Source organism: Bradyrhizobium sp. CCBAU 53421 (assembly GCF_015291625.1).
In the GTDB taxonomy this organism is placed as follows: domain Bacteria; phylum Pseudomonadota; class Alphaproteobacteria; order Rhizobiales; family Xanthobacteraceae; genus Bradyrhizobium.
On the sequence record NZ_CP030047.1, the window covers coordinates 6,921,310 to 6,977,866 of the forward strand.

Below are 56,557 nucleotides of genomic sequence, written 5' to 3' on the forward strand. Positions count from 1 at the left end.
ACGAACGCATTTGGGCGGAGCTGGAAGAGCGCATGGCTATTCCCGACCAGTTACCCCTGGTTCGCGGCAATCTCATCGAGCGGGATTTCCTCGATCTGCGCGTTCGTGTTCGCGAACCGATGCAGCGGGGCCGTATATTCCTCGCCGGTGATGCAGCTCATATGGTGACGCCGGCGGGTGCGAAAGGCATGAATATGGCTATTCAGGATGCGATCGAACTCGCGGCCGGCCTATGTGAACGTTACGGCGGCGCTGCCAATGGCGACCGCCTCGGGAGTTACACCGCTTCGCGGCTCCCGGACATCTGGCGGTATCAGGAGTTCTCAAACTGGATGCTTAGCATTCTTCATGCCGGACCTGCCGGGCAGACGGACAAACAGGACTTTGTTCATCGATTGCGCCGCGCGCGGCTTGATCGAATGATCAATGACCCGGTCTACGCCCGTTGGTTCGGACGCACCTACAGCGGCTCTTGAGCCAAACTCGCGCGTGCCAATCAATGTCCGAGATGGGTCAATCGCGGAAGTCGACCGCCTGAACAGCATGTCCGTTCGATGCTCATGAGCGGACATTCGTGAGTTCGCCCGGCATGTCTGCCAAGGGCCAAAAGCCGACTAGTCAAGTGGTGCGTCAAGGCCGCTCGGCAGCATGACTATGATAGCGTTCTGTCCTTCCTCGGGGTGGCGCGAGATGTGTCCTTTCCCATGCGTATCCTCGACGAGAACAGCTTGTCCCGCCGGAAGGCGCCTCACCTCTCCATCGCTCGTTTCAAATTCCACGTGGCCATCCAGCCATATGGCGAGGAGACGATCCGGCGGGTTGTGAAAGCCCACTTCGCACACCCCGGGGGGGATGTGAGAAAAACGGATGCGTGACGCCGGGTAGAAAGCCGAAATTTCAAACGGCGCTTTGTCGGGAAACGCCGGCTTCATCGTCATCGCGATATCGACTTCTCCAAAATGGGATTCCCCGTCGGGCGTTGCATAGATGCGCAGGCACCTCATCCCCGGCCTCCAATCGCTCCATCTAGCTGAGCACATGGTATGGCCTCTGTGTGTGCAAGGCAATGTCGGGGTTGGGTCATTCTCGACCGATTTCAACGTGGCTTGGCGATGTCCGCTTGTTCTCCGGAAGCGGATATCGAACCGCCGGCGTTCATGCGTACGCGCCCCAGTACTCTTTGCTTTCCGAAGTTCGTGTGAGAGCGAGCCGCACCGACGCACGAACTTCGGAATCGGACCACTAGAATTTCCAGTTGATCTCGCCCTTGGCGGTGTGATCGTGCGAATCACGCGCAAGCTGTCCCGAATACATCAGGCCAACGCTGGCGTTGCGCGCCAGGTTGAAGCCGAGGCCCGATTCGACCAGCAACGCATCGCGCGCGATCGGCACGCCGGCAACCGTGAACGGCGTGCCGCCGCCGGAAAACGCCAGCAGCGTTTCCGGCCTCACATCGCCGAACGCGTGCCGCCAGCCGAGCGTGCCGCGCACCGTCAGCGGCTTGCCGTCAGCCAGCGCTACCGCGCCCTCGCCGCGCAGCCCGAGCGTGGTGAAGGCGGTAGCCAAGGCGTCGCCGCCGCCGCTCAGCGCCGCGCTGCCGGTCTCGGTAAAATGGCCGGTGTCGAGATGCACATAGGCCAGCCCCGCGAACGGCTCGAGCGCGACACGGCCGAGCGCGAAGCCGCGGCCGATCTCGCCGAACACCTGGGCGGTGTGGGCGTCGTAGCTCGCCTTGGCGACGTCGAAGAAGCCGGGAAACGCGATCGCGCGATCGGTATCGATGCTGTGCGCGGTGAAGGCGGCGCCGCCGCGCAGAGCCCAGGCGTCAAGCTGGCCGCCGCCATAGAGCGCGAGGTGATAATTGTTGATGGTGGCGGCGGAGCGGCGGTCATCGACATGCAGCAAGGACTGGGTGTAGCCGCCGGCAAAGCCGGCCCGCCAGCGCGCGTCGAAGGTGGCGTCGACACCGGAGATGACGCCGCCGGTCTCGCGCCTGAGCGCGGCGGCATTGCCGTCGCTGCCTGTGTGTCCCCAATCGCCGACCGCTTGCGCCCAGGCGGTCATCACGCTCTCCTGCGGCAAGAATTTCGGCGCTGCCTTGAAGGCCGGTTCGCCCGCGTAGGCCAAGGCGCCGCCGCCGTCGATCGCGACGGCCTGAGGACCGATGCCGGCGAGCGTCACGGACGGTCTGTCCGCGCTGCCGAAAGACTGCCGCAGCCGGCCGATCACGGCGTCACGGACATCGCGTGACTCATCGAGCATTGCGCCCACCGCGCTCGCGTGTAACTCGCCGGAGAGCTGGTCGAACGCAGAACGCGCCTGCGCCGGCGTCGTACTGAAGGCGAGCGCGTTGAACGCCGGCCCGCGGCCGAGGCCGTCTAAGGCGGCCCCCGTCGCGATCTGGTTGCGCGTTTGCGCTGCGCTCGCAAACCGCACATTGTTGCGCGCAAACGTCAGGAACACGTCGTTTGCATCATAGGTCAGGCTGGGCGCGATGAAGGCGAAGCCGCTGGTGCCGGACATGACGCCCGAGAACATGCCGGTCCTTCCTCCCGCGGCGGTCAGAATCGTGTAGGGCGTGTTGAGGAGGAAACCGTTCACCGACGTCAGTCGCACGGTTCCGCCGGAAAGATTGGCTGCTCCACTCGCAACGATCCTGTCGCTCCGTCCGGCCGCGTTGAGGTCGAGGGCGTAGATGGCGCCCGGCAGCATAGCCATGCTGCCGGCAATATTGAGTGTGCCGATCGCGCCACCCGCGCCACCGCCAGGCGAGACCGTGCCACCGCCGGCGATCGTGGTCGCGCCGACAGTGCCGGCGCCGGCGAGCGTGCCGCCGCCGTTGACGCTCACTGCGGATTGCGCGATCGAGCCGTTGACGGCGAGCGTTCCGGCATTGATCGTGGTGGCGCCCGTGTAGGTGTTAACACCTGACAGCGTCAGCGTGCCGGTGCCGACCTTGGCAAGGCCGCCGCCGGTGCCGCTGATGACGCCGGACACCTCCGTGGAGAGATTGTTGGAGCCGACCGTCAGCGTTTTTGCGCCGAACACGTAAGACCCCGCCCCCTCGATGGAGCCCGCCGTCGTGCCGGCGCTTGTCAAATGCGACATATCGAACACGCCGCCGGCAGCGGTGATGAAACGCGCATTACCCCCCGTGGCTTGAGCACTAAAGAATGTCTGCCCACCGGCGTTGTTGATGATCGTTGCATTGCCGGCGCTGCTGGCATCACCAAAAAAGAGGCTGCCGTTGCTGAAGTTCGTGATATGGGCATTGGCGGCGGTACTGGAAAATTCAAAATTCACAATTCTGTTGTTCGTGATGCTTGCGTTGGCAGCCGTGCTGCTGCCGGCGAAAATCACGTCGCCGCCAGGGTTGGCAATGACCGCGTTAGCCGCCGTGCTGATGTCCTGAAAGGTCAGAGAGAAGCCGTTGGTGATATGGGCGTTGCCAGCCGAGCTGGTGTTGAAAAAAAGTATCTCGGAAACAATAGAATTGAGACTGTTGATGGTGGCGTTGCCGGCCGAGCTGCTGTCCGCAAAGTGAACGGTGCTGCCGTTGTTGATCGTGGCATTGCCCGCGGTGCTGGTGTTGCTGAAGAATGCCCCGCCAGAAGTCGTGTTGATGATGGCGTTGCCGGCCGAACTGGCGTTACTAAAACTAATCCCGCTATCGAAAACCGGAGCAAAGTTTGAATTGTTGACGATTCCCCGGTCGGTAAAATTCAAGCCCACACTGAACCTGTAGGCCGGCGCATCGCTGTTCAACACAATCGTGCCAACCGAGACTATTTGCAGAGCCGTGATCGCGGTCTGGCTGGAGGCACCGAAGGTCGCCGTCCCCGTCGGCGGGAAGTTGGAACTCCAGTTGGCGGAATCGGTCCAGTCGTTCGAGACAGGATGGGCGCTCCACGTCGCGTCCTGCGCCTGGCCCGTCCGCGGCATCAGGATTGCGCCGAGCAGCAACGCCCAGAGCATGACGCGGGCCATCGAACCCGCGCGCGCGCCTATCCGGCATGGAACAATCGCGCCGGCCGGCGTCCTGTCCTGTTCTGAGACCTGCACCCCAAAGACCTGCACCCCAAACTCCCTCGTCGACTCCTGGGGATACGACGTGTAGGGATGGCCGATTGAGCCTGCTTGGGTTGGCGCGACACGGACCTGGACAGGAGCGACAGCCCCAGCTTTTTGAACCTGGTGTGGCGGATTTGACGATCCAATCAGGATCGCAGCGAGTCATTCGCAGGCGGGACACTCGTGCCACAAATGCGGCAAACAGATCAGGACACATACGCCTACGAGCCCATGATGTCAGAGTCCCCAGAGCCCACGACGCTCCGATTCTCGACCGCCGACTGGCCGGCGCAGCACCGGCTGGCGATATGGCGAGAAGCGATCGGACGCCGCGTCTTTCAATTCGACACGATGCCGTTGCATGACGGGCCGTTCCACGCCGAGGCGACGGCGCAGGCCCTGCCCGAGCTGTGCTTTGGATCCTGGACCCTCGGCAATCTGCGCACTGCCGTGACGCACGAACTGCTCGACGGCACCGACCACCTCATGCTCCGCATCTCGCTGGGCGGCGCGCCCGTCATATCGCACCGGGGCCGCGAGGTCACCGGCGCTGCCGGCGATGCCATCTTGATATCGACCGCGGAGCCGTGGGTGAGCATCTCTCCGTCGCTGACGCGCTTCCTCAGCCTGCGGCTGCGGCGCGACGCGCTGACCCCGCTCGTGTCGTATCCCGAAGATGCGCTCATGCGCCCGGTGCCGCGCGATACCGAAGCCGTAAAACTGCTTACCTTCTATCTCCAAAAGCTGATCCGCATGGATCCGATGTCGACGCCCGAACTACGGCAAGCCGTCGTCACCCATATCTACGACCTCGCGGCGTTGGTGATCGGCGCCACCCGCGACGGGGCAGCTATCGCGAAGGACCGGGGCTTGCGCGCCGCGCGGCTTGCCGCCGCCAAGGCCGACATCCACGCGCATTTCTCCGATCCCGACCTCACGCTGATCACCGTCGCGGCGCGTCGGAAACTCTCGCCGCGCAGCCTTCAGCGCCTGTTCGCCGACGAGGGAACGAGCTTCACCGAATTCGTCCTCAACGCCCGCCTGACACAGAGCCATCGGCTGCTGACCGATCCGCGCTGGGGCAATCGCAGCATCAGCAGCATCGCGTTCGAAGCCGGCTTCGGCGACCTGTCCTATTTCAACCGCACGTTCCGCCGCCGCTACGGCGCGTCACCCTCCGACATCCGCGCCACGATGCGGCGTCGAACGCATTAGGCACATGCGTGCACGCTCTTAAACGAACTTCGGAATCAAGCAGCACGAACTAGCCAGCGAGCGCCTTCAACACCGCGGCTGAATCGGCGACCCAGCCAAAGATGCCGCCCTGGGCCTTGATCATCTTGAGGCCCATCTCGTGGAATTCCGGGAAGTAGGACGCGCAGCCGTCGGAGATCACGACACATCGGTAGCCGCGGTCGTTGGCCTCGCGCACCGTGGTGTTGACGCAGACCTCGGTGGTGACGCCGCAGACCAAAAGATTCTCGATACCGTATTTCTGCAGGATGTCGCCGAATTCGGTGGCGTAGAACGCGCCCTTGCCCGGCTTGTCGATCACGACCTCGCTGCCGAGCGGATAGAGCTCGGGGATGATGTCGTGGCCGGCCTCGCCGCGGATCAGGATCCGTCCCATCGGCCCGGGATCGCCGATCCGGAGCGACGGCGCGCCGCGCTCGAGCTTGGCCGGCGGCGCGTCGGAGAGATCGGGCAGATGGCCCTCGCGGGTATGGACCACGAGCAGCCCGGCGTCGCGCACAGCCTCAAGCACTGCGGCGATCGGCTGCACCGCGCGGGCAAGCCGGCTGACGTCATTGCCGAGCGTCTCGCCGAAGCCGCCCGGCTCCATGAAATCGCGCTGCATGTCGATGATGACGAGCGCGGTCTTGCTCCAGTCGAGCGTGATCGGCTCCGGCTCCGCCGCGATTGTCCCGCTTGAATTCGCCATGACGCACGCCCCCAATGCGAGAAGACCCGCCATGATTAAGCAAACCGCGTGCCATTGCGCAATGATGCGGCTCGCACCCTCAAACGCCCGAAACGTCCGGCATCTCAATCTGTTGAGACACGCTCGGCCGTTCTCCCCGTCGTCTTCCAGGTTCTCACCGGCACCCGATTTGCCGGCCGTTCGATCTTGCTGGCATGATCGTTGCTAGCTGGGAGCCCGACCGAACGGCGATCGTTCGCGAAATTCGAAGAAGCGGGAGGACAGGCATGAATGGACTTGGCGGTCTCAACAAGTCACCCAATGGCGTCGTGATCGGACTGGTGCAGCTGCAGCTGCCCGTGGTCGCGACCAAGGCCGATCTGGCGCGACAGACCGAGCGGATCGTCTGGATGGTCGGCAAGGCGCGGCGCAATCTCGCCACCATGGACCTTGTCGTCTTCCCGGAATATTCGCTGCACGGTCTGTCGATGGACACCAATCCGGAGATCATGTGCCGGCTCGACGGCCCCGAAGTCGCGGCCTTCAAGAAGGCCTGCATCGACAACAAGATCTGGGGCTGCTTCTCCATCATGGAGTTCAACCCGCACGGCAATCCCTACAATTCCGGGCTGATCATCAACGATCACGGCGAGATCAAGCTCTATTACCGCAAATTCCATCCCTGGATTCCGGTCGAGCCGTGGGAGCCGGGCGACGTCGGCATTCCCGTGATCGAGGGACCGAAAGGCGCGAAGATCGCGCTGATCATCTGCCATGACGGCATGTTCCCGGAAATGGCGCGCGAATGTGCCTACAAGGGCGCGGAGATCATGATCCGCACCGCAGGCTACACCGCGCCGATCCGCGACAGCTGGCGCTTCACCAACCAGGCCAACGCGTTCCAGAACCTGATGGTGACGGCCAATGTCTGCATGTGCGGCTCGGACGGCTCGTTCGACTCGATGGGCGAAGGCATGATCGTCAATTTCGACGGCAGCATCATCGCGCACGGGACCACGGGACGGGCGGACGAGATCATCACCGCCGAGGTGCGGCCCGACCTCGTACGCGAGGCGCGGATCAACTGGGGCGTCGAGAACAACATCTACCAGCTCTGGCATCGCGGCTATGTCGCGGTGAAGGGCGGCGCGATGGATTGCCCCTACACCTTCATGCAGGACATGGTGTCCGGCCGCTTCCGCCTGCCCTGGGAAGACCAGGTCAAGGTCACCGACGGCACGTCCTGCGGCTTCCCGGCGCCGACCCGGATGTTCGGCAAGACCGCGAAGGCCGCCGAGTAGCTGCCAGGACGGTATGAGATCTGGTTGAGTTGGAGCCCGCCTGGGATCACCTCTCCCTTGGGAGAGGTCGGCGCGCAGCGCCGGGTGAGGGGTTACGGTCCCTCGTTGGCGGTGCGGCCCCTCACCCGATTTGCTGCGCAAATCGACCTCTCCCCACTGGGGAGAGGTGAACGTCCGACGCCGTTCCAGCTCATCTCATCACGCTCTACTTGAAGAAATGCACGAGGCCGATGCTGAGGCCCAGCAGAAGCATCAGCGACAGCGTGACCGCTGCCGTCACGCGGCCGCCGACGGTCGAGAGCACGCGGACATCGACGCCGAGCCCAAGTGCCGCCATCGAGACGACGGTGAGGATCGCCGCCGTCTTGGTCACCGGCGCGATCGCGATGTCGGGCACGAGCTGGAACGAGCGCAGCGCGGCCAGCACCAGGAAGCCGATGATAAACCAGGGCACCAGCTTGAACGGGCTGATCGAGGCGGCCTTTGCGGGCCCCTCCCCGGCCGTGCCGGCCTCGGTGCTTGCCTTGCGCCGCCGCGCCACCAACAGCGAGAGTCCGACCACGATCGGGCCCAGCATCAGGACGCGCACCAGCTTGACCAGCGTGCCGATCTGGGTCGACACGATGCCGGCGGGCACGGTCGCCGCCAGCACCTGCGGCACGGCATAGACCGTGAGGCCGGCGAGGATGCCGTATTGCGTCGCGGTCAGCTTCAGTAGCGGGATCAGCAGCGGCAGGCCGAGCACCATCAGCACGCCGAGAATGGCGGTGAACGAGATCGACGAGGCGATGTCGTCGCCGTCGGCCTCGATGACAGGCGCCACCGCCGCAATCGCGGAATTGCCGCAGATCGAATTGCCGCAAGCGATCAGGATCGCGAGCTTGGCCTTGAGTCCGAGCAGGCGGGCGAGGCCATAGCTCACCGCCAGCATGATCACGACGGTCAGCGCGATGGCGCCGATCAGGAGCCAGCCCGACGCCAGGATCGCGGCGAAGCTGATGGACGCGCCGAGCAGCATCACCGCGACCTCGAGCAGTTGCTTGGCGCTGAAGGCAATGCCCGAGCGCCAGCGCTCCGGCGGCTCCCAGGCGGTCCGCACCGCCATGCCGAGCAGGATCGCGACCACCAGAGCCTCGATATAGGGATGATCGAAAGCCCGCTCTTCGGCGGCCTGGATGCCGAGCGAGATGATCGTGACCACCCCACAGAGCAGAATGCCCGGAATGAGCAGGAATGTGCGCTTCAGCGCCCCCTGCGTCTGCCCCTGGTCTTGTTCTTGTTGCGGCACGAAAACCTCTCTTCGGAGAAGATTTTATGCGCCAGGGCGCGCTAATTGGCTAATATCTTTTCGGACTGCCCCGATAGAGAGAAGTTATGTCCCTCAACCTGCATCTGCTCCGCCTGTTCGCGGCGGTGGCGAGAACCGGAAGCTTCTCCCGCGCCGCCGACCTCCTGCACATCAGCCAGCCGGCGATCTCCAAGGGCGTGCGGGATTTCGAGCTACAGGTCGGCTGCCGGCTGCTCGACCGGACGCCGAAAGGGGTGCGGCCGACCCGGGAGGGCGCCGCGCTGGCCCGCCATGCCGAGACGCTGTTCGCGGCCGAGCGAGCCGCCGAGGACGAGTTGCAGGCGCTGCGCAACCTCGACAGCGGCTCGCTCCGGATCGGCGCCAGCACCACGATCGCGACCTACATGATCCCGGAATATCTCGGCGTGTTCCACCGCGCCTTTCCCGGCATCGACCTGCATGTCGTGAGCGCCAACACCAGCGATATCGCCGCGCTGATGCTGGGCCATGAGGTCGAAATCGCCCTGGTCGAGGGGCCAGTCGAGGACGAGAACCTGACCAGCGAAGCCTGGCGCACCGACGTGATGGTGCTGATCGCAGGCCCCGATCACCGCTTCGCGGCCGCCGCAGGCCCGATCGACGTCCGCCTGCTCAACGACGAGATCCTGATCGTGCGCGAACCCGGCTCAGGCACCCGCGAGGTGGTCGCGCAGGCGCTGGCCGCCCACCGCGTCGAGCCGCAGCGGACGCTCGAAATCGGCAGCACCGAGGCGATCAAGCAGGCGGTGGCGGCTGGCGTCGGCGTCGCCATCGTGTCGGTGGCAACGATCGACGATCAGGTGAAGCTCGGAAAGCTCAAGGTGATCCCGATCAAGGGCGTCCGTATCGAGCGCACGCTGTGGCAACTGAAATCGCCCGGCCGGCTGGACGTGCCGGCGGCGGTCGCGTTCGAGGGGATCATTCGGGAGACAAAGGGCGCGAAGGCGGCGCCGCGGATGCCGGCGGCTAAAGCGCGGCGAACAGACCCTGCGCCCACGCAACGGCATGCTCGAAGCTGAACACGCCGGGCTCGAAATACACCGCGCGCGCCAGCACGATGCCGACCACCAGCACCCAGAACACGCCGGTGCCCGCGGTCTTCAGCCATTTCGACACGCCCTCGCTCGGGGCCGAAGAATCGACTGCGGGGACCGGCTCACCGAAGGGATCGAATGCGGATTGGCTCATCGTCGTAACCATCAGGGAATACCGTGACAATGTCGCGACGACGGGGGCAGAAGCAAGGGTCGCGGTATGCCTTTTGCGCCGGTACCTTGGAAGGACGTTTCCCGGCCCCATGGCCGGGGAGTATTTCCTTCTCGGCACCCCAATCCGGCATCAACCATCGGTTCCGCGCTGCGGCGCCAGGCGCGGCAGTGTGATCCGCACGCCGGTCCCGATGCCCGGGGCGCTGTCGAGATGGAGCTCGCCGCCCAGCCGGTTCGTGACGATGTTGTGCACGATGTGGAGGCCGAGCCCGATGCGGCCGACGTCGCGGCGCGTGGTGAAGAACGGATCGAAGGCCTGCCGCAGCACATCGCGGCTCATTCCGCAGCCATCGTCGGCGAACAGGATTTCCACCTGGTCCGCGCCCAACGCGCGCAGCCGGATCGTGATGGTGCCGCCCTTGCCGTCCGGAAAGGCGTGCACGACCGAATTGACGAACAGGTTTGTCAGCGCCTGGCCGTAGGGGCCGGGATAGCTGTTCATCGCAAGACCCGACGGGCAATCGACCTCAAGCGCCAGGTTGTTCTTCGGCAGCGCCGGGCGCAGGTTCGAGAGCACCTGCTCGGTCACCTCGCCGAGATCGAACTGGCTGCGATCGAAATAGCTGCGATCGACCGCCACCTGCTTGAAGGATTGCACCAGATCCGCCGCGCGCTTGAGGTTGCCGACCAATAGCGAGGAGGCGCTTTCGACGACCTCGATGAAATCGCTGAGGCTCGAGCGCTTCAGCTTGCCGCGCGCCGCCTCGGCGGCGAAGTCGGCGCATTTCTGCTCCAGCACCGAGGCGACCGTGAGGCTGGTGCCGACCGGGCTGTTGATCTCATGCGCGACGCCGGCCACCAGACGGCCCAGCGCCGCGAGCTTTTCCGCCTCGATCAGCGACGCCTGGGTCTCCTGCAGATGATGCAGGGCCTTCTCGGCCGCATCGCGCGCGGCCCGGATCTCGCGTTCGCTGCGCTTGCGATCGGTGATCTCTTCGGCGGCGACGTTGACGCCGACGATACTGCCGTTCGGCTCGCGCTGCGGATGCCAATGTGTGATCCAGCATCGCTCGTCATTGTGGCCCGGGCGCTGGCCGTACACCTCCACGTCGGTGACGGGTTCGCCGGTCTCCATGATCGAACGAACGATGCCTTCGACGGCGGTCGCCAGCGCGGGCACGCAATCGTGCACGGTGCGTCCGAGATGACCTTCGACCGAGATGCCGCAGATCTCGGTGAGCCGCTGGTTGATCTGGAGATACCGACAATCGGGAGAGAGGTAGGCAAGACCGATCGGTGCAGTGTCATAGATCAGCTGCAGCGCCGGTTGTTTTGGGAACTGAACGTCCTGGACGACGGACGACCTCATGCCCTTCCCCCCGTTGCGCCAAGTCTAGCGCTTCGGGGCCGCGCCGCAAATAGGCTCGGCCGAGCCGGAAACGACGGCCGGATCTGTCCGGATTCGGCACGGGTTAGCAGCCGGAGGTCTGCGATATTGCGGCCCATCTCCGCCAACAGACTGTAGTCCGCCCGCATTGGGATGCGCAGCAACTCCAACACCGTCACCCTGAGGAGCCGCGAAGCGGCGTCTCGAAGGGCGACGGCCCAACTGTGGCCGTGCATCCTTCGAGGCTCGCTCCGCTCGCACCTCAGGATGACGGTCCAGATGGCGTTCGTGGGCGCGCAGCCTCAGCTATTCACTGTACCGTGCGCACGGAAATTCTCGATGAAGCGCAGCAGCACCCGCCCGCCGGTGTCGGCATCGGCGAGCTCGACATGTTCGGCCGGATTGTGGCTGATGCCGCCGCGGCAGCGCACGAAGATCATGCCGATATCGGCGACGTCGACCATCGCCATGCCGTCATGCCCGGCGCCGCTCGGCAGCTCGAACACGGCATGGCCCTCCGCCGCGACCGCTTCGGCGATCTGCGTCTTCAGCCACGGCGCGCAGGGCACGCTGCGGTTCTCGTGGGTGACGTCGATCTGCAAGGCGAGGTCGCGGCGTTTCGCGATCGCCTCGATCTGCCGCACGATGTCGGCGACGGCACGCTTGCGATGCATGTCGCTCTGCGAGCGGATGTCCATCGTGAACGACACCTTGCCCGGGATCACGTTGGTGGCGCCGGGCATGGCATTGATATAGCCGACGGTGCCGACCAGGCCTGCTTCATCGCTCCTGCAGAATTGCTCGATTGCGACGATGCACTCGGCGGCGCCCGTCAGCGCATCGCGCCGCAGCTTCATCGGCACGGTGCCGGCATGGCCGGCGACGCCGGTGAGATTGGCGGCAAGCCGAGTCGCCCCCGATATCGCGGTGACGACGCCGACCGGCAGCGCCTTCTCTTCCAGCACCGGGCCCTGCTCGATGTGCAGCTCGACATAGCCGAGCAGTTCGCGGCGGGCGCGCGCCGCCTTGCCGATATGATCGGGATCAAGCCCGAATTGAACCAGCGCATCACGCATCGACGTGCCGGCGCGATCGCGGGTGTTGAGCACGCTCTCGTCGAACGTACCGGCCACCGCGCGGCTGCCGAGCAGGGTCGAGGCAAAGCGCACACCCTCCTCGTCCGCGAAGCCCACGATCTCGATCGCGAACGGCAGCCGCCTGCCGCGCCGGTGCAGATCGGCGACGCAGGCGATCGCGGTGATGACGCCGAGCGGGCCGTCCCATCTGCCGGCGTCGCGCACGGTGTCGTAATGCGAGCCGAGCATCAGCGCCGGCAGGCCCGGCCGCGCGCCCTCGTAGCGGCCGCAGACATTGCCGATGGCGTCGAGGTGCGCGCTCATGCCGGCCTCGCGCATCCAGGCCAGGATGAGATCGGCCGCCTTGCGATGCTCATCGGTGAGGAAGACGCGCGCGAGATGCTCCGGCGTCTCCGAGATCGCCGCGAGCTGGTTGATCCGCGCCACGATCTCCTCGCCAAGCGACGACGGATTCGAGGACGGTGTCTTCTCGCTCATGCTGTTTCCCATCAGTCCAACCCGGCACCGGAGCCGGCTCCACTGGTAGCAGGCCCACCCCGATTCACCAGCCAGCAAATCGCGACTGGTCCGCCGTCACCAACCGAGTCCGCACCGGCCGTCCGGCGGTTAGCGACTGCTTAACGGCATTGCATACAACAACAATCGATCGCTTATAAAATAGGCAACCGAATCTCGCCCAGCTTCCGATGCCAGCCATTTCGGCATTCGTTCCCTTTCATATTCATACACTTAGGGAATAGCGACCGCGAAACGTGCTCTGGCACGAAGCTTGCGACACTCCGTCAAGCGCCGCCGTTACGGCGGCTGCGGCAAGGACAGGCGGGCCGGCCCGCCGGAGGGAGCAGGCGATGGATTTTGGCAGGATTTCAAGAAGGCATTTATTGCAGGGAAGCGCGGCATTGGCGCTCGGCAGCACGCTCGGCATTCGCGGCGCGGCGGCAGCCGAAACCACGGTCGGCTTCATCTATGTCGGGTCGCGCGACGACTACGGTTACAACCAGGCCCACGCCCAGGGCGCCGCGGCGCTGAAGAAGCTGCCCGGCATCAAGGTGGTCGAGGAAGAGAAGGTGCCGGAGACCGATGCGGTCGAGAAGACCATCGAGTCCATGATCAACCTCGACGCCGCCACGCTCTTGTTCCCAACCTCGTTCGGCTACTACAACCCGCACGTCGTCAAGATGGCGGGCAAGTTTCCGAAGATGCATTTCGAGCATTGCGGCGGCCTGTGGTCGGACAAGGACCCGAAGAACGCCGGCAGCTATTTCGGCTACATCGACGAGGCGCAATACATCTCCGGCATCGTCGCCGGCTACTCGACCAAGAGCGGCAAGCTCGGCTTCGTCGCGGCCAAGCCGATCCCGCAGGTGCTGCGGAACATCAACGCGTTCACGCTCGGCGCCCGGCTCGCCAATCCGAAGGCGACGACGCAGGTGATCTTCACCGGCGACTGGTCGATGCCGGTCAAAGAGGCCGAGGCGACCAACAGCCTGATCGACCAGGGCGTCGACGTGCTGACCTGCCATGTCGACGGACCGAAGACGATGGTCGAGAACGCCGCGCGCCGCGGCGCGATGGTGTGCGGCTATCACGTCAACCAGTCGCCGCTGGCGCCGAAGGCCTATCTCACCGGCGCCGAATGGAACTGGGAAGCGCTGTATCCGAAATTCGTCAAGATGATCACCGCGGGTGAAGCGATCCCGAACTTCTATCGCGGCGGCCTCAAGGAAGAGATCGTCAAGGTCTCGCCCTATGGCGAGATGGTGTCGGCCGAAGCGCGTAAAGCTGCCGACGACGTCAAGGCCAAGTTCATGTCCGGCGAGTACGCGATCTTCAAGGGCCCGCTGGTCGACAACAAGGGCAAGACGGTGATCGCTTCCGGCACCGACCGCGGCCAGCAGGATCCCGAGCTCGAGAAGATGGATTATCTGGTCGAAGGCGTGATCGGAGCCACCGCGTGACGACCGAGGCGGCGGAATCGGTGGAGGCGGCCGGCGGCGTTGCTCCGGCCGCCGATCCCGGCTTCCTCCAGCGCTACGGCGCGAGCATCGAATACATCCTGATCCCGGGCGCGGCGCTGGTCGGCGCGCTCGCAGTGTTCGGCGGCTTCATCGCGCTTTACGGCAAGAACCCGCTCGACCTTTATTTCTACATGTATTACGGCGCGTTCGGCACCGCCTTCTCGTGGCAGAACACGCTGACCCGCGCCGCGCCCTTGATCCTGACCGCGCTGTGCACGGCGCTGCCGGCGCAGCTCGGCATGGTGATCATCGGCGGCGAAGGCGCGCTTCTGATCGGCGCGCTGGCGGCGACATCGGCGGCGCTGGCGCTGCAGGGCGCGGCACCGATCGTGGTGCAGATCGCGATGGTGATCGCGGGCATGATCGGCGGCGGCCTCTGGATCACGCTGTCCGGCGGCTTGCGGCAATATCGCGGGGTCAACGAGACGATCTCGAGCCTGCTGCTGGTCTATATCGCGCTTGCGATCCTCAACCATCTGGTCGAGGGGCCGATGCGCGATCCGGCGAGCCTCAACAAGCCGTCGACGCGCGAGATCGGCGCCGCCAACATGATCGGCACCATTCCCGGCACCGACGTGCATTGGGGCCTGGTGTTCGGCCTCGTCGCGGCGGTTGCCGCCTACATCCTGATCTATCACACGACCTTCGGCTTTGCCGCGCGCGTTGCCGGCGGCAACATCCGCGCCGCCAAGATCGTGGGGCTTTCCGTCGGCAAGCTGATCCTGACCGTGTGCTTCCTCGCCGGCAGCAGCGCCGGGCTTGCCGGCATGATCGAGGTCGCAGCGGTGCAGGGCCGCACCAACGCCAACCTCGCCGCGGGCTACGGCTTCACCGGCATCCTCGTCGCGTTTCTGGCGCGGCAGAATCCGCTTGCGATCATTCCGGTCGCGATCCTGCTCGGCGGCATCTCGGCCTCCGGCGGCCTGTTGCAGCGGCGGCTCGGCCTGCCCGATGCGTCGGTGCTGGTGCTGCAAGGCATCATCTTCGTGTTCGTGCTGGCGAGCGACGCGCTGTACGGACGGATCGGCTTCCTGAAGGGAAAGGCCTGACATGGCGGATGCATCGCTCGGGCTCTGGACCGTCCCGCTCGCCGTGTTCGGCGGCGCCATCCGCGTCTCGACGCCGTTTTTGTTCGTCAGCCTCGGCGAATGCATCACCGAACGAAGTGGCCGCATCAATCTCGGCCTCGAGGGCACACTGGTGATGGGCGCGATGAGCGCCTACGGCATCTCATATCTCTCCGGCTCGCCATGGCTCGGGGTGCTCGCGGCCGGTATCACCGGCGCCCTGTTCGGCGCGCTGCATGCCGGGATCTGCTCGCTGCCGCGGGTCAACGACATCGCGGTCGGCATCGCGCTGATGCTGCTCGGAACCGGTTTGGCCTTCTTCCTCGGCAAGCCGCTGATCGAGCCGACGGCGGCAAGGCTGCCGGCGATCGATTTCGGCTGGTGGAGCGACATCCCGCAGGTGCGTGCGGCGCTGCGCATCAACGTGCTGTTCCTGATCGGTGTCGCCATCGCGCCGCTGCTCTATTGGGCGTTCAGGACCACGCGCTGGGGCCTGTTGATCCGCACCGCTGGCGAGAGCGCGGACGCCGCGCGGGCGATGGGCCATTCGGTGCTGTTGATCCGGCTGCGCGCCACCATGGTCGGCGGCTTCCTCGCCGGCATCGGCGGCTCGTTCCTGTCGCTGTTCTATCCCGGCAGCTGGAACGAAGGCCTCTCTTCGGGACAGGGCATCACTGCGGTCGCGCTGGTGATCTTCGCGCGCTGGGATCCGATGCTCTGCCTGTGGGCCTCGCTCGCGTTCGGCGGCGCCGCCGCGCTCGGGCCGGCGCTGCAATCGGTCGGCATCACCTCCGGCTACCACCTTTTCAACGCCGCGCCCTACATCCTGACCCTGGCGATCATGACCATCACCTGCTCGCCGAAGCGCACGCTGACCGGCGCGCCCGCCGAATTGTCCATCACCCGATAGACCGCGAGATCATTCCATGCCCGAGCGCTTCGTCAAATCCGAGCCCTACGCCTGGCCCTACAATGGCGACCTGCGGCCAGAGAATACCGCGCTCATCATCATCGACATGCAGACCGATTTCTGCGGCGTCGGCGGCTATGTCGACAAGATGGGCTACGACCTCTCGCTGACCCGCGCCCCGATCGAACCGATCAAGAAGCTGCTCGCGGTGATGCGCGCGCAGGGTTTTCACATCATCCACACCCGCGAAGGCCACCGCCCTGACCTCGCCGACCTGCCCGCCAACAAGCGCTGGCGCTCGCGCCAGATCGGCGCCGGCATCGGCGATCCCGGGCCCTGCGGCCGCATCCTGGTGCGCGGCGAGCCGGGTTGGGAGATCATTCCCGATCTCGCACCGCTGCCGGGCGAGCCCATCATCGACAAGCCCGGCAAGGGTTCGTTCTGCGCCACCGACCTCGAGCTGATGCTGCGGTTGCGCGGCATCGAGAACATCGTGCTGACCGGCATCACCACCGACGTCTGCGTCCACACCACGATGCGCGAGGCCAACGACCGCGGCTTCGAATGCGTGCTGGTCGAGGATTGCTGCGGCGCGACCGACAAAGGCAATCACGACCACGCGCTGAAGATGATCAAGATGCAGGGCGGCGTGTTCGGCGCGGTAACCAAATCCGCCGACCTGATCGGGGCGCTGTCGTGATCATCGGCGAACCGCCCGCGCCTTCAGGCGCTTTCGGCGTCGACGCCATCGCCATGACGATGCGGTTCGGCGACTTCGCAGCGCTCGACAATGTCGAGCTCAAGGTGCGGCCCGGCTCGTTTCATGCCTTGCTTGGTGAAAATGGCGCCGGCAAGAGCACGCTCGTCAAATGCATCATGGGCTACTACCACGCCACCGAAGGCGACATCCTGGTCGGTGGCCGCCAGCAGGCGATCGCCAATCCGAAGGACGCGCATGCGCTCGGGCTCGGCATGGTCTACCAGCACTTTACCCTGGTGCCCGCGATGACCGTCGCCGAGAACCTGGTGCTGGCGCGCGACGACGTGCCGGCCGTGGTCGACTGGCGCAAAGAGAAGAAGGAGCTCGAGGCCTTCCTGGCGCGGATGCCGTTCAAGGTGCCGCTCGACGCCAAAGTTTCCGACATCTCCGCCGGCGAGCGGCAAAAATGCGAGATCCTCAAGCAGCTCTATCTGAAGCGGCGCTTCCTGATCCTGGACGAGCCGACCTCGGTGCTGACGCCGGGCGAAGCCGACGAAGTGCTCGGCATGCTGCGCGCCATGGTGGTCGCGGGCGAGCTGACCATCCTGATGATCACCCACAAGTTCCGCGAGGTGATGGCGTTTGCCGATGACGTCACGATCCTGCGCCGCGGCAAGCTCGCCGGCAGCGGCCGGGTCGCCGATCTCACGCCGGACGAGATGGCCCGCACCATGATCGGCGCCGAGCAGTTGACGGTGCAGCCGCCGCGCACCGGCGAGACCGGCGCGCCGCGGCTCGAGCTCGACAAGCTCACCGCGCTCGACGATGCCGGCGCGATCGCCGTGCATGGCGTGTCGCTGACGGTGAAGAGCGGCGAGATCGTCGGCATCGCCGGCGTCTCCGGCAACGGCCAGCGCCAGCTGGTCGAGGTGCTGGCCGGCCAGCGCGAGGCCGAGAGCGGCGTGATCCGCGTCCAGGGCGAGGCCTATGCGGCGAGCCGAGAGGAGATGCGCCGCCACAAGATGTCGCTGCTGCCGGAGGAGCCGCTGAAGAATGCCTGCGTCGGCGGCATGAGCGTCGCCGACAACATCGCGTTCCGCGAGTTCGACCGCGCCCCGTTCGCGCGCGGCGGCTGGTGGCTCAATCGCTCGGCCTTCCGCGAAGACGCTACGCGCAAGATCAACCGCTACAAGATCAAGACCCGCACGCCGGAGACGCCGATCGCGGCGCTGTCCGGCGGCAATGTGCAGCGCGCGGTGCTGGCGCGCGAGCTTTCGGGCGACGTCGAGGTGCTGATCGCCGCCAACCCCTGCTTCGGGCTCGACTTCGCGGCGGTGGCGCAGATCCACGCCGAGATCATGGCCGCGCGCAACCGCGGCGCGGCGGTGCTGCTGGTCAGCGAAGACCTCGACGAACTGCTGGAATTGTCGGACCGGCTGGTCGTGATGTTCCACGGCGCCTTCGTCCACGAGGCCCGCGCCAGCGAGGCCGACCTCACGGAAATCGGCCGGCACATGGCCGGGCATTAGGATCTGAAGAGAACAGCAACCGCGACGGAACTGCACTCCCTCGCCCCGTTCTTACGGGGAGAGGGTTGGGGTGAGTGGCTGTCTCCGCATACACGGTGATAGCTGCGCTCGCGGAGACTCCCCCTCACCCGGATCGCATTTCATGCGATCCGACCTCTCCCCGCAAGCGGGGCGAGGTAAGAAGGAGCCTCACGCTCGAACCCGAACTCAGCCGATCTCGAATGCGTCCGCGGCGAGATATTTTAGATTGGCGTGCCAGTGTTCGGCGATCGCGAGCCGGGTCGGCACCCAGACGTGGTCGTGCTTCTGGATGTAGTCGAGGAAGCGCATCAGCGCGGCGGCGCGGCCGGGGCGGCCGACGACGCGGCAATGCAGGCCGACCGACATCATCTTCGGTCGCGTCGCGCCCTCGGCATAGAGCACGTCAAAACTGTCCTTCAGATAGGTGTAGAACTCGTCGCCGCCGCCAAAGCCCTGCGGGTTGATCAAGCGCATGTCGTTGGCATCGAGCGTGTAAGGGATCACGAGATGCGGCTCGGTGCCGGCGGCCTTGATCCAGTACGGCAGATCGTCGGCATAGGAATCGCAGAGATAGCGCAGCTCGCCCGCCTCCATCAGAAGCCGCAGCGTATTGATCGAGGAGCGTCCGGTGTACCAGCCGAGCGGCCGCGCGCCGGTCGCTTCGGTATGCACGGCGATAGCGCGGGTGATCTCCGCGCGCTCCTCGTCCTCCGACATGTCCTTGTGCTCGATCCAGCGCAGGCTGTGGCTTGCGATGTCCCAGCCTGCTTCCTGCATCGCTGCCACGACGTCCGGATTGCGCTTCAGCGCCATCGCGACGCCGAACACCGTCGTCGGCAGCTTGCGCTCGGTGAACATCCGCCACAGCCGCCAGAAGCCGGCGCGCGAGCCGTATTCGAACATCGTCTCGATATTGGCGTGACGCTGCCCGACCCAGGGCTGTGCACCCAGCACGTCGGACAGGAACGCTTCCGACGCGCGATCTCCGTGCAGGATGTTGTTCTCGCCGCCCTCCTCGAAATTGACCACGAACTGCACGGCGACGCGCGCAGCGTCGGGCCATTTCGGATCCGGCGGGTTGCGGCCGTAGCCGCGGAGATCGCGCGGATAGCGGGCCTCGGTCACATCAGATTTCCTCGAAGCGGACGTTCTGCGCGCCCTTCCACAACACGGTCTTGCCGAAGGCGGTGAGGTTTTCCAGCCCCGAGGTCAGCGTGATGAAATGATTGCCGGCGAGCTGGCCCATCTTGCTGGCAAAATGCACGCCGCCATAGGCGAGCAGGATCTCGGTCTCGCTGATGCCGCCCGGATAGAGGATGATCTGGCCCGGCGCCGGATAGCTGGTGTGGTTCTCGTAGGAGACGCCGAAGTCGAGATCGCCGAGCGGCATCCAGACGCCCTCGCCGCTCCAGCGCACATGGATCGCCTGGCTCTCGAACGGCATCGCCTCGCGGAAGGCGGCGACCGTCTTCGGCGCGAGCTGCTCCTCGAAACGGGCGTCAAAGGTGAACTCGCCGGCGCGGACAATCAGTTTGCTCATCGAACTCTCGTGGGTGGGCTGGACGGAATGATGCCCCAACCTTTGACGCCGGCCCGCGCCGGACGCAAGGCCGATTCCGGCTCCCGATGCCGGTTTTTTGCCGCAATGGCGCCTGCGGCAACGCAGATTTGAGCAGGGTTGCGTTGCACCTCGCCTCCCCGTTTGCGAACCTCTCCGCACTCGCAAAGGAGGACGGCCGATGACAACAGACAGTCTGCACGGACATGTGGCGCTGGTGACCGGCGGCTCGCGCGGCATTGGTGCTGCCATCGTCAAGATGCTGGCGGAAGCGGGCGCTGCCGTCGCCATCAACTACCGCGAACGGTCGGCTGAAGCGGAAACGCTGGCAAAGGGCATCGTCGCCGCCGGCGGACGGGCTGTCGCCTTTGCCGCCGATGTCTCGGAAGCGGCGGCTGTCACGGGGCTGGTCGAGCGCGCCAAATCCGAGCTCGGTCCGGTCGACATCCTCGTCAACAATGCGGGGATCGCGATCGTCAGGGGTGTCGATGACCTCACGGAGGAGGATTTCGACCGCACCATCACGGTCAATCTCAAATCGGCATTTCTCTGCACGCAGGCGGTGCTGCCGATGATGCGCACCCGGAAATGGGGCCGCATCGTCAACATCTCTTCGGGTGCGGCGCGCGGCGCCGGCGCGATCGGCCCGCATTACAACGCGTCGAAGGCGGCGATGGAGGGCATGACCCGCGGCTATGCCGCGCGCCTCGTCAAGGAGGGCATCACGGTCAACGCCGTCGCGCCATCCCTGATCGAGACCGACATGATGAAGGGACAGAGCGGCCTCGTCAGCCGGATCCCGATCGGCCGCTTCGGCACCGCCGAGGAGGTCGCGCAGGCCGTGATGCTGCTGGTCAACAATCCCTACATGACCGGCCAGACCATCGCGATGAGCGGCGGCATGGCGTTCAACTAGAGCGTTTTCGAGCGAAGTGGCTACCGGTTCGCGTGAAGAAAACGCGTCAGAACAGGAATCCAGAGTCCCGTTCCGATTCCATCGGAACGGGACTCTAGGGTTCCCGAGCAGCCTCGACGGCATCGAACGTTGGACCTGCGGCACATCACCGGCGCTGTCATCAAACCATGGCAGGAACTGTGCTTGCCTGTAACAGTTGTCCGCTTGGCGAAACCGGATTTGGAGCTTGTCGTGATCGATCCGAAAACGCTTCTCGAACGCGCCGCGCAACTGGCTGATCAGGCCAAGGGCGAGGAAGATGCCGGCGTCCGCGAGCGGCTGCTACGCATGGCCGACCATTATCGCGATCTCGCCGCGCACGAGGCCTGGGCGCACGAAAATCCGCCATCGGTGAGCGCGATCACCAGCGCACTCACCCCCCGCGCACATTGATCTGATTTTCTATCAGCTCACGCGAATACGATAGCTCAGCGACTGACGTGCGCCCGGCGCGATGTGCATCAAGCCAGGCTTGTCGGCGAACTCGCCATCGAACTCCGCCGGGCTCGCATATCCGTGCCACGGCTCGATGCAGAGGAACGGCGCGCCGCCGACCTTCGACCAGATGCCGAGTTCGCGGAAGCCGCGCCAGGAAATTTCGATCGCCGGGCCTTGCGTGGCTGCTGCCGGGCCTAGTGTCGCCGTGAAGAGGATCGATGTACTTGCGACCTGATCGAAGACCATCGCGTCGTCATCGAACAGCTCCTCCGACAGCGCAAGCGTTCTGCCCTTGGCCGGATTGGGTTCAGGCTGCCGCCGCATCAATCCACCCTTCAACCGCCGGATCGGCGCGGGTTCAGTCTTGTCGAAAGTCAGCGTGTAAGCCTCCTTCGGCAGCCCCGGCACCAGCGGCCAGTTGAAAGCGGGATGACCGCCGAGCGAAGCGGGCAGCATGTCGTCGCCGGTGTTGATGATGTCGAAGGCCACGTCGAGGTCGCCATCACCGACGGTGTAGGTAATCTCGAGCCTGAACGCGAAGGGGTAGCGCGCACGGGTTTCCGCATCGTCGGTGAGCGCGAGCTTGCACGATCGCGCGCCCTGCTCCAGCCAGTTGAAGCGACGATCCCGCGCAAAGCCGTGCTGCGTCATCGGATAGGTCTTGCCACGACAGCGCAGCGCGTCGTTCTTCAACCGGCCGACGATCGGGAACAGGATCGGCGCATGGCGCGGCCATTGCGGGCGGGCCTGCCACAGCAACTCGGCTCCTTCGGCATTCCTGAGCGATGACAGCTCCGCGCCCTGCGCCAATATGGTCGCGGTGATCCCATCACCGCGCAGCGTGTGACTGTCGCTCATGCCTCGCCTCGCCGGTTGCACCGTCCTTGACACGAGATGTTCGATGCCGGCGACGCCGTCAACCCCAAAGCGATGGGGCCGCCCACGCCGGCGGCCCCATCTTGGCTACCCGGTGATCTTCGAGAAATCAGGCTGGCGCCGCTCGGCGAAGGCGGCAAAGGCCTCGCGCGCTTCCGCGCTCATCAGCCGTTGCTGGAAGATTTCGCCCTCACGCGCCATCTGCGCGCTGATCCCAGCGGGATCGCGCATCAACGCCTTGGTGTGCTGGAGTGAGCCGAACGGCCGCTTCGCCAGCGCGTCCGCCGCCGCACGTGCCCTGGCTCGGAGGTCCGCGAGCGGCACCACGGCGTTGGCGAGGCCGATGGAAACCGCAGTCTCCGCCTCGACCGGTTCGCCGAGCGCGAACATCGCATAGGCCCGCGCGTAGCCGATGCGCTGCGGCAGCAGATAGGTCGACGCCGCCTCCGGCACCAGCGCAAGATTGACGAACGGCGTGATCAGCCGCGCGGTCGGTGCGAGGTAGACGAGATCGCAATGCAGCAGCATGGTGGTGCCGATGCCGACCGCATTGCCCTGCACGGCGGCAACCAGCGGCCGCGTCGCCTTGGCGAGGCCGGCGAGGAAGCGCGACACGTGGCGCTCGCCCTGCACGCCGCGCGACACCGCCGCGAAATCGGCAAGGTCATTGCCTGCGGTAAAGCTGTCGCCGTCGCCCTGCAGCAGCACGGCGCGGATCGCGGAATCGCCTTCCGCGCGTTCGAGCGCATCGGCCATCGCGCCATACATCGCGTTGGTGATCGCATTCTTCTTGTCCGGACGCGCCATCGTCACGGTGAGAACGCCACCGTCCAGCGTCACGACCACTTCACTCATGTCTCACTCCTGTTGCTTTCATGTTGTTCGACGCGTTTTCTCGACGCGAATGGGTACCGGATTCGTTTGAAAATGCTCTAGCCGTCCTTGTCCTTTGGAAACTTGTCTTGCAGGCTGGTCAGCCAGCGCGACACCACGTCGATCTCCGCTTCCGAAAATCCGTCCATCAGGCGATTGTTGATCACCCGGGTTCGCGTCGCGGCGCGCTTGCCGAGCTCCTGCCCCGCCGCGGTTAGATGCAGCCGCTGGCTGCGTCCGTCCTCGCCGTCGCGCCGGCGCCTGACGAGGCCCGCACGCTCCATCCGGTCGGCGAGACCGGACATCGCCGAGGGCACGATGTCGAGCGCCTGCGAGACGTCGCCGATCAGCGCGCCGTCATTGCGCCCGAGGAAGAACAGCACACCCGCCTGCGCCGACGACAGATCATGCGCAGCCGTCTCCTGATCGATGGCGCGCTGCAGTCGCCGATAGGCCACGGTCAGAAGAAAGATCAGCCGGTGTTCCGCTCTCATGCCTCCGTTATATATTTCGTACGCGAAATATCAAGGTATTTCGTGCACGAAATATCTTGATATCTGGCGCGCGCAGACCGAGCCTCACGGACTGACCTGATTGAGCCCCGCGACCGCGTTGATTGCGACATTTTGAACGCGTCACTGGATCGCTGCACTGCGTTCAAGCAGAAAACCCTTGATCGACAACGGTCAAACGGGAAATCTTGCGCCCGGGAGCCCAAGTGTCGCGCTTGCGGATCGGCCGGGGTCACGAGAGTGTCATGACGTCAGCGGCAAGTTCGGACAGGGAGCGCGTTGTCCGCCCGAAGCGGCCGCGCCATCTCAGCGAAGCCATGCGTTGTGAGACCGCGTTTCGCCTGATCCTGTCCGAATGTCTCGAGGAAGTCGCGACCAACCACGAGGCGTTGAGCTCCGGCGATCCGGCCGCGCTCCACCAGACCCGCATTGCACTGACGCGGCTGAAGGCGGCGGTCGCCTTCTACGGCCCGATGGTGGCGGACACCGAATGGACGCGACTGAAGTCCGAGTTGAAATGGCTGAGCGCTCATCTCGGCGCAACGCGCGACCTCGACGTCGCGATCGGGAACAGCAAGGGGCTGCCGGAAGAGCACATGCTCCAGACGGCGCGAACCGACGCGTTCGAAGCGCTCAAGGACGCCTTGCAAAGCGACCGTTACTGGCAATGGTTCGACGGCATGTGGGACTGGGTCGGTAGCGGCCCCTGGGCCGCGCGGCAGGACCGCCGCGCCGCGCAACGGCGCGCCGTACCGGTGTCGGTCTTTCACGCGCGCCGGCTGGCGCGGTGGCATGGCAAACTGTGCCAGAAGAGCCGCGGGCTGCAGGGCATGGGCAAGAACAAGCGCCACCGCGTCCGGCTCGCCAGCAAGCGGCTGCGCTACGCCATCGAGTTCTCGGAAGGCGGATTGCCGCCCGACGAATACGCGTCATGGCGGACCGTGCTGAAGCATCTGCGCAAGGGACAACAACTGCTCGGCGAATTGAACGATGACGAGGTGCGCCGCGCGCTGCTCGAAAGTGCCGATGCCCTCGCGCAGCGCGCTCACGAGCGCAAGGCCAAGCATCAGCGCGTGCACGAGCGCAAGCGCAAGAGCCGGCTGCTGCGCCGCGCCGCAGACGTCTACCGGAAGATCGCCGACTGAGCGCGCATCAGCGCATCGGAGACGGCGCGGATGCGGCCCGAGCCTGCGTTCAAAAATGATGTATGAAACATCATTTATTACTCTTGTAGCATTACTACTTGTTGTGCATAAATGACATTCAAATAGACCCGACTCTCAATCGACGGCCCCAATCGATGATCACCGCGGCGCAGCTCCGGGCTGCCAGAGCCTTGCTTGGCATCGACCAACGGCAGCTCGCCGAGCTGTCCGGACTTTCGGTGCCGACCATCCAGCGCATGGAGGCGAGCGAGGGCACCATCCGCGGCAATGTCGACTCGCTGGTGAAACTGATCGACGCGCTCGGCACCGCCGGCGTCGAAGTCATCAACGAGGGCGCCGTCAGTGGCGGCGGCGGCGGCCGCGGCGTGCGATTGAAGGCCGGATCCGGCTCGCCGAAGGTGCAGACATGAACCCGGGGGTCGCTCAGCAGATCTGGTGTGTCGCCGCGCTGCTGGGAACGACCGCTCTCGCGATCGCAGCGAGCAGATCGCGCCGATCGACTGCCATCGTCTACGGCGCGACCTTTGCGATTTCGTTGGTGGCATTGGCCGGGGCCCTGTTCGCGCTCGTCACCCAGGCCAGCGCGACGGAACTGGTATTGCCGGTCGGCTTGCCGTGGCTGGGATCGCATTTCCGCCTCGATGCGCTCGCAGCCTTCTTCCTCGCCGTGGTCAATCTCGGCGGCGCCGCTGCAAGTCTTTATGGCCTCGGCTACGGCAGCCACGAATCCGCACCGCAGCGCATTCTTCCCTTCTTTCCGGCATTCCTGGCCGGGATGAATCTCGTCGTGCTTGCCGACGACGCGTTCACCTACCTGCTGTGCTGGGAATTCATGTCGCTCGCGTCCTGGGCGCTCGTCATGGCGCACCACCGTGACCCGGACAATGCCCGGGCGGGCTATGTCTATCTCGTGATGGCGAGCTTCGGAACGCTGGCTTTGTTGCTCGCCTTCGGCCTGCTGTCGGGAGCCGCTGGCGGCTACAATTTTGCGGCCATCCGCGGCGTCCAGCACACGCCGTCCGAAGCCGCGCTGGTGCTCGCGCTGATGCTGCTCGGCGCCGGATCGAAAGCCGGCCTGGTCCCGCTGCACGTATGGCTGCCGCTGGCGCATCCCGCGGCACCGAGCCATGTCTCGGCGCTCATGAGCGGCGTGATGACGAAGGTCGCCATCTACGGATTCATCCGGGTCGCGTTCGATCTGCTCGGGCCGCCAAGCTGGTCGGCGGGTGTCGTCGTGCTCATCCTGGGCGGTGCGACCGCCGTCATCGGAATTCTCTACGCGCTGATGGAGAACGATCTCAAGCGTCTGCTCGCCTACAGCACGATCGAGAACATCGGCGTCATCTTCGCAAGCCTCGGCCTGGCGCTGGCATTTCAGGCGAACGGCCTCGGTCTGGCAGCCGCCCTCGCCTTCACGGCGGCGCTGTTCCACGTCCTCAACCATTCGTTCTTCAAGAGCCTGCTGTTCTTCGGAGCCGGCGCCGTGCTGACGTCGACCGGCGAACGCGACATGGAGAAGCTGGGCGGCCTGATCCACCGCATGCCGCTCACGAGCTTCGTCTTTCTCGTCGGCTGCGTTGCGATCTCGGCGCTTCCGCCATTCAACGGATTCGTATCGGAATGGCTGATGTTTCAGGCCGTCCTGCAGAGCCCCGACCTGCCGCAATGGCTGCTGAAGATCATGGTGCCGGCGGTCGGCGCCTTGCTGGCGCTGGCGGCGGCACTCGCCGCCGCATGCTTCGTCAAGGCCTTCGGAATCACGTTCCTCGGTCGCGCGCGGAGCCCGGCCGCGGAAGCCGCCGGCGAGGTCGATCGCTATTCGCTCGCTGCGATGTTCAGTCTCGCTGCGCTCTGCTTCCTCGCGGGCGTTCTGCCGGGCGTTGTGATCGACGCGCTCTCGCCGGTCGCGCAGGCCATGATCGGCCACCGGATGCCGGTTCAGGCGAACGACCCCTGGCTCTCGATCGTGCCGATCGAGGAGAGCCGCAGTTCCTACAACGGATTGCTCGTCTTTGTCTTCATCAGCGCTGCGGCCTCGCTTGCGGTGTATTTCATCCATCGCTTTGCCTCGCGCGCGATCCGGCGCGGACCCGCCTGGGGCTGCGGCTTCGACGATCCGACACCGGCGGCGCAGTATTCCGGAGCGAGCTTCGTGCAGCCGATCCGCCGCGTCTTCGGCACGCTGGTCTTCCAGGCCCGCGAGCATGTCGACATGCCCGCACCCGGCGACATGCGGCCAGCCCGTTTCAAGGTTGATATGCACGATCTGGTCTGGGAGCGCCTGTACACGCCCGTGACCGAAGCGGTGTGGTTTTTCGCCGATCGGCTGAACCAGCTCCAGTTCCTGACCATCCGCCGCTATCTCAGTCTGGTGTTCGCAACCCTCGTCACACTGCTGCTGGTGCTCGCGATATGGTCGTGATCTCGGACATCTTCGTTCAGCTTGGCCAGATGGCGCTTGTGCTGCTGCTCGCGCCGCTCCTGACCGGCGTCGTGCGCAAGATCAAGGCCCGCTTGCTCCGCCGAAGGGGACCGTCGATCTTTCAACCCTACCGCGACCTGCTACGGCTGCTGCGCAAGGAGGTCGTCCTCGCCGAAAACGCGTCCTGGCTGTTCCGTGTCACGCCCTATGTGACGTTCGCGGCCATCTGGGTCGCCGCAGCGCTGGTCCCGACATTTGCGTCCGGCCTGCAATTCAGCTGGAATGCCGACCTGATCGCGATCGTCGCCCTGCTCGGCAGCGCGCGCTTCTTCCTCGCGCTTGCCGGCATGGACGTCGGCATCAGCTTCGGCGGCATCGGCTCCAGCCGCGAGGTGATGATCGCCGCGCTCGCTGAGCCGGCCATGTTGTTGATGGTGTTCTGCGTCGCGCTGATTGCCGGCTCGACCCAGCTATCGACGGTCGCGACCTTCATGGCGTCATCCGAAGTGGGACTGCGCGTTTCGCTCGGCATGGCGATGATCGCACTGATCATGGTAGCGCTCGCCGAGAATGCCCGCATTCCGGTCGACAACCCGGCGACGCATCTGGAGCTGACCATGGTGCACGAGGCGATGATCCTCGAGTATTCCGGGCGTCACCTCGCCATGATCGAGTTCGGCGCCTTCCTCAAGCTGCTGCTCTACATCTCCCTGATCATCTGCGTGTTCTTCCCCTGGCAGATCACCACCGAAGGCGCGGGTCCGCTGTCCTATCTGGTGAGCGTCGCCGCCTATATCCTCAAGCTTGCGGTCGCAAGCTTCCTGCTTGCCGTGTTCGAGACCGCGACCGCGAAGGTGCGGGTCTTCCGTGTCCCCGAGTTCCTCGGCGCCGCACTGATGCTCGGCCTGCTCGGCACGCTGCTTCGGTTCGTGTCACGGGGCTTCTGATGCACAACCTCGCCTTCGACATCGCCCATCTGCTCGCCGGCGGGCTCGTCCTGATCAGCTTCATGATGCTCTACCAGGACCGCCTGTATGCGCTGCTGAACATCTTCGCCCTTCATGCGGTGGTGCTCGCAGCTTCGGTCGCCTGGCAGGCCTTCATCCAGAATGCGCCGCATCTCTACGTGACGGCGGTGATCGCGCTGGTCTTCAAGGCGACCATCATCCCGGTGGCGCTGCACCGGATCGTCAGGCAGCTCGGCATCCATCGCGATATCGAGACCTCGGTAGGTATCGGCTTGACCATGCTGGCAGGCATGGGGCTCGTCGCCCTTTCCATGATGGTGATGTTGCGCGTGACCGGCGGCGCCGATCCGCTGGCGAGGGAAGACCTCGCCTTCGCGCTGTCGGTGGTGCTGCTGGGATTGCTCGTCATGGTGACGCGGCGCAACGCCGTCAGCCAGGTCGTCGGCTTCATGTCGCTGGAGAACGGCCTGGTGCTGGCCGCGACCGGCGCCAAGGGTATGCCGCTCGTCGTGGAAATCAGCGTCGCGTTTTCGATCCTGATCGCATTTATCGTGATCGGCGTGTTCCTGTTCCGGATTCGGGAGCGGTTCGACACCGTCGACGTCGGTGCGCTCGATGAATTCAGGGGAGAGCGTCGATGACTGCTGCATCCGATGCCGTCGCCTGGGTTCTGCTGATACCGATCTGTGCCGCGGCGGTGCTGGCGGTGCTGCCTGGCTACCGGCTGACCGCGGGGATCAATATCCTGGCCAGTCTTGGCACCTTGCTGGCCGCGCTTTCGCTGCTCGTCATCGAGCGCCCGCAGCCCGGCCAATACCTGCTGATCGACGATCTCAACATCGTCTTCATCGTGCTCAACACCTTCGTGGGATTCACGACCAGCGTGTTCAGTGCGAGCTACATCGCCCATGAACTCGAAACCGGACGGCTGACGCCCGGCTACCTGCGATTCTACCATGCCATGTATCAGGTCATGATGTTCGGCATGAACCTCGCATTCGTGTCGAACAATATCGGCCTGATGTGGGTTGCAGTCGAGATCGCCACGCTGACCACCGTCCTGATGGTCGGCATCTACCGGACCCATGCGGCGCTGGAGGCGGCCTGGAAGTATTTCATACTCGGCAGCGTCGGTATCGCGCTCGCGCTGTTCGGCACGATCCTGGTCTACATGGCCGCGCTGCCGGTCATCGGCGAGGGTCAGGACGCCATGGTGTGGACGGTGTTGATCAGCCGCGCGGCGACGTTCGACCCGGCATTGCTCAACGTCGCCTTCATCTTCCTGCTGCTCGGATATGGGACCAAGGTTGGCCTGGCGCCGCTGCACGCCTGGCTTCCGGATGCGCATGCCGAAGGCCCGACGCCGATCTCCGCCGTGCTGTCCGGCCTGCTACTCAACGTCGCGCTCTATGCGGTGCTTCGCTTCAAGATCCTACTCGCCGCCAATCCTGACGCGATATCGCCGGGCCCGCTGATGGTGACGATGGGGCTGACCTCGCTGATGTTCGCGGCCTTCATGCTTTACCGCCGTCGCGACATCAAGCGGCTGTTTGCCTATTCCTCGATCGAGCACATGGGCATCATCGTGTTTGCGTTCGGCATGGGCGGACCGCTCGCCAACTTTGCCGGCCTGCTGCACATGGTGATGCACAGCCTCACCAAGTCGGGAATCTTCTACGCAGTCGGTCACATCGCGCAGGTGAAGGGCACGCAGCGGATCGCCAACATTCGCGGCCTGACTGAAACCCATCCCGCACTCGGCTGGAGCCTCGTGATCGGCGTGGTCGCGATCGCCGGTCTGCCGCCGCTCGGCATCTTCATGAGCGAATTCCTCATCGTCAGCTCCACCTTCGCGCGCCAGCCGCTGCTCGCCATACCGCTGGTGTTCGGCCTGCTGCTCGCTTTCGGCGCGCTGATCCTGCGCCTGACCAGCCTCGCGTTCGGCGAGCCGCGCGGCAATGCCGCGCCGGCGGATGCGTCCTATTTGCCGATGTTCGCGCATTTCGCGCTGGTGCTGACCGCGGGCATCTACCTTCCGGGACCGCTGGTTGTCTGGTTCCAGCACGTCGCCAACCTTCTGGGTTAGCGAGGGAGAGCGGGATATGGCGACATTGATCGATCTGATCCGGGCAGGCCACAAGGTCGAACGGCATCGTCCATGGCCGCGCGCAGTGGTGGACGCGGAAGTCTGGCGCTCCTCCGCCAGCGCCCTCGCCGACGGCGGCTTCAGCCTGCTCGGACTGTGGGGCGAGCCATCCTGCGTGCATATGGCGATTCTCGACAACCGCACATCCGATGTCGGTGTGCTCAGCCTGGATTGTCCCGATCGCCAATTCCCTTCGGTCGCGGCCCATCATCCTCCGGCGCTTCGATTGGAGCGCACCATCCACGACCTGTTCGGGCTGGTGCCCACGGGGACACCGGATCCCCGGCCATGGCTCGATCATGGTCGATGGCAATTGCGCTTCCCGCTGGGCGAGCGTCTCGATGCGTCAACGGATACGGCGCCCTATCGTTTCCTTCCGGCCGAGGGAGACGGCCTGCACCAGATTGCGGTCGGCCCGGTCCATGCCGGCATCATCGAGCCCGGACATTTCCGCTTTACCGCGAGCGGAGAGACGGTGGTCCGCCTCGAGCAGCGGCTCGGCTACACCCACAAGGGCGTCGAAGGGCTGATGGCCGGAAGTACTGTCGAGCAGGCCGCGCGGCTCGCCGGCCGGATCTCCGGCGACAGCACTGTTGCCTATGCACTGGCGTTCGCGCAGGCCGTCGAGGCCGCGCAGCGAATGGCCGTGCCGCCGCGCGCGCTGTTGCTGCGGGCGCTGATGGCCGAACTCGAGCGGCTGGCCAACCATCTCGGCGACATCGGCGCGATCTGCAACGACGCGTCATTTGCGCTGATGCAGGCGCATTGCGCCGTGCTGCGCGAGTCCGTGCTGCGCGCTGCCGACGCTGCTTTCGGCCACCGCCTGATGCGCGACCTTGTCGTTCCCGGCGGCGTGGCGCGCGACATCGCCGGCGATGGATCCAGCGCAATCCGCGCCGCGCTCGACCAGATCCGCCGGCATTTCCCGGCGCTGATCGAACTCTACGACAACACCGCCTCATTGCAGGATCGCACGGTCACCACCGGGGTCGTGACCGCGGCACTCGCCCGGCAATTCGCCGCCGGCGGCTATGTCGGACGTGCAAGCGGCCGCGACCATGACGCTCGACGCGCGCCCGGCTATCCTCCCTATGACGGTCTGCGTTTCGAAGTGCCCGTGCTCAGTGATGGCGACGTCAACGCGCGAGTCTGGATCAGGATCCGCGAAGTCGAGCAGAGCCTTGCGCTGGCGGACCAGATCCTCGCTGGCCTCGAGGCGGGCCCGATCAGAGTGTCGCTGCAAGCTGCGACGGAACCTTGCGAAGGCATGGCGCTGGTCGAAGGTTTCCGCGGCGATATCCTGGCCTGGCTACGCCTGAGCGGCGATCGGATCGAGCGATGTCATCTGCGTGATCCGTCATGGTTTCAGTGGCCCCTGCTCGAGGCAGCCATCGAAGCCAACATCGTGGCGGACTTCCCACTCTGCAACAAGTCGTTCAACTGCTCCTATTCAGGGCAGGACCTCTGAGGACCGGGGGCGATGCGCAAACTTCTATTCCAGAGCCTGTTTCGTCAACCATTGACCGAGCAAGCGCCGCGGCCGGACGATGCCGCGCTTGCAGAGCTCGCGGCCATGGTCGGCCATACCGCAAGGCGGCGTCTCGGCCGCAGCCTTTCGATCCGCGAAGTTGATGCAGGCTCGTGCAACGGATGCGAGCTGGAAATTCACGCACTGAGCAATGCGTATTACGACGTCGAACGGTTCGGCATCCGGTTCGTCGCCTCGCCCCGTCACGCCGACGTCCTGCTCGTCACCGGTCCCGTCACGAAGAACATGCGCGAGGCGCTCGAGCGCACCTATCGTGCGACCCCCGATCCCAAATGGGTCGTCGCTGCGGGCGATTGCGCCAAAGACGGCGGATGCTTCGCCGGCAGCTACGCAGTGGTGGGCGGGGTCTCCGCGGTCGTTCCCGTCGATCTCCACATTCCGGGTTGCCCTCCTTCTCCGATGGCCATTCTGCGTGGCCTGGTCGCCTTGCTCGAGGCGGTGGACTCTGGCGTCGCGGCGAGGTGAGAGCACGGAGAGAGACGAGTTGGCTGCGCCCGCAATGTCGCGGCGATGATCGCTAAAGCGCGATGAGATTGGGTTGAATCGTCATCGCGCTTTAGCTCCTTGTTTGAGCATGATCTTTTCGGAAAACCGCTTCACACTTTTCCGGATCATGCTCTAGCCGCTGTCGCGCAGCACCAGCTCGAAGCCGAGATCGATCCGGCGCTCGCCGCCGCGCTCCAGCGTCAGCGTCGCCGCGGTGCGGCCGATCGCATCGCCATGCACGCTGATCGTGCTCAATGTCGGCGAGATCAACTGGCCCATTTCGAGATCGCCGAGCCCGATCACGGCAACCGGCTGCGCCGCTGCGGGCCCGTCGCGCAGCAGGCCGGCCTTGCGCAGGCCCGACATGAAGCCGATCGCATGCGCATCGTTGGCGGCGAACACCGCATCGACACCGGGCAGGCGCGCGTGCGCCGCCACACTGCCGGAATCCTTGCGGTCCAGGATCAGCCGCCGCGGCTCGGCAAGACCGCTGGCCAGCGCCTCGTCCCTGAAGCCGAGCCAGCGCCGCGTGCCGCGCGGATCGTCGCCGCCGATGAAGGCGAGTTGCTTGCGCCCTTGCGCAACCAGATGTTTCGCGACGGCGACGCCGGCCTTGTAATTGTTGAAGCCTGCGACCGCATCGATCGGGTTGGCCGGCAGGTCCCAGGTCTCGACGATCGGAATCCGCGCATTGCGCAGCAGGCGGCTGCCCTCCTCCGTCGCGGGCGAGCCGACCATGATGATCGCCTCCGGCCGCCGCGACAGCAGCGCCGCCAGCATGCGGTCCTCGCGCATCGCATCATAGCGCGACTGCGCCAGGATCACGGAGAAGCCGAGCGGTTCGAGCTTGTCGGACAGGCCCTGCACGGTGTCGGCGAAGATCGCGTTGGCGATGGTCGGCACCAGCACGCCAACCGAATTGGTCCGCGCGCTCGCCAGCGCGCCTGCCACGAGGTTCGGGACATAACCGAGATCGCGCATCGCCCGCTCGACCCGCGCCCTTGTCTCCGGCGCGACCAAATCGGGCATCCGCACCACCCGGCTCACCGTGATCGAGGAGACGCCGGCACGCTTGGCCACCTCTGAAAGGGTGGGCGCGGCACCGGTCGGGCCGGTCTCGGGGTCGGTGAGGTCGGAGCTCATGGGCCGGACCCTGCACGATTCCAGGTTGCCAAGCCACGATGTTAGCGCTAGCATCGCCTTATGTTAGCGCTAACATGAAACAAATCGGGAGAAACGGTATGATTTCGGACGAGCAGGCCCAGGCCTACAAGCGCGACGGGGTGATCGTGGTCCCCGAGGTGCTCAACCAGGAGACCCTCGGCGAAGTGCGCACGGTGCTCGCAGAGCTCGTGGCCGGCGCGGCCAGTGTGAGCGAGCACACCGATGTCTACGACCTCGAGCCGGGCCATACGCCGGAGACCCCGCGGGTCCGCCGCATCAAGGCGCCGCACAAGGTGCATCCGATCTTCGACAAGATCGTCCGCAGCCCCGCCGTGATCTCGATCCTGACCAAGCTGATCGGCCCCGGGCTTCGCCTGCACGGCTCCAAGCTCAACATGAAGTCGGCGCAATACGGCTCGCCGGTCGAGTGGCATCAGGACTGGGCGTTCTATCCGCACACCAATGACGACATCCTCGCGATCGGTGTGCTGCTCGACGACTGCGACATCGAGAACGGCCCGATGCTGGTGACCCCCGGATCGCACACCGGCGCCACGATGTGGGACCACCACGGCGAGGACGGCTGCTTCGCTGGCCTGATCGATCCGGACCAGATCCAGGACGACATCAAGCGCGCGGTGCCCTGCATGGGCAAGGCCGGCAGCATGTCGTTCCACCACGTGCGCGCGCTGCACGGCTCGGCGACCAACACGTCGAACCGGCCGCGCAACCTCTTGCTCTATGAAGTCGCCGCGAGCGACGCCTGGCCGCTGATGGGTGTGAAGGATTTTGACGAGTTCAACAGCCGCCTGCTGGCGGGCCCACCGGTGGTTGCCCCGCGGTTGACCGACGTGCCGGTGCGCATGCCGCTGCCGCCGGCCAAGCGACAAGGATCGATCTACGAGACCCAGTCGGCGTCGAAGAAATCCTACTTCACGCGCGCGGCCTGAGAACTGACGACAATGCCCGCGGCGAGCCGCGGGCATTGCTGCTTTCAATACATAAAAACAGATAACGGGGAAACGAATGACCGAGATGGCAAGAGATGGCGCGCGCACATCGCGCCTGCGTGTGATCCTGGCCGCAAGCATCGGCTCCGCGCTCGAATGGTACGATTTCTTCCTCTATGGCACCGCCGCCGCGCTGGTGTTCGGCGAGCTGTTCTTTCCGAAGAGCGATCCGGTGGTCGGCACGCTGCTGTCGTTCCTGACCTTCGGCGTCGGCTTCGTGGTGCGGCCGTTCGGCGGCCTGTTGTTCGGCATCCTCGGCGATCGCTATGGCCGCAAGCCGGTGCTGGTCGCAACGCTGCTGATGATCGGCATCGGCACCACCGCGATCGGCTTCCTGCCGACCTATGCGCAGATCGGCGTCTGGGCGCCGGTCCTCCTGGTCGCGATGCGCGTCATCCAGGGTCTCGGCGCCGGCGCCGAGTATGGCGGCGCGGTGATCTACCTGGTGGAGAACGCGCCGCCGAGGCATCGCGGCTTCTGGGGCGGCTTCGCGCCGCTCGGCGTTTCCGTCGGCAATCTGCTCGCGGCCGGCGCCTTTGCGCTGGTGACGATGCTGCCGCGCGAGCAACTGATGAGCTGGGGCTGGCGGCTTCCCTTCCTGGCGAGCCTCCTCTTGATCGTCGTCGGCATCTTCGTTCGCATGCGCATCACCGAGACGCCCGTCTATACCGAGGCGGTGGTCGCGCGCGGCAAGGTCGAGAGCAACCCGGCGATGGAGGCGTTGCGCCAGCACCCGCGCAACTTCTTCGTCGTGCTCGGCGCGCGGATGGCCGAGAACGGGCTCGGCTATTTCTTCCCGGTGTTTGGACTGAGCTACGTCATCACCACGCTCGGCGTGCCGAAAGCAGAGGCGCTCAGCGCGCTGATGCTGGCCTTCACGGTCGAGCTGTTCGCGATCCTCGGCTTTGCGGCGTTGTCCGACCGGATCGGACGGCGGCCGGTCTACATGTTCGGCGCGTTGGCCGGCGTCGCGCTCGCCTTCCCGTTCTTCTGGATGGTCGGCACCAAGGAGTGGATCATGATCGCGCTCGCCTTCATCCTGGCGCGCGCCGTGGTGACGGCGGCGATGTTCGGGCCGCAGGCGGCGTATTTCGCCGAGCTGTTCCCGCCGCAACGCCGCTTCGCCGGCTTCGCCTTCGCCCGCGAGCTCGGCTCGCTGTTATCTGGCGGCCCGGCGCCGTTCGTCGCCACTGCACTGGTGGCGGCTTACGGCACCTGGTGGCCGGTCGCCTGCTACGCGATGTTCCTGTCGGCCTGCACCGTGGTCGCGATCTGGATCGGGCCGGAGACCTATCAGGAGAATATCGCCGCCGACGCGAGCGAGCAGGCCGAGCTGCCCGCGGCGATCCCGGCGCGGGCCTGATCGGTGGCGCAGCAGCTGCGGGTCCTGCAGTCGCTCTGGGCGATGGAGCGACGGCTGGCCGACGAGGCCGAATGGCCGCTGCAAACCCAGCTCGCGATGATCCGCGATGCCGGGTTTGACGGCGCCGGTGTGCGTTTCATCGATCCCGCCTTTGCGCGCGAGGTGACGAGCTTCCTCCGCGCCCATGGCATGATCTGGCAGGCGCAATGCTATCCGAAGAGCGTCGACGACCTGAAGCCGGTGCTCGATCTGGTCGCGCAGCTCGGCGCCGACCACGTCAATTTGCAGCCGGACGTTCGGCCGCGCCGGCTCGCCGGTTGCATTCCCCTGCTCGAAGGCTGGCGAAGGCTCGCCAACGAGGCCGGCGTCGCCGTGCATGTCGAGACCCATCGCGACCGCATGACGACCGACCTGTTCTTCATGCTCGATCTGCTCGACTGCTTTCCCGATCTGCGGCTGACCGCCGATCTCTCGCATTATCTGGTCGGCCGCGAATTCGCCTGGCCGGTCGACGACGTCAACCACGCGATGATCCACCGCATCCTCGACCATGCCTGGGGTATCCACGGCCGCATCGCGAGCCGCGAGCAGGTGCAGATCTCGTCCGGCTTTCCGCAGCACCAGGGCTGGGTGTCGCTGTTCACAGACTGGTGGGACTACGGCATCCGTTCCTGGCGCAAGCGCGCCGGGCGTGACGCGACCCTCACCTTCCTGTGCGAACTCGGTCCCCCGCCTTATGCCATCACCGGAGCCGACGGCAGGGAATTGTCCGACCGCTGGCAGGACGCGCTGGCCATGAAGGACATGATCCGCGCGCTGTGGGATCGCATCGTGAACGCGCCAGACGGCGGGCCACAGCGTTGATTCAAAGATGCCGCGGCGGCATTCTGAGCCACCGCAACTCGGAACGCCGCGAGGACCCTTGCGCGTCGCCAGCGCATACCCGTGTCGCCGCATCGCATGCGCCGCCTGGGCCGCCGTCCTCGTCTGCACCAGGGCGGCCGCGGCAGACCTGACGCTTGACGTCGCGACGATGCCGCGCGTCGGAACGATCGACCCGCGCTTCCAGTCCTACAACATCGAGATGGTCGAGGTGACCGGCGGGCGATTTTGGAAACCTTATGCCGCCCGCGCACGGACGAGTGCGAACGCCGAACGGTTCGCGGCGCGCACGCCGATCGATCTGCACGACGACCGGCTGCGCAGGCTCGCAGCGGCACTCGCGCCTGCATACCTTCGCGTCAGCGGAACCTGGGCCAACAGCACGTTCTTTGCGGATACCGAAACGCCACCGGCTGCACCGCCGGCCGGCTTCAAGGGCGTGCTGACACGACAGCAGTGGCGGGACGTGATCGACTTCTCGCACATTGTCGACGCACCCATCGTCGCATCCTTTGCGATCAGCGCCGGCACGCGTGACGCCGAGGGGCGATGGACCTCCGAACAGGCCGGCCAGCTTCTCGCTTTCACCCGATCGGCCGGCGGCCGGATCGCCGCAGCCGAGTTCATGAACGAGCCCGATCTGCCGGCGATCGGCGGCGCCCCCGACCGCTACGATGCCGCAGCCTACGGCCGCGATTTTGCAACCTTCCGCACATTCATGAAGGACGCCGCGCCCAACGTCACGATCCTCGGCCCGGGCACGATCGGCACCGGCGCGGATGCGCAAGCGCGCTTCACGGTTTCGGCGGCCGGCGTCGACGTCGTCTCCTACCATCATTACGGCGGGCTCTCGGCGCGATGCTCTGGCGATCGCACGGCGAAGCAGGCACTGTCGGACCAATGGCTGGCCCGAACTGGCAAGACATTCGCTCTCTACCGGGCGCTGCGCGACCGGCTTGCGCCGGGCAAGCCGATCTGGCTGACCGAGACCGCGGAGAGCGCCTGCGGCGGCAACCGCTGGGCCACGACCTTCACCGATACGTTCCGCTATCTCGATCAGCTTGGGCGGCTCGCCAAGATCGGCGCTCAGGTGGTGATGCACAACACCCTTGCGGCAAGCGACTACGGGCTGCTCGACGAGCGGACCCATCTGCCGCGGCCGAACTACTGGGCCGCACTGCTGTGGCGGCGGCTGATGGGAACCACCGTGCTCGATGCCCGCGTCGGCGAACACTCCGGCTTCCATGTCTACGCGCATTGCGCACATGACGTGCCCGGTGGAGTGGCCCTGCTCGTGATCAACAACGATCGGCGGATGCGGCGCAAGCTCACGCTCTCGGCCGCCTCGCAACGCTACACATTGGCGAGCGCAACGCCCGACGATGGCAATGTGCAGCTCAATGGCAGCACGCTTGCACTTGGCGCGTCCGACCAGCTTCCCACTCTGAGTGGTGATGCCACCGCGGCGGGAGTGATCGCCTTCGCTCCCGCAACGATCACGTTCCTGACCGTTGCCGATGCGGGCAACGCCAATTGCCGGTAACGACCTGGCCTCGCTTACGCCGCGTCGCGGCCGGCGTCGGATGTCTCCGGCGGGCGCGCCACCAGATGGCCGAGCATGATCGCGGTCATCAGCCGCTCCATCTCCAGCCACGCGGTGACGTGCGACATGGTCGGCCGGCCACCGAGCGCCAGCCGATTGACGTCATCGACCGCAGTCAATCCGCGCGGATAGAATTCGCGGAAGATCACCCGCTCGGCCAGGCCATCGACCAGGCGGAAATTCAGCGTTTTCGACAATTCGCTCAGCGCCTCGCCGACCAGCCGCTTGTTGCGCGAACCGAGCGTGGAGAGGCGATTGCGCAGCACCACCCATTCGAATGCCGGCTGATCGTTCGCGCTGCGCTGGCGCCGCGCCTCCTCCACCATCTTCGAATAGTGGCTGATGCCGGTCACCTTGAAGTCGTTTGGATCGACCGTGCCGAGCACGTCGAAGTCGACGAAGCTGTCGTTCAGCGGCGTAATCAGCGTGTTCGCCAGCGAATGCGTGAACGTCGTCAGATAGGTGTCGTGGCCGGGGCAGTCGATGACGACGAAATCGTGCGACCGGCTGAGCCGCTCGACGATCTCGGCAAGCGCGCTGCGGCCGAGCGTCTCGACCTCGCTGCCCCTGCCGCTCACCGTCTCGAAGCACATATGCGTGGGGGCGCCGAGCTCGAGCGAGGTCTCCCGCGCCCAGTCCCGCCGGTTATCGACGTAGTGCGTCAGCGACTTCTGCTTGTTGTCGAGATCGATGGTGGCGACCCGCTGACCCGCCTTGATCAGCGCGATGGCGACGTGCATGGCAATTGTCGACTTGCCAGAGCCGCCCTTGTTATTTCCGACAACAATTACTCGTGCGTTTGTCATGGGAATCCATACCGGACGCTTGAGTGAAAGCAGGACGAAATTGAATTTAATGAATGGCTCGAATCTCCCTGATTCGACGAATCTCGACAAGAGTCGTCGCGCGATCGCCGTGATCGAAATTGATGCGGCTGCGACAACATTGTCACAACCGCAAGCCATGCACGTATCGTGAACGCAGCGAGTGCCGCTCGGGCTTGCGCCCCTGGGATTAGCGTCCCTGGAACACCGCGGCGCGGCGCTCCACGAACGACTTGATGCCCTCGGCCGCGTCAGCCGTGTTGAGCACGCGCTCGCGGATCTGCGGAATGATCGCAATCGCCGCCTGCTCGCCGGCTTCGATGAACTTGCGGCCCGCCTCCTTCGTCACCTGGATTCCGAGCGGCGCATTGCGCGCGATGATCTCGGCAAGCGCCATTGCGCGCTCGATCTGCTGACCGGCCGGCACGACTTCCTGCACGAGGCCGATCCGATGCGCTTCCGCGGCAGTGAACTCGTCGCACAGCAGGAGGTGATACATCGCATCGCCCCACCCGGCTCGGCTGATGTAGCGGAAGTGCGCGCCGGCCAGCGGCGCGATGCCGCGCTTGGCCTCCATCTGGCAGAACCGGCTGTCGTCCGCGGCAATGACGATATCGCCGGCCAGCATCATCTCGATGCCGACGGTGAACACGATGCCCTGCACCGCGGTGATGATCGGCTTCCGGCACCGCTTCGACAATCCAAAGGGATCGACATTGCCTTCCGGCAGCGGCTTGCGGCTCGCGGTCGGGCCGAAGAATTTCGGCATGTCGAGCCCGGCGGTGAAACTGCCGCCGGCGGCGCACAGCACGCCGACCCAGAGGCCGTCATCATTGTCGAGCAGCGTCAGCGCGTCGGACAGCTCGGCCATCATCTCCGGACTGAAGGCGTTCTTCTTCGCGGGATTGTCGATGATGATCTTCAGGATGTGGTCATGCCGCTCGTGGCGGACCCGCCCTTCGCTCGCGCTGCCGGACATCTGTTCCTCCCTGCTTTGTGACTGAACATTTTCTGGATGATACTTGTCATCCAGATGCATGATGGTCATAATCCAGAACGAGAGTCAAACAGGGGCACTGCGAAAATGGGCCATTCCCAGGCCGACAAGGCCAGGAGCCGTGAGCGCATACTGAACGAGGCGGCGACGCAGATCCGCGACAAGGGGCTGGATGCGCTCAGCATCGGCAGCCTGATGCAGCAGGTGAAGCTGACCCATGGCGGCTTCTATGGGCACTTTGCCTCGCGTTCCGAGCTGATCGCCGCGGCGCTGCAACAGGCGCTGAATTCGGGCGAAGCGTCGGCGCACGCAGCGCGCGATCCCGACAAGCCGGTCAGCGTCAACGCCCTGGTACGAAGCTATCTCAGCCGCGCCCATCGCGACTCGCCGAAATCGGGCTGCGCGATCGGCGCGCTGATCTCGGATGTCGGCCGTGCCGATGCGCGGTGCCGCGCGGTGATGGAACCGCACATCGAATCCTTCATCGCCAAGGTCGTCGAGACGCTCGGCGACGATGACGACAGCAGCGCGATCGTCGCAGTGAGCGCGATGGTCGGCGCGCTCGCGATCTCGCGCGTCATCATCGATCCGAAGCGGTCCGACGCCATTCTGCGCACGGTGCGCGATGCCATCGTCGCGATGGCGTCCGACGAATGATTTCACCCGCGCCGCGGGCACCTTGATGGAGCAAGCCATGAACGACCGATCCGGCCACGGGCCGACCGCTGTAGAGGGAAGCGTGCTGATCGCCGGCGTCGGCGCCTCCAACGGCCTTGGCGCTGCGATCGCGCGCCGCTTTGCGGCCGGCGGTTACCCCGTGGCGATCGCCGGGCGCAACGCCGAGAAGCTCGCCGCAACGGCGGCCGAACTCGCGGCAAGCGGCGCCAAGGTCGCCCATGTCGTCGGCGATGCCTCCACCGCCGCGGATGTCGCCCGCTTCGTCGAGGCCGCCGGGAAGCTCGCGCCGCTGGCGATGGCCGTGCACAATGCCGGCTCCAACCGGCCCGCACCGTTTCTCAAGGTCAGCGAGCAGCGCTTCGAGGAGCACTGGCGCGAACATGCGCTCGGCGGCTTCCAACTCGCGCAGGCTGCGATCCCTGCCCTGCTGGCGCGTGGCGGCGGCACGCTGGTGTTCACCGGCGCCAGCGGCTCGCTGCGCGGCAAGGCCAACTACGCGCCGTTCGCCTCTGCCAAGGCGGCGCTGCGCGCGCTGGCGCAGAGCGTGGCGCGGGAATTCGGGCCGCAAGGCATCCATGTCGGCCATGTCGTGGTCGACGGTGGCATCGAGGGCGATCGCCTGCTGAGCCTGCGCCCGCAACTGAAGGATGACCGCGGGCCGGATGGACTGCTCAACATCGCGGCGATCGCGGACGCCTATTGGGTGCTGCATCACCAGCATCGCAGTGCATGGACGCTGGAGCTCGACCTGCGGCCATGGGCGGAACAGTTCTGACGGCACGGCGCCGTCGTCGTTCTCCCGTGGAAATGGGTTGCGATCCGCCGAAATCTTGTCAGGCTACGCGACAAGGTCCGAGGAGATCGCACCCCTGTCCCGGGAGGAGGCCATGTCGCAGCCCACGCCGATCCTGCATCATTTCGATCAGTCGCCGTTCTCCGAGAAGATCCGCGTCATCTTCGGATTCAAGAAGCTGGCCTGGACCTCGGTGCGGATTTCCCGGATCATGCCGCGGCCGGATTTGATGCCAATGACCGGCGGCTATCGCCGCACGCCCACGATGCAGATCGGTGCCGACATCTATTGCGACACCCAGATCATCATCCGCGAGCTGGAGCGGCGCTATCCGACGCCGACGCTGTTTCCCGCCGGCAATGCCGGGATGCCCTGGGCGCTCGGCATGTGGAGCGACCGGCTGTTTTTCCAGAACACCGTGAACCTCGTGTTCGGCTTCATCGGCGACAAGGTCCCGCAAGAATTCATCGCGGATCGCGAGAAGCTGCGCGGCGCCAAGTTCGACGTCGCCGCCATGACCGCAGCGCTGCCGCAGATGCGCGACCAGTTCCGCGCCAACATCGACTGGATCGAGGCGCAACTCGCCGACGGCCGATCGTGGCTGTCCGGCGAGTTCAGCCTCGCCGACGTCAACGCCTACATGAACGTGTGGTACGCACGGCAGAGCCTCGCCCCGATGGACCAGATCATGAAGCACTTCCCACGCGTTGCGGCATGGGAAGAGCGCATCCGCGCCATCGGCCACGGCACGCGCACCGAGATGTCGTCGGCCGACGCGCTCGAGATCGCGGCGAAGGCGCAGCCGGAGTCGCCCGTTTTCGGCGACCCCGCGGATCCGAACGGCCGCAAGCCCGGCGATATCGTCAGCGTGATGCCGGATGATTACGGCAAGGTCCCGGTCCGCGGTGAGATCGTCTCGCTGTCGGCACAGCACATCGCGATTCGCCGGTCAGACGAACGGACAGGCGAGGTGGTGGTGCATTTCCCGCGGGCCGGCTTCCTGGTCAGCCCGGGCTGATCGCCGCAGCCTCGACCACGGCTGGATACAAGCGACCTGGAAACGCTGCGTTTCGCGGCGTGACCTTGCCGGTCGGCGAACAGGCCATAGGTTTATTGGAATTCCAACCAAAGGCTCCACAGCGCAGGCTCGCGGACATCTCCGCAGCACCACGACCCTTCGGCCTGCGTGCGATGGGTGGCCCGTGGCGGATGCTCCGCCACGCCGACAACTGGACTATGTGATGACGACCTCTCTCGAATTCGGGCTCGACACGTTCGGCGATGTCACCAAGGACGCCGCCGGCGCGCCGCTGTCGCACGCCCAGGTGATCCGCAACGTCGTCGACGAGGCGGTGCTGGCCGATCAGCTCGGGATCGATTTCATCGGGCTCGGCGAGCACCACCGGGCCGACTTCGCGATCTCCTCGCCCGAGACCGTGCTGGCGGCCATCGCCGCGCGCACCCAGAACATCCGGCTCGGCTCGGCGGTGACCGTGCTGAGCTCGGACGATCCGATCCGCGTCTTCCAGCGCTTCGCCACCGTCGACGCGGTCTCGAACGGCCGCGCCGAGGTGATCCTCGGCCGCGGCTCCTTCACCGAGTCGTTCCCGCTGTTCGGCTTCGACCTCAAGCAATACAACGAGCTGTTCGAGGAGAAGCTCGATCTGTTCACCGAGCTCCTGAAACAGGAGCCGGTGAACTGGGAAGGCAAGCTGCGGCCGCCGCTCAAGAGCCAATCGGTCTATCCGCCGGTCGAGCACGGCCGGTTGAAGACCTGGATCGGCGTCGGCGGCAGCCCCGAATCGGTGGTTCGCGCGGCGCATTACGATCTGCCGCTGATGCTCGCCATCATCGGCGGCGATCCCAAGCGCTTCGCACCCTATGTCGATCTGCACCAGCGCGCCTACCAGCAGTTCGGCCGGACGCCGAAGCCGATCGGCGTTCATTCGCCGGGCTACGTCGCCGAGACCGACGCGCAGGCGCGCGAGGAGCTGTGGCCGGACTACAAGCTGATGCGTGACCGGATCGGCAAGGAGCGCGGCTGGCCGCCGATGGGCCGCGACGAGTTCGTGGCCGAGGCCGAGCACGGTTCGCTCTATGTCGGCGCCCCCGAAACCGTCGCCCGCAAGATCGCGTCGACCGTCAAGGCGCTCGGCGCTGCGCGCTTCCAGCTGAAATATTCGGCCGGTCCGATGCCGCACGAGAAGCTGATGAAAAGCATCGAGCTCTATGGCCGTAAGGTGGTGCCGATGGTGCGCGACATGCTCGCCGCCTGATACGCGAGCGAGCCGACCAAAGCAAAACCCCCGGCGTTTTGGCGCCGGGGGCAAGTTGAAGATAGACCATGCGAAGCCCGGCTGCCCGGGACAATCGGATCAGTGCCAGTCTTGGCTCAGAGATCGGGCTTTGCTGCGTGATACGTGAACGGGTCCGCCGCCCATCCTCGACCGTGCCGCTCCAGCCAGCCCGCTGCCACCAACTTTCGGCACGTTGGATTGACGCGCTGTATGGAGCCTTCCTCGCCGAAGATGCGCTCGGCAATCTGGCGTTCGGTAAGACCTGGTCGCTCGCGAATGAGCCGAATTATTTGTTGAGCTACCGTCATCGGTGCCAAACGATCCATCGGTGGGCGGGTAAGCATTAATGAACAGAATATGACATCGTGCAAAAAGATGGCGCTCTTGTGAGAGCTGCCGCTGACTGAACAAAGCAAAACCCCCGGCGTTTCCACCGGGGGCTCTGTTAACTTGCAGTCAGATCAACCGGTATTACCAGTTGCGCTGAGCGCGAAGCAGCAGGGTCACAGTATTCTGGTCCTTCAGCTCGTAGAGAGCGGCAGGCTTGCCGATGGCGGCGCTGGGCGCCGAGACCGTACCAGCATACTTCTGATCCAGATGGGTGTAGGTCAGGTCTGCCGTGAAGGTCAGGTTCTTGACCGGGGTCCACTGGGTCTGGGTACCAATCTGCGCGATGTTGTAGTCGGGGTTGCAGGTGGTGATCGCGCCGCCCAGAGCATTGAGGGTGGTACGAACCGAGCCGCCCACGCCACCGATGCCGCAGAGGAGGGTCTTAGCCGTATCGTTGTAGGTGATGCCGGCATAAGCACCGTAGATCGAGGTGTTCCAGTAGGGGCTCCAGTTGTGCACGTATGCACCGCGGAAACCCCAGGTCGTGACGAGCTGCTGCCCAGTGTTCACGCCGCCGATGGCACCGAACACGCTGTCAGGAGCAACGCCGATACCAATGCTCTGGTACGCGCCGGGCAGACCGGTTCCACCATAAATGGTGTTGGCACCAGCCGAACCAGCGAGGTCCTGGATGTTGTAGCGCGTCGCACCGTTGGTGTAGACGCCCTGGACGTTGATGGTGTCGCCAGGTCCGGTCGGGATGTTCTTGATCGACAAGGCCAACTGACCAGCCCAGCCCCACTTGTCGTCCGGATGACCGGTCAACTCAGTGCCGCCGTAGTAGGCCGCGTGGTTGTCATGCGCCGCGAACGACGCCTGGAACAGACCCCAAGCCTGGTCGACGCGCAGCATCGCGACGAGGTCCGGAGCGATCGTGCCAGCGTAGTCGCTGGTGCCGTACGCGCCGCCTGCGAGGATGTTGTTCACGCCAGCCTGATAGTAGGCCGTCTGGTCCTGAGCCGACAGAGACAGCGACACGCCGTTGCCGAACTGCGCGGTGTAGGTGAACTGGTTCACACCAGTGATCGTACCGCCGCCGCCGACGAGACCGTCGAAGTTGTTGCCCGGATAGTTGGCCCACGGAGCCGAGAACTGCGAGACCGCCTTACCCATGGTGAAGCCGGCGAACTGGATGAAGGCGTAGTAGACGCCGACCGTACCGCCAGCAACCGCACCGGAGTTCGCGTTGTTCGGAGCCTGAGTCGTGCCGATCGGCGAGTAAACGGTCGCGCCGTTACCCTGGCCGGCGTAGGTGTCCGACGTCCACGAGAACGTCGCATCGAAGAACGTACGAACGACGCCGTACTCGGTCGCCGTGCGCGTATCGATGTTCAGGTCTTCACGAGAGCGCCAGGTGTAGCCGTTGGTGAACCGGTTGTTCGCACCGCCGGCACCCGAGGTGTTGCCGGTGTGATCCGAGTTCGAGTTCACGACGACGTCAGCGCGCAGGTAACCGCCCAGCTTGATACAGGTATCGGTGCCCGGGATGTAATAGAAACCGGGACCATACAGGGAGCAAATCTTCACGTACTCGACCGCTTTGGCCTTGACGGGAAGATCGGCCGCCTGAGCTCCGCCGACCGCGACGAGTGCCGCCGCCGAGCCGAGGATAAGGCTCTTAACCATCTTCATGTTAAACCTCCAAGTTGCTCTATCTCAGGGAAGGTTCCGGTTCCGCCGGGTAAAACACCCTCAGGTTGGTTCCCTTTGTCCCTTAAATCCCCGCTTAGTCGCTTCGCGCCTTCGGACACACCCGCATGAACGCGAGGGACTTAAGCGAACCACCTAGAACGGGACGACCTTGGGATGCCCCCCTCCGTCGCAGTTCCATATGAGACAGAAGGCCCCCGATCACGCAACAAAAGACCGCTGGCGCCGAGCCGCGTTGCGGCTGTTTTCGGGCAAATGTTGCACAAATATCACGGGCATTTGAACTGCGGCGCTTCGTCAAGCCATTGAAATACAAAGGTAATATTTGAGATACCGCTAGCGGGCACAAGTCTGGGCAACACCGGGCGGAACGGTGTGCAAAACGCGTAGTCCTACGGAGAAAGCGAAAATCGGAGCCCGTCCTGGTGCCGCTGATTCCGGCTCGATGCCCAAAATTTCGGCTCAAAAACAACGGTATCTGAACGAGATAACCCGCCCCGATTACCGTCGACTCGCGCCTTGAAGGGGGCATTCCGATTGCTCGGAGCAGGCCGGAAGACGGCGGACAGACCACCTCATACGTGCTCTATCGGCGCTACATGTCACCGCGATGTCAGTGCGCGGAATCAATCGATTTGTTCTCCGCAGCCGCCGCGCGATGAAAGATCTCCACTGCACGCGTGACGTCCTCACACGACGCGATGCAGCTCGATGCAGCCACAAGACGCGTCGTTGGCGAGAGCCCGCAGGCGCCGCGAAGCGGCGCCGTGACCGTTCGTATCGGGCAACGGCGGCGACGGGACTCCGCCGGGAGCAGCCTCGTACTCACTCGTCCAGAATGTCGAGCAGATCATTGATCCGCTCGAACGGCGGTTCGTCGGTGTTGTCTGAGTAGAAGACGCGATCGCCGTCGCGTTGGAGCGATCGTGCTCTGGATTTCGGAAGCCTCCCCGGGAGGAATGTAGCTGCGACGGCTTCCGGCCCGACGTCGAGCCTCACGATACCTCGCCGCTTGCAATCGATCCTGAGCCTCGCCGCCGCGAAGAAATCCTGAGCCGCCGACGGCAGCCTGCCGAAGCGGCGAGAGGTCTCTTCCTCCAGATCTTCCAGATCGTCTTCGCTCCGGCACCTCGCGACGCGGCCATAGATTTCAAGGCGCATGGATTCCGATTGCACGTAACTCCTGGGCAGCAGATCCGCGAGTGGCAGGTTGAGATCCGGCACCCAAAGATCCGCAGCCCGGTCGTTGGTCTTCTCCGATGCCTGTTTCAGAAGGTGGCTATAGAGCACCGGCCCGAAAACCTGCACGTGTCCCGATTGCCGCTCGGAAAGCAGATCTCCGGCACCTCTGAGGTCCAGATCGCGCTCGCTGATCGCGAAACCGGCGCCCGGTCTGCTGAACTCCTCGAGAACGGCCAAGCGCTTGCCGGATTGCTCCGAGCTCGATTCCGTCAGCATGTACGCGAAGGCGCGCGTGCCACCGCGCCCCACCCGCCCTCTGAGCTGGTGAAGCTGTGCCAGACCGAACTTTTCCGGCCAGCAGACCACGATGGTGTTCGCGCGGGGAATGTCGAGACCGCTTTCCACGATATTGGTCGCCAGCAGCACGTCGGCCCCGCCTTCGACGAAGCTCATCATGCGGTCGTCGAGCTCATCGGCGGGCAGCTTGCCGTGCAGGCAGACGATGCGGAGCTCCGGGGCCACCGTCTGCACGCGCGCCAGCAGCGGATCCAGATCCTGGATGCGCGGGCAGATCAGGAAGCTCTGTCCGTGACGCCGCTGCTCGCGCAGCAGCGCAGCGGCAATGGCGGCGTCCGAAAGCGGCGCGATCTTGGTCACGACCGGAAGCCGATGCACCGGCGGGGTTGCGATCACGCTCAGCTCCCTGAATCCGGCAAGACCCGCCGCAAGCGTGCGCGGGATCGGCGTGGCACTCATCCAAAGCGTATGGACGCCCTTCGCCAGGCCCGAAAGCTTCGCCTTCTCCGCCGCTCCGAAGTGCTGCTCCTCGTCGACGATGACCAGGCTCAGCTTGGCGAATTTCACGTCCTTCGAGGCGATCGCCTGCGTACCGACCACGACCTTCATCTTTCCGCTTCGCAGAGCTTCCTTCGTCCGCTTCATCTCCGCAGCCGACGTCGCGCGCGACAGGCTGCCGACTTCGATGCCGAACGGAGCAAACCGCTTGCGGAACGTTGCGACGTGCTGCCTTGCCAGAACGGTCGTCGGCACGACGACGGCAACCTGCTTGCCCGACAGGGCAACGGCCGCCGCCGCGCGCAAGGCAACCTCGGTCTTGCCGAATCCGACGTCGCCGCACACCACCCGGTCCATCGGATGACCCGACGCAAGATCATCCAGCACGTCCCGGATCGCCTTGGCCTGGTCGACCGTCGTGAAATAGGGAAAGCGCGCGACGAACCGCTCGTATGCGGGACCGGGAGCCACCAGCCTGGGCGCGCGCCGGCGCCGCCGCTGCGCGATGTGCTTGGCGAGCGCCTTGGCGGCAAGTTGAATTTCCTGCTCCGCTTTGGTCCGCCGCGCCCACCACGTGCTTCCGTCCGCCCTGTCCAATGTCAGCTTGCCGCGCTCCGCCGCATACGGCCAGATCAACGCAAGATCGGCGGGCGGAGCGAGCACGGCATCATCCCCGGCAAATGCCAGCCTTACCATCTCGCGGGACGATCCCTTACCCATGTCGAGGGTTTGCAAGCCATCGAGCACGGCCAGCCCGCGCTGCAGATGGACGACGACCGCGCCGCGCTCCGGCACGTCGGGATGATCGAAGGCCGCGCTCCAGGCTCTGGCCATCGGCTGCGGATGATGCGCCCGGCTGCCGAGCACGTCGGTCGCCGTGACGACGACGAGCGGCTTGCGGCCCGAACCGATGAAGCCGGTGTCGAAGTCGGCCAGCAGCGCCGCCTCGCCGCCCCGCCCCTTCGCCGCCTCGTCCCAATCGGCGACGCGCTCCGCCTTGATCCCGCTCATGCGCTCGATCGCGCGCAGGTCGTCCTCGACCGCCGCAACGAACACCAGCCGCGATCCGGCGCGCTCGGTGTCGGCGACAAATGCGCGGAGCGCCTTTCGCGACGAGGCGACCTTCGAGAAATCAGGCGTCGGGATGAACGCCGCCTTGCGGGGCAGCGCGCTCATAGATTTGTTCAGCCGCTTCCAGTCGCCAGGCCCCAGATACTCGCGGTCTGCCTCTCTGCGCCCGGCCGCCTCCTTGATCGTGCTCAGCCAGCTATCGGCGTGACCGGCAACGCCCGCGTCCGCGATCCAGCGGGCACGTTGACAATAATCCGGCAGCGCCGCGCGCTGTGCCCGCTTGCCTCCCAAGGCGATCTGTTCCGACATCGGATCGATCAGCAATTCCTGGGTGTCGAAGACGACGTCGTGCTCGTTGGGATCGACGCCGGCGATCCTGCGGATCACTCCATTGGAATGCTCGATCCTGAACGGCCCGAGGGCACCGGCAGGAAACACTTCGAACGTCATGCCGTGGAACAGGACGCTTCCGGGATAATCCGCCTCTTCGTCGAGATCGTATCCGAGCGCTTCCAGGCGATCCTTGAGATCCTGCTCGGAATAGCGCGCACCGACCTTCAGGCTGATGCTGAAGCGCCCCCAGCTGGCGGGCAACGGCAACCGTTCCATGATCGCCTCGGCCGTCGACACCAGGAAGACGGGCTTCCTGCTCTTGGCAAGACGCCGCAGCACCGAACTCCGCCTGCCGGCGATCTCGCGCGACGGCTCCAGCCCGTCGAACGGCAAGGTGTTCAGCCGCGGAAACACCAGCACCTCGAGCGAAGGGTCTAGCGAATGCAGCACGCTGCCGAGGCGCTCAGCCCGGTTCTCGTTGTCCGCAAGGAAGACGATGCCGTCACGCCCGGACGTCTTCCATTGCTCGAGAAGATGCAGCGCCAGCATGCCAAGTGGCGAGGAGGATGAGATCCCGGAGCGCGTCAATCCCTTGCTGTTCTTCTTCGCGCCAGCAGCCGCGCGGGCCTTCTTGGTATTCGCCACGTCAAATCCATCGTTATTGCGCAAGTTCGATCGCCCGGAGACAAGCATCCCAGGTCGATCGCGGGCCGCCGGCGCCCCCCGACGCACGCGGCCAGCGCTCTCATTACAGTCTCGCAATCGCGTTGAATAGCGGCGGGTTCAAGATCAATTGCGGCATCGGGGGTGTCTTGCTCCGCGCCGCCGTCGTCATTGTAATCCAGCCTTCGTAATCCAGCCTTCGCATCGAGTCGCGCGATCCGGAGGCATCCGAGAATTCATCGGTCGGAAAAATCACCACAAGCCAGCTGCGGTTGCAGCCGACTATCCGATGACCGGCGCGAGCTTTCTAAACATGTCTGGCTGGCTGCTATACCGACACGACCGCAACGCGCGTGCCCGCCCGTGAAGAACTCGCTCGCCCGGTTCTTCGGTGGATCGGTCACCGGACTGCCGAGCTACGATCCTGCAACATCGAAGGCCAGCAATCCCGGTTATGATCCGAATGTCGTCGGGGTCATCCGCGACCATGGCTAGCAGGAGTTCGATGGCGCGTGGGCCAGCGACATCCCCATTCTTCATCTTGCCTCAAGCCGCGGCCGGCAGGCCTCGGAGCGCTGCCGCGGCCTACAGCGCCTCGGACACGCGGGTCGACGGCTGCTTGGGTGTCACCAGCCCGGCAACACAGCGCCCTTGAACTTGGTCAGAACGAATTCCTTGACCTCCGGCGAGTGATAGCTGTCGACCAGGATCTTGACCCAGGGCTTGTCCTTGTCGGCGGCGCGAACCGCAATCAGATTGACGTAGGGGCCTTTCGGGTCTTCGCGCAGGATCGGATCCTTGACCGGATCGAGCCCGGCCTGGGTCGCATAATTGGTGTTGATGGCTGCGGCGTCGACATCGTCGAGCGCGCGCGGCGCCTGCGCCGCATCGACCTCGACGAACTTCAGCTTCTTGGGATTCTCGGTGACATCGAGGACCGTCGGCTTGAAGCCGACGCCGTCCTTGAGCTTGATCACACCCTTGTCGCGCAGCAGAAGCAGGACCCGGCCGCCGTTCGTCGGGTCGTTCGGTATCGAGACCTTCGCGCCATCCGGAACATCGGTCCAGCTCTTGTGCTTCTTCGAATAGACCCCGATCGGGAAGTTGACCGTCAGGCCCACCGCTTCGATCTTGTAGCCGCGGTCCGCCTTCTGATTGTCGAGGTACGGCTGGTTCTGAAATGAGTTGGCCTGGATGTCACCGGCATCGAGCGCTGCATTCGGCACGACATAGTCGGAGAACTCGATCAGCTGAATGTCGAGCCCTCCCTTGGCCGCGATCGGCTTCACGGCTTCGAGGATTTGCGCATGCGGTCCCGGCGTCACGCCGATCTTGATCGTCTCGGCTGCGACGTGTGTCGACCAGGCGGCGAGCAAGGTTGCGAGGATCAGGACGGGACGAAATGACATTGTAATCTCCGTGGAATCGATGTTGCCGTTCATCGCCTGCGCGGCCGGCGAAATCAATGAAATGGAAATTCAAAATTGCCGCTGCTACGGAACATGGCTCCTTCGGTCACAATGATAAGAGAACGGAACCGGCGACGGACCTGCCTCGGCAGTCCACCACGGACGGAGATCGCGGGGAAGGACCTTTCCTTGCTGCGCTCGATGAGGAAATGACCCCGCTGCCGCCAGCCATCGAGACAGGTCGCCGATTGCAAAGTTGCGGTCGTGGCAGATATTCGCACGCGGCCGAAGAAAAGCCATGCTATCTTTAACGCGTGTCGCATGCGCAGGAGGTTTGAAGCGGATGGCTTCTTCCTGGTTTACCAAACTTGGCCGGATCACCCGGCGCCTGCAGCGTTGGCAACGAAGACTGGCGCGCGCCGCGACGTCTGACGGCCAGGACAACCTTCACGAGATATTCCTGTTCGGGCCGCACGGCTGATCGACGGCCGCTTCCTCGCTAGGTCGGTTCGAACGCCGCGCAGCGGAAACATGCGACGGCCTCATTGAGGCTGCGCTTCAACTTGCGTCCAGATGCCATCCCTGATGCCGCGCGTCGCGCGGCCAACTGATCGGTGGGCAACAGCATGGCGAGTTCCGGCGGCCGTCACGTCATCATCATCGGCGGAGGCGCCAGCGGCGTGTTGCTGGCTTATCAGGTACTGCAACAGCCGACGGGGACGCTTCGCGTCACGCTGGTGGAGCAGCGGCCGGAGATCGGCCGCGGCATTGCCTATCATACCGGAAATCCCGATCACCTGCTGAATGTGCGCGTCGCGAACATGAGCGCGCTGCCCGACCAGCCGGATCACTTCTGGCGTTGGCTGGCCTCGCGTGAGCTCGACGCTCCGCTCTGCCCCGATCCCTACTGCTTCGTGCCCCGGCGGATTTACGGCGACTACATCGCCAGCCTGCTCGAGCAGCGCACATCCGATCCGGCGGACGTGGAGCGGCTGTCGATCGTACGTGGTACGTGCGTCGACATCCACGAGCACCCGGCCGGTGTGTCGGTGATCCTGGGCGACGGCCAGTCGCTGCTCGGCGATGCCGTCGTTCTGGCAACCGGGCATGACATGCGGGCCAGCCGTTCGGGCTACGCCGATCCGTGGGCCCCGCCATCGGCCGCGCCGATTGATCCGGACGCCGCGGTCCTCCTCCTCGGCACGGGACTGACGATGGCGGACTACGTGCTGTCGCTGCTTCGCGACGGACACCGTGGACCGGTCATCGCGATGTCGCGGCGCGGCCTGCTGGCGAAGGCGCATCGTCGCGTCGACGCCCAGCGCATCGAAGCCGCTGACGTTCCATTCGGCACCGGCATCACCGAGTTGCTTCGCTGGCTTCGCGCCCGCATTGAGCGCAACGCGGCCGATGGCGGCGACTGGCGCAGCGTGATCGACGGCCTGCGGCCCTATACCCAGCGGCTGTGGCAGGAGCTGCCGCAAGCCTCCAAGCGCCGCTTTCTCGAGCACGCACGCGCCTGGTGGGACGTGCATCGGCATCGGATGGCGCCGGAAGTCGAAGCCCGCATCACGCAGGCGATCTACGCAGGGCAACTCACCCTGATGGCGGCCAAGGTGATCAGCGTCGCATCGGACGACGATGGGGCGCTGATCAACTATCGCAGGCGCGGCGATACGCGGATCCTCAACATGCGGGTCGGCGCCGTCGTCGATTGCACCGGCATTGTCAAGGATCCACGCGCGACGCCCAATCCGGCGGTGCGCAGGTTGTTCGAGCGCGGCCTCGCCCGCGTCGACCCGCTCTGCATCGGGATCGAGACGACCCCGGACTGCGCGATCGTTAACCGGGACGGCACGACCTCGCGGCGCCTGTTTGCGGTCGGCCCGCTCACGCGCGCCGCGTTCTGGGAGATCGTCGCCATTCCCGACATCCGCCACCAATGCGTCGCCCTCGCCGTCCTGCTCGCCGACACCGTTGGCGAGGAGCAGGTCGAGCGGCGCTATGAGCCCATCGGAGTCTAGAGCGCGGTGAGATCTGGATGAATCGTCACCGCGCCCTATCTCCTAACTGCTGAAGCCGGCCGGAATGAACGCCGGTATCTTCTGCTCGATGAACTGCTTGACCTCGGGCGAATTGAAGACCTGGATGAAGGCCTTCAGGCGCGGATCGTCCTTCTTGTCCGGCCGTGCCGTGAAGCGCAGCACCAGGCCGTCATCGACCGTGCGGTCGATCACCAGCGCCGACTTGGGGTCACCGCCCGCGGGTATCAGATAGGTGATGTTGACGAGCGCGAGGGTGACATCGTCGAGCGAGCGGTAGGTCTGCGCCGGATCGAGCTCGACGATCCTGAGGTTCTTCGGGTTGTCGATGATATCGAACCGGCTCACCGAAAAGCCCTTGCCGGGTGCCAGCTTGATCAGCCCGGCACGCTCGAGCAGGATCAGCCCGCGCGCGCCGTTCAGCGGCTCGTTCGGGATCGCGACGCTGTCTCCGGACTTGATCTCGTCAAGCGACTTGATCTTCCTGGAGAACAATCCGACCGGCGCGATCACGCCGACCTTGTCGACCTGAACGAGGTTGAAGCCGCGCTGCTTGTTCTGCAGTGCGAGGTAGGTCGCATGCTGGAACAGATTGGCATCGACGTCGCCGCTGTTGACCACCTCGTTCAACGCGACCCAGTCCGACAGCTCGACGATCTTGACGTCCTGCCCCTTGTCTTTGGCGAGTTTGGCCGCGAACGCCGCCAACTGTCCGACCGGCCCGGCGCTGGTCGCGATCTTCAATGGTTCGCCGGCCCAGGCAGAGCCGGCCAAAGCCACAGCCAGACCTACGGCCTGCGCCAGGCGAAAGAGAGTTTTCATTGTCATCCATCCGTTTCTTGTTGAAGCCTTGATCACGCCGCCTTGCGCGCACTGCCGCCAGCTTCCGCCTGCGCGAGCGCCTGGGTAAGATCGGCGAGGATGTCGTCGGGATGCTCGATCCCGACCGAAAGCCGGACGTAGCCGGGTGTGACGCCGGCTGCGAGCTGCTCGGCGGCCGAGAGCTGCTGGTGAGTGGTCGACGCCGGGTGGATCGCCAGCGATCGGGCGTCACCGATATTGGCGACGTGATAGAACAGCTTCAGCGCGTCGATGAAGCGGCGCCCCGCTTCGACGCCGCCTTGCAACTCGAAGCCGACCAGCGCGCCATAGCCGCCCTTCAGATAGGCGTCCGCACGGCGGCGGTTCTCGCCGCTCTGCAAGCCCGGGAAGATCACATGGGAGACGGCCGGATGCCCGGCCAGGAAATCCGCGACCTTGATCGCATTCTCATTGTGCTGGCGCAGCCGCAGCGGCAGCGTCTCGAGTCCCTGGATGAACTGGAAGGCGTTCTGCGGCGCGATCGCGGCGCCGAGATCGCGCAGCAGCTTCACCCGGGCGCGCAGGATGTAGGCGATCGGGCCGAGCGGCTTTGCGGCCTCGGTCCAGATCGCGCCGTGATAGGCGTCGTCCGGCCGGGTCAGCAGCGGAAACCGGTCCGCATGCGCCGCCCAGTCGAAATTGCCGCCGTCGATGATCGCGCCGCCGATCGAGGTGCCGTGGCCGCCGATATACTTCGTCGTGGAGTAGACCACGATCGCGGCGCCATGCTCGAACGGGCGCGCGATGATCGGCGTTGCCGTATTGTCGAGGATGAGCGGGACGCCCAGCGAACGGCCGATATCCGCGACCTCCCTGATCGGAAACACGTTGAGCTTGGGGTTCGGCAGGGTCTCGGCGAAATAGGCGCGGGTCCTGGCGTCGGTGGCGCGCCAGAAATTCTCCGGATCGGCCGGATCGACGAAGCGGACCTCGATGCCGAACTGCTTCAGCGTCTGCGACAGCAAGGTCCAGGTGCCCCCGTAGAGATCGGTCGAGGAGACGATATTGTCGCCGGCCTGTGCGATATTGAAGATCGCGAACGCCGAAGCGGTCTGGCCGGACGCGACGGCAAGCGCCCCGACTCCGCCCTCCAGCGCCGCCAGCCGCTCCTCGAATGCGTCAGCCGTCGGGTTCTTGATCCTGGTGTAGATCTGCCCGATCGCCTCCAGCGCGAACAGGCGCGAGGCATGATCGGTGTTCTCGAACTGAAATGACGTCGTCTGATAGATCGGAACGGCCACCGCCCCGGTTGCCGGATCCGACCGGTAGGAACCCCCATGCAAGGCTAGCGTCTCGACATTCTTGGTTTCGACCGGCATCTCGATGTCTCCTGCAGTCGGTGAATTCGGCGTTGCGGATCGGCAAATGATGCGCAGCCCGCATTGCGCTGTCGAGACGTCCGGGAAAATAGCGATGCACGTGCTGTCGCACCGAGACGAAACACCGCGAATGTTTCAGCAGACACGTCAATCGCAAACGGTTTGTTTTTGCCGGGATCGCGCACATGGCGAGAGCGCAGACGGCTGACGCCGACATCGGCAGCGTGCAGCTCCACAGTGGATCATCAGCAGGCAGCAGACGCGCCGATCAAAACATTTCCGCATTCGACTACCCTGCAGCAGGATTTTCACCACCGTGATCCGAATAGAAAATCAAGCACTGTCGACCCGATGATAGGCTGCTCGAGACCATTCAGTGTCGGGACAGATCGATGGCGAGACCGAGAGAACTTCGTTTCAACGCGTTCAACATGATGGCGCCGAGCCACAACTGGGCGGGCCTCTGGTCGCATCCGCGCGATACCTCGCTCAACTACAATTCGCTGGATTACTGGGTCGACCATGCGCGGACCGCCGAGCGCGGCCTGCTCGACGGCATCTTCCTCGCCGACGTCTTCGGCGTCTACGACGTCTATGGCAGCGGTCCGGATACGGCTCTGAGCCACGCCGTCCAGCTGCCCAACGCCGAGCCGACCTTGCTCGTCTCCGCCATGGCGCTGGTGACGAAGCATCTCGGCTTCGGCATCACCTCCAACCTAACCTTC

53 protein-coding genes (2 of these 53 running past the window's edge) are annotated in these 56,557 nt (G+C 65.0%); 32 read left to right on the forward strand and 21 right to left on the reverse strand.

The features are described from left to right. Positions 1-476: the final stretch of an FAD-dependent monooxygenase gene (locus XH92_RS32510; RefSeq protein WP_194455781.1), read on the forward strand. Its footprint begins 712 nt before the window's first position; only the last 476 of its 1,188 coding nucleotides appear in the window; the start codon falls outside the window, past its left edge; the stop codon is at positions 474-476. Positions 477-614: 138 nt separating this feature from the next. On the opposite strand, the gene XH92_RS32515 is transcribed toward XH92_RS32510, so the two are convergent. Then, a complete protein-coding gene (locus tag XH92_RS32515; RefSeq protein WP_194455782.1) occupies positions 615-1,004 on the reverse strand; it encodes a hypothetical protein in 390 nt (129 codons plus the stop codon). 238 nt (positions 1,005-1,242) lie between these two features. Next, a complete protein-coding gene (locus XH92_RS32520; RefSeq protein ID WP_210345489.1) occupies positions 1,243-4,077 on the reverse strand; it encodes an autotransporter domain-containing protein in 2,835 nt (944 codons plus the stop codon). A gap of 228 nt (positions 4,078-4,305) precedes the next feature. Between XH92_RS32520 and XH92_RS32530 the strand changes: the two genes are divergently transcribed. Next, positions 4,306-5,286, forward strand: coding sequence for a helix-turn-helix domain-containing protein (locus XH92_RS32530; RefSeq protein WP_194455785.1), 981 nt, complete (start codon positions 4,306-4,308; stop codon positions 5,284-5,286). A 49-nt stretch (positions 5,287-5,335) separates the two neighbouring features. Here the strand turns inward: XH92_RS32530 and XH92_RS32535 are convergent, their stop codons facing one another. After that, positions 5,336-6,013, reverse strand: a complete 678-nt coding sequence (locus XH92_RS32535; RefSeq protein ID WP_194455786.1) for a cysteine hydrolase family protein — start codon at positions 6,011-6,013, stop codon at positions 5,336-5,338. Between the two features lie 266 nt (positions 6,014-6,279). Between XH92_RS32535 and XH92_RS32540 the strand changes: the two genes are divergently transcribed. Further along, positions 6,280-7,293: a formamidase gene (locus tag XH92_RS32540; RefSeq protein ID WP_194455787.1), complete on the forward strand. Its 1,014-nt coding sequence runs from the start codon at positions 6,280-6,282 to the stop codon at positions 7,291-7,293. Positions 7,294-7,498: 205 nt separating this feature from the next. On the opposite strand, the gene XH92_RS32545 is transcribed toward XH92_RS32540, so the two are convergent. Next, entirely contained in the window at positions 7,499-8,581 is a 1,083-nt protein-coding gene (locus XH92_RS32545) for a YeiH family protein (protein WP_194455788.1), read from the reverse strand. 86 nt (positions 8,582-8,667) lie between these two features. On the opposite strand from XH92_RS32545, the gene XH92_RS32550 reads away from it, so the two are divergent. Further along, the gene (locus XH92_RS32550) at positions 8,668-9,639 is read left to right on the forward strand and encodes a LysR family transcriptional regulator (RefSeq protein ID WP_194455789.1); all 972 of its coding nucleotides are present in this window, start codon (positions 8,668-8,670) and stop codon (positions 9,637-9,639) included. On the opposite strand, the gene XH92_RS32555 is transcribed toward XH92_RS32550, so the two are convergent. The 3 genes from XH92_RS32555 to XH92_RS32565 all read right to left on the reverse strand — a co-directional run bounded on the left by XH92_RS32555 (position 9,587) and on the right by XH92_RS32565 (position 12,789). After that, complete coding sequence (locus XH92_RS32555; protein ID WP_246787785.1) at positions 9,587-9,808, reverse strand: hypothetical protein; 222 nt, start codon at positions 9,806-9,808, stop codon at positions 9,587-9,589. The genes XH92_RS32550 and XH92_RS32555 overlap by 53 nt on opposite strands. A gap of 150 nt (positions 9,809-9,958) precedes the next feature. Then, the gene (locus XH92_RS32560; protein WP_194455791.1) at positions 9,959-11,197 is read right to left on the reverse strand and encodes an ATP-binding protein; all 1,239 of its coding nucleotides are present in this window, start codon (positions 11,195-11,197) and stop codon (positions 9,959-9,961) included. Positions 11,198-11,517: 320 nt separating this feature from the next. Then, entirely contained in the window at positions 11,518-12,789 is a 1,272-nt protein-coding gene (locus XH92_RS32565) for an allantoate amidohydrolase (protein ID WP_194455792.1), read from the reverse strand. A gap of 371 nt (positions 12,790-13,160) precedes the next feature. Between XH92_RS32565 and XH92_RS32570 the strand changes: the two genes are divergently transcribed. From XH92_RS32570 to XH92_RS32590, 5 genes are read left to right on the forward strand one after another with little or no spacing between them, the layout of a single operon-like run. Continuing rightward, positions 13,161-14,270 (forward strand): BMP family ABC transporter substrate-binding protein, encoded by a 1,110-nt coding sequence (locus tag XH92_RS32570; RefSeq protein ID WP_194455793.1) that lies wholly within the window; start codon positions 13,161-13,163, stop codon positions 14,268-14,270. Continuing rightward, positions 14,267-15,379 (forward strand): ABC transporter permease, encoded by a 1,113-nt coding sequence (locus tag XH92_RS32575; RefSeq protein WP_194455794.1) that lies wholly within the window; start codon positions 14,267-14,269, stop codon positions 15,377-15,379. Before XH92_RS32570 ends, XH92_RS32575 begins: the two co-directional genes overlap by 4 nt. A gap of 1 nt (position 15,380) precedes the next feature. Continuing rightward, on the forward strand, positions 15,381-16,307 hold the full coding sequence (locus XH92_RS32580; protein WP_194455795.1) for an ABC transporter permease: 927 nt from the start codon (positions 15,381-15,383) through the stop codon (positions 16,305-16,307). Positions 16,308-16,323: 16 nt separating this feature from the next. Next, the gene (locus XH92_RS32585; protein WP_194455796.1) at positions 16,324-17,007 is read left to right on the forward strand and encodes a cysteine hydrolase family protein; all 684 of its coding nucleotides are present in this window, start codon (positions 16,324-16,326) and stop codon (positions 17,005-17,007) included. Next, entirely contained in the window at positions 17,004-18,536 is a 1,533-nt protein-coding gene (locus XH92_RS32590; RefSeq protein WP_194455797.1) for an ABC transporter ATP-binding protein, read from the forward strand. The genes XH92_RS32585 and XH92_RS32590 overlap by 4 nt, the downstream gene beginning before the upstream one ends. 207 nt (positions 18,537-18,743) lie before the next feature. On the opposite strand, the gene puuE is transcribed toward XH92_RS32590, so the two are convergent. Then, entirely contained in the window at positions 18,744-19,682 is a 939-nt protein-coding gene (gene puuE, locus XH92_RS32595) for an allantoinase PuuE (RefSeq protein ID WP_194455798.1), read from the reverse strand. Between the two features lies 1 nt (position 19,683). Beyond that, entirely contained in the window at positions 19,684-20,097 is a 414-nt protein-coding gene (locus XH92_RS32600; protein WP_194455799.1) for a DUF3830 family protein, read from the reverse strand. A 199-nt stretch (positions 20,098-20,296) separates the two neighbouring features. On the opposite strand from XH92_RS32600, the gene XH92_RS32605 reads away from it, so the two are divergent. Next, entirely contained in the window at positions 20,297-21,031 is a 735-nt protein-coding gene (locus XH92_RS32605; protein WP_194455800.1) for an SDR family NAD(P)-dependent oxidoreductase, read from the forward strand. A gap of 231 nt (positions 21,032-21,262) precedes the next feature. Then, the gene (locus XH92_RS32610) at positions 21,263-21,463 is read left to right on the forward strand and encodes a hypothetical protein (RefSeq protein WP_194455801.1); all 201 of its coding nucleotides are present in this window, start codon (positions 21,263-21,265) and stop codon (positions 21,461-21,463) included. A 12-nt stretch (positions 21,464-21,475) separates the two neighbouring features. Here the strand turns inward: XH92_RS32610 and XH92_RS32615 are convergent, their stop codons facing one another. From XH92_RS32615 to XH92_RS32625, 3 genes are all read right to left on the reverse strand, one after another. Next, on the reverse strand, positions 21,476-22,366 hold the full coding sequence (locus XH92_RS32615) for an aldose 1-epimerase family protein (RefSeq protein ID WP_194455802.1): 891 nt from the start codon (positions 22,364-22,366) through the stop codon (positions 21,476-21,478). Positions 22,367-22,471: 105 nt separating this feature from the next. Then, positions 22,472-23,239, reverse strand: a complete 768-nt coding sequence (locus XH92_RS32620; RefSeq protein ID WP_194455803.1) for an enoyl-CoA hydratase-related protein — start codon at positions 23,237-23,239, stop codon at positions 22,472-22,474. Positions 23,240-23,316: 77 nt separating this feature from the next. Continuing rightward, on the reverse strand, positions 23,317-23,751 hold the full coding sequence (locus tag XH92_RS32625; protein ID WP_194455804.1) for a MarR family winged helix-turn-helix transcriptional regulator: 435 nt from the start codon (positions 23,749-23,751) through the stop codon (positions 23,317-23,319). Positions 23,752-24,014: 263 nt separating this feature from the next. Between XH92_RS32625 and XH92_RS32630 the strand changes: the two genes are divergently transcribed. The 8 genes from XH92_RS32630 (at position 24,015) to XH92_RS32665 (ending at position 32,485) form a co-directional block, all read left to right on the forward strand. Next, the gene (locus XH92_RS32630; RefSeq protein ID WP_246787786.1) at positions 24,015-24,914 is read left to right on the forward strand and encodes a CHAD domain-containing protein; all 900 of its coding nucleotides are present in this window, start codon (positions 24,015-24,017) and stop codon (positions 24,912-24,914) included. Between the two features lie 155 nt (positions 24,915-25,069). Further along, complete coding sequence (locus XH92_RS32635; RefSeq protein ID WP_194455805.1) at positions 25,070-25,345, forward strand: helix-turn-helix transcriptional regulator; 276 nt, start codon at positions 25,070-25,072, stop codon at positions 25,343-25,345. After that, positions 25,342-27,357: a hydrogenase 4 subunit B gene (gene hyfB / locus XH92_RS32640; protein WP_194455806.1), complete on the forward strand. Its 2,016-nt coding sequence runs from the start codon at positions 25,342-25,344 to the stop codon at positions 27,355-27,357. Before XH92_RS32635 ends, hyfB begins: the two co-directional genes overlap by 4 nt. Beyond that, on the forward strand, positions 27,348-28,304 hold the full coding sequence (locus tag XH92_RS32645) for a respiratory chain complex I subunit 1 family protein (protein ID WP_194455807.1): 957 nt from the start codon (positions 27,348-27,350) through the stop codon (positions 28,302-28,304). The genes hyfB and XH92_RS32645 overlap by 10 nt, the downstream gene beginning before the upstream one ends. Next, positions 28,304-28,966, forward strand: coding sequence for a hydrogenase-4 component E (locus XH92_RS32650; protein ID WP_194455808.1), 663 nt, complete (start codon positions 28,304-28,306; stop codon positions 28,964-28,966). Before XH92_RS32645 ends, XH92_RS32650 begins: the two co-directional genes overlap by 1 nt. Then, positions 28,963-30,411, forward strand: coding sequence for a hydrogenase 4 subunit F (locus tag XH92_RS32655; protein WP_194455809.1), 1,449 nt, complete (start codon positions 28,963-28,965; stop codon positions 30,409-30,411). Before XH92_RS32650 ends, XH92_RS32655 begins: the two co-directional genes overlap by 4 nt. Positions 30,412-30,427: 16 nt before the next feature. Beyond that, positions 30,428-31,939 carry an NADH-quinone oxidoreductase subunit C gene (locus tag XH92_RS32660; RefSeq protein ID WP_194455810.1) on the forward strand — a complete coding sequence of 504 codons (1,512 nt, stop codon included), beginning with the start codon at positions 30,428-30,430 and terminating at the stop codon, positions 31,937-31,939. A 12-nt stretch (positions 31,940-31,951) separates the two neighbouring features. Then, positions 31,952-32,485, forward strand: coding sequence for an NADH-quinone oxidoreductase subunit B family protein (locus XH92_RS32665; protein WP_194455811.1), 534 nt, complete (start codon positions 31,952-31,954; stop codon positions 32,483-32,485). Between the two features lie 153 nt (positions 32,486-32,638). On the opposite strand, the gene XH92_RS32670 is transcribed toward XH92_RS32665, so the two are convergent. Further along, positions 32,639-33,649 carry a LacI family DNA-binding transcriptional regulator gene (locus XH92_RS32670; RefSeq protein ID WP_194455812.1) on the reverse strand — a complete coding sequence of 337 codons (1,011 nt, stop codon included), beginning with the start codon at positions 33,647-33,649 and terminating at the stop codon, positions 32,639-32,641. Between the two features lie 98 nt (positions 33,650-33,747). Between XH92_RS32670 and XH92_RS32675 the strand changes: the two genes are divergently transcribed. The 4 genes from XH92_RS32675 (at position 33,748) to XH92_RS32690 (ending at position 38,468) form a co-directional block, all read left to right on the forward strand. Continuing rightward, the gene (locus tag XH92_RS32675) at positions 33,748-34,620 is read left to right on the forward strand and encodes a phytanoyl-CoA dioxygenase family protein (RefSeq protein ID WP_194455813.1); all 873 of its coding nucleotides are present in this window, start codon (positions 33,748-33,750) and stop codon (positions 34,618-34,620) included. Positions 34,621-34,696: 76 nt separating this feature from the next. Continuing rightward, positions 34,697-36,043 carry an MFS transporter gene (locus XH92_RS32680; RefSeq protein ID WP_194455814.1) on the forward strand — a complete coding sequence of 449 codons (1,347 nt, stop codon included), beginning with the start codon at positions 34,697-34,699 and terminating at the stop codon, positions 36,041-36,043. A 3-nt stretch (positions 36,044-36,046) separates the two neighbouring features. Next, entirely contained in the window at positions 36,047-36,907 is an 861-nt protein-coding gene (locus XH92_RS32685) for a sugar phosphate isomerase/epimerase (RefSeq protein WP_194455815.1), read from the forward strand. 169 nt (positions 36,908-37,076) lie between these two features. Beyond that, positions 37,077-38,468 (forward strand): hypothetical protein, encoded by a 1,392-nt coding sequence (locus XH92_RS32690; protein WP_246787788.1) that lies wholly within the window; start codon positions 37,077-37,079, stop codon positions 38,466-38,468. A gap of 14 nt (positions 38,469-38,482) precedes the next feature. Here the strand turns inward: XH92_RS32690 and XH92_RS32695 are convergent, their stop codons facing one another. Continuing rightward, positions 38,483-39,268 (reverse strand): division plane positioning ATPase MipZ, encoded by a 786-nt coding sequence (locus tag XH92_RS32695; protein ID WP_246787790.1) that lies wholly within the window; start codon positions 39,266-39,268, stop codon positions 38,483-38,485. Between XH92_RS32695 and XH92_RS32700 the strand changes: the two genes are divergently transcribed. Next, a complete protein-coding gene (locus tag XH92_RS32700) occupies positions 39,267-39,506 on the forward strand; it encodes a hypothetical protein (protein ID WP_194461707.1) in 240 nt (79 codons plus the stop codon). The genes XH92_RS32695 and XH92_RS32700 overlap by 2 nt on opposite strands. 36 nt (positions 39,507-39,542) lie before the next feature. On the opposite strand, the gene XH92_RS32705 is transcribed toward XH92_RS32700, so the two are convergent. Next, on the reverse strand, positions 39,543-40,331 hold the full coding sequence (locus XH92_RS32705; protein ID WP_194455818.1) for a crotonase/enoyl-CoA hydratase family protein: 789 nt from the start codon (positions 40,329-40,331) through the stop codon (positions 39,543-39,545). A 105-nt stretch (positions 40,332-40,436) separates the two neighbouring features. Here XH92_RS32705 and XH92_RS32710 point away from each other — a divergent pair, with 105 nt between their 5' ends. From XH92_RS32710 to XH92_RS32725, 4 genes are all read left to right on the forward strand, one after another. Next, positions 40,437-41,006, forward strand: a complete 570-nt coding sequence (locus XH92_RS32710) for a TetR/AcrR family transcriptional regulator (RefSeq protein ID WP_194455819.1) — start codon at positions 40,437-40,439, stop codon at positions 41,004-41,006. A 37-nt stretch (positions 41,007-41,043) separates the two neighbouring features. Then, entirely contained in the window at positions 41,044-41,802 is a 759-nt protein-coding gene (locus XH92_RS32715; protein ID WP_194455820.1) for an SDR family NAD(P)-dependent oxidoreductase, read from the forward strand. 112 nt (positions 41,803-41,914) lie between these two features. Further along, entirely contained in the window at positions 41,915-42,838 is a 924-nt protein-coding gene (locus XH92_RS32720; protein ID WP_194455821.1) for a glutathione S-transferase family protein, read from the forward strand. 223 nt (positions 42,839-43,061) lie between these two features. After that, entirely contained in the window at positions 43,062-44,096 is a 1,035-nt protein-coding gene (locus XH92_RS32725) for an LLM class flavin-dependent oxidoreductase (protein ID WP_194455822.1), read from the forward strand. Positions 44,097-44,212: 116 nt separating this feature from the next. On the opposite strand, the gene XH92_RS32730 is transcribed toward XH92_RS32725, so the two are convergent. From XH92_RS32730 to XH92_RS32740, 3 genes are all read right to left on the reverse strand, one after another. Then, positions 44,213-44,551 (reverse strand): helix-turn-helix domain-containing protein, encoded by a 339-nt coding sequence (locus XH92_RS32730; protein WP_194455823.1) that lies wholly within the window; start codon positions 44,549-44,551, stop codon positions 44,213-44,215. A gap of 37 nt (positions 44,552-44,588) precedes the next feature. Beyond that, the gene (locus tag XH92_RS32735; protein WP_194455824.1) at positions 44,589-46,139 is read right to left on the reverse strand and encodes a porin; all 1,551 of its coding nucleotides are present in this window, start codon (positions 46,137-46,139) and stop codon (positions 44,589-44,591) included. Positions 46,140-46,982: 843 nt separating this feature from the next. Further along, complete coding sequence (locus XH92_RS32740) at positions 46,983-50,087, reverse strand: DEAD/DEAH box helicase (RefSeq protein WP_194461524.1); 3,105 nt, start codon at positions 50,085-50,087, stop codon at positions 46,983-46,985. Between the two features lie 477 nt (positions 50,088-50,564). Between XH92_RS32740 and XH92_RS43685 the strand changes: the two genes are divergently transcribed. Continuing rightward, on the forward strand, positions 50,565-50,696 hold the full coding sequence (locus XH92_RS43685; RefSeq protein ID WP_256437492.1) for a hypothetical protein: 132 nt from the start codon (positions 50,565-50,567) through the stop codon (positions 50,694-50,696). A 131-nt stretch (positions 50,697-50,827) separates the two neighbouring features. Here the strand turns inward: XH92_RS43685 and XH92_RS32745 are convergent, their stop codons facing one another. Beyond that, a complete protein-coding gene (locus XH92_RS32745) occupies positions 50,828-51,610 on the reverse strand; it encodes a MetQ/NlpA family ABC transporter substrate-binding protein (protein ID WP_194455825.1) in 783 nt (260 codons plus the stop codon). Positions 51,611-51,953: 343 nt separating this feature from the next. Between XH92_RS32745 and XH92_RS32750 the strand changes: the two genes are divergently transcribed. Further along, positions 51,954-52,091 carry a hypothetical protein gene (locus tag XH92_RS32750; protein WP_194455826.1) on the forward strand — a complete coding sequence of 46 codons (138 nt, stop codon included), beginning with the start codon at positions 51,954-51,956 and terminating at the stop codon, positions 52,089-52,091. A gap of 145 nt (positions 52,092-52,236) precedes the next feature. Continuing rightward, the gene (locus XH92_RS32755; protein WP_194455827.1) at positions 52,237-53,634 is read left to right on the forward strand and encodes an FAD/NAD(P)-binding protein; all 1,398 of its coding nucleotides are present in this window, start codon (positions 52,237-52,239) and stop codon (positions 53,632-53,634) included. A gap of 42 nt (positions 53,635-53,676) precedes the next feature. On the opposite strand, the gene XH92_RS32760 is transcribed toward XH92_RS32755, so the two are convergent. Further along, complete coding sequence (locus tag XH92_RS32760) at positions 53,677-54,474, reverse strand: MetQ/NlpA family ABC transporter substrate-binding protein (RefSeq protein ID WP_194455828.1); 798 nt, start codon at positions 54,472-54,474, stop codon at positions 53,677-53,679. Positions 54,475-54,506: 32 nt separating this feature from the next. Continuing rightward, positions 54,507-55,832: an O-acetylhomoserine aminocarboxypropyltransferase/cysteine synthase family protein gene (locus XH92_RS32765; protein ID WP_194455829.1), complete on the reverse strand. Its 1,326-nt coding sequence runs from the start codon at positions 55,830-55,832 to the stop codon at positions 54,507-54,509. A gap of 392 nt (positions 55,833-56,224) precedes the next feature. On the opposite strand from XH92_RS32765, the gene XH92_RS32770 reads away from it, so the two are divergent. Further along, positions 56,225-56,557: the start of an LLM class flavin-dependent oxidoreductase gene (locus tag XH92_RS32770; RefSeq protein WP_194455830.1), read on the forward strand. It continues 1,071 nt past the right edge of the window; only the first 333 of its 1,404 coding nucleotides appear in the window; its start codon is at positions 56,225-56,227; the stop codon falls past the right edge of the window.

What these genes read in the sequence shown, in the direction of transcription:
- XH92_RS32515 (WP_194455782.1), bottom strand. Translation starts at nt 1,004, where the DNA reads ATGAGGTGCCTGCGCATCTATGCAACGCCCGACGGGGAATCCCATTTT.
- XH92_RS32530 (WP_194455785.1), top strand. Translation starts at nt 4,306, where the DNA reads ATGTCAGAGTCCCCAGAGCCCACGACGCTCCGATTCTCGACCGCCGAC.
- XH92_RS32535 (WP_194455786.1), bottom strand. Translation starts at nt 6,013, where the DNA reads ATGGCGAATTCAAGCGGGACAATCGCGGCGGAGCCGGAGCCGATCACG.
- XH92_RS32540 (WP_194455787.1), top strand. Translation starts at nt 6,280, where the DNA reads ATGAATGGACTTGGCGGTCTCAACAAGTCACCCAATGGCGTCGTGATC.
- XH92_RS32550 (WP_194455789.1), top strand. Translation starts at nt 8,668, where the DNA reads ATGTCCCTCAACCTGCATCTGCTCCGCCTGTTCGCGGCGGTGGCGAGA.
- XH92_RS32555 (WP_246787785.1), bottom strand. Translation starts at nt 9,808, where the DNA reads ATGAGCCAATCCGCATTCGATCCCTTCGGTGAGCCGGTCCCCGCAGTC.
- XH92_RS32560 (WP_194455791.1), bottom strand. Translation starts at nt 11,197, where the DNA reads ATGAGGTCGTCCGTCGTCCAGGACGTTCAGTTCCCAAAACAACCGGCG.
- XH92_RS32565 (WP_194455792.1), bottom strand. Translation starts at nt 12,789, where the DNA reads ATGAGCGAGAAGACACCGTCCTCGAATCCGTCGTCGCTTGGCGAGGAG.
- XH92_RS32570 (WP_194455793.1), top strand. Translation starts at nt 13,161, where the DNA reads ATGGATTTTGGCAGGATTTCAAGAAGGCATTTATTGCAGGGAAGCGCG.
- XH92_RS32580 (WP_194455795.1), top strand. Translation starts at nt 15,381, where the DNA reads ATGGCGGATGCATCGCTCGGGCTCTGGACCGTCCCGCTCGCCGTGTTC.
- XH92_RS32585 (WP_194455796.1), top strand. Translation starts at nt 16,324, where the DNA reads ATGCCCGAGCGCTTCGTCAAATCCGAGCCCTACGCCTGGCCCTACAAT.
- XH92_RS32600 (WP_194455799.1), bottom strand. Translation starts at nt 20,097, where the DNA reads ATGAGCAAACTGATTGTCCGCGCCGGCGAGTTCACCTTTGACGCCCGT.
- XH92_RS32605 (WP_194455800.1), top strand. Translation starts at nt 20,297, where the DNA reads ATGACAACAGACAGTCTGCACGGACATGTGGCGCTGGTGACCGGCGGC.
- XH92_RS32615 (WP_194455802.1), bottom strand. Translation starts at nt 22,366, where the DNA reads ATGAGCGACAGTCACACGCTGCGCGGTGATGGGATCACCGCGACCATA.
- XH92_RS32620 (WP_194455803.1), bottom strand. Translation starts at nt 23,239, where the DNA reads ATGAGTGAAGTGGTCGTGACGCTGGACGGTGGCGTTCTCACCGTGACG.
- XH92_RS32625 (WP_194455804.1), bottom strand. Translation starts at nt 23,751, where the DNA reads ATGAGAGCGGAACACCGGCTGATCTTTCTTCTGACCGTGGCCTATCGG.
- XH92_RS32630 (WP_246787786.1), top strand. Translation starts at nt 24,015, where the DNA reads ATGACGTCAGCGGCAAGTTCGGACAGGGAGCGCGTTGTCCGCCCGAAG.
- XH92_RS32635 (WP_194455805.1), top strand. Translation starts at nt 25,070, where the DNA reads ATGATCACCGCGGCGCAGCTCCGGGCTGCCAGAGCCTTGCTTGGCATC.
- hyfB (WP_194455806.1), top strand. Translation starts at nt 25,342, where the DNA reads ATGAACCCGGGGGTCGCTCAGCAGATCTGGTGTGTCGCCGCGCTGCTG.
- XH92_RS32645 (WP_194455807.1), top strand. Translation starts at nt 27,348, where the DNA reads ATGGTCGTGATCTCGGACATCTTCGTTCAGCTTGGCCAGATGGCGCTT.
- XH92_RS32650 (WP_194455808.1), top strand. Translation starts at nt 28,304, where the DNA reads ATGCACAACCTCGCCTTCGACATCGCCCATCTGCTCGCCGGCGGGCTC.
- XH92_RS32655 (WP_194455809.1), top strand. Translation starts at nt 28,963, where the DNA reads ATGACTGCTGCATCCGATGCCGTCGCCTGGGTTCTGCTGATACCGATC.
- XH92_RS32660 (WP_194455810.1), top strand. Translation starts at nt 30,428, where the DNA reads ATGGCGACATTGATCGATCTGATCCGGGCAGGCCACAAGGTCGAACGG.
- XH92_RS32665 (WP_194455811.1), top strand. Translation starts at nt 31,952, where the DNA reads ATGCGCAAACTTCTATTCCAGAGCCTGTTTCGTCAACCATTGACCGAG.
- XH92_RS32670 (WP_194455812.1), bottom strand. Translation starts at nt 33,649, where the DNA reads ATGAGCTCCGACCTCACCGACCCCGAGACCGGCCCGACCGGTGCCGCG.
- XH92_RS32675 (WP_194455813.1), top strand. Translation starts at nt 33,748, where the DNA reads ATGATTTCGGACGAGCAGGCCCAGGCCTACAAGCGCGACGGGGTGATC.
- XH92_RS32680 (WP_194455814.1), top strand. Translation starts at nt 34,697, where the DNA reads ATGACCGAGATGGCAAGAGATGGCGCGCGCACATCGCGCCTGCGTGTG.
- XH92_RS32690 (WP_246787788.1), top strand. Translation starts at nt 37,077, where the DNA reads ATGCCGCGCGTCGGAACGATCGACCCGCGCTTCCAGTCCTACAACATC.
- XH92_RS32700 (WP_194461707.1), top strand. Translation starts at nt 39,267, where the DNA reads ATGGCAATTGTCGACTTGCCAGAGCCGCCCTTGTTATTTCCGACAACA.
- XH92_RS32695 (WP_246787790.1), bottom strand. Translation starts at nt 39,268, where the DNA reads ATGCACGTCGCCATCGCGCTGATCAAGGCGGGTCAGCGGGTCGCCACC.
- XH92_RS32705 (WP_194455818.1), bottom strand. Translation starts at nt 40,331, where the DNA reads ATGTCCGGCAGCGCGAGCGAAGGGCGGGTCCGCCACGAGCGGCATGAC.
- XH92_RS32710 (WP_194455819.1), top strand. Translation starts at nt 40,437, where the DNA reads ATGGGCCATTCCCAGGCCGACAAGGCCAGGAGCCGTGAGCGCATACTG.
- XH92_RS32715 (WP_194455820.1), top strand. Translation starts at nt 41,044, where the DNA reads ATGAACGACCGATCCGGCCACGGGCCGACCGCTGTAGAGGGAAGCGTG.
- XH92_RS32720 (WP_194455821.1), top strand. Translation starts at nt 41,915, where the DNA reads ATGTCGCAGCCCACGCCGATCCTGCATCATTTCGATCAGTCGCCGTTC.
- XH92_RS32725 (WP_194455822.1), top strand. Translation starts at nt 43,062, where the DNA reads ATGACGACCTCTCTCGAATTCGGGCTCGACACGTTCGGCGATGTCACC.
- XH92_RS32735 (WP_194455824.1), bottom strand. Translation starts at nt 46,139, where the DNA reads ATGAAGATGGTTAAGAGCCTTATCCTCGGCTCGGCGGCGGCACTCGTC.
- XH92_RS32740 (WP_194461524.1), bottom strand. Translation starts at nt 50,087, where the DNA reads ATGCTGGCGCTGCATCTTCTCGAGCAATGGAAGACGTCCGGGCGTGAC.
- XH92_RS32745 (WP_194455825.1), bottom strand. Translation starts at nt 51,610, where the DNA reads ATGTCATTTCGTCCCGTCCTGATCCTCGCAACCTTGCTCGCCGCCTGG.
- XH92_RS32750 (WP_194455826.1), top strand. Translation starts at nt 51,954, where the DNA reads ATGGCTTCTTCCTGGTTTACCAAACTTGGCCGGATCACCCGGCGCCTG.
- XH92_RS32755 (WP_194455827.1), top strand. Translation starts at nt 52,237, where the DNA reads ATGGCGAGTTCCGGCGGCCGTCACGTCATCATCATCGGCGGAGGCGCC.
- XH92_RS32760 (WP_194455828.1), bottom strand. Translation starts at nt 54,474, where the DNA reads ATGAAAACTCTCTTTCGCCTGGCGCAGGCCGTAGGTCTGGCTGTGGCT.
- XH92_RS32765 (WP_194455829.1), bottom strand. Translation starts at nt 55,832, where the DNA reads ATGCCGGTCGAAACCAAGAATGTCGAGACGCTAGCCTTGCATGGGGGT.